Annotated in this window: 57 protein-coding genes (2 of these 57 cut by a window edge); 26 read left to right on the top strand and 31 right to left on the bottom strand. The window is 73.0% G+C overall.

The annotated features are described in order from the left end of the window. Both ACFYX3_RS22020 and ACFYX3_RS22015 read left to right on the top strand, forming a co-directional pair. On the top strand, positions 1-298 hold the end of the coding sequence (locus ACFYX3_RS22020; RefSeq protein WP_389015825.1) for a S1 family peptidase. It extends 557 nt beyond the left edge of the window; only the last 298 of its 855 coding nucleotides appear in the window; its start codon lies off the left edge, out of view; the stop codon is at positions 296-298. A 46-nt stretch (positions 299-344) separates the two neighbouring features. Beyond that, positions 345-1,226, top strand: coding sequence for a S1 family peptidase (locus tag ACFYX3_RS22015; protein WP_376593367.1), 882 nt, complete (start codon positions 345-347; stop codon positions 1,224-1,226). Between the two features lie 62 nt (positions 1,227-1,288). Here ACFYX3_RS22015 and ACFYX3_RS22010 read toward each other — a convergent pair whose 3' ends face one another. Further along, positions 1,289-2,326, bottom strand: a complete 1,038-nt coding sequence (locus ACFYX3_RS22010) for a DUF3533 domain-containing protein (protein WP_389015822.1) — start codon at positions 2,324-2,326, stop codon at positions 1,289-1,291. 423 nt (positions 2,327-2,749) lie between these two features. On the opposite strand from ACFYX3_RS22010, the gene ACFYX3_RS22005 reads away from it, so the two are divergent. Continuing rightward, positions 2,750-3,049 carry a hypothetical protein gene (locus tag ACFYX3_RS22005; protein WP_389015819.1) on the top strand — a complete coding sequence of 100 codons (300 nt, stop codon included), beginning with the start codon at positions 2,750-2,752 and terminating at the stop codon, positions 3,047-3,049. A gap of 155 nt (positions 3,050-3,204) precedes the next feature. Beyond that, positions 3,205-4,095, top strand: coding sequence for an esterase/lipase family protein (locus tag ACFYX3_RS22000; RefSeq protein WP_389015816.1), 891 nt, complete (start codon positions 3,205-3,207; stop codon positions 4,093-4,095). Here ACFYX3_RS22000 and ACFYX3_RS21995 read toward each other — a convergent pair. Together ACFYX3_RS21995 and ACFYX3_RS21990 are read right to left on the bottom strand one after the other, a co-directional pair. Beyond that, positions 4,092-5,045 carry a lytic polysaccharide monooxygenase gene (locus ACFYX3_RS21995; RefSeq protein WP_389015813.1) on the bottom strand — a complete coding sequence of 318 codons (954 nt, stop codon included), beginning with the start codon at positions 5,043-5,045 and terminating at the stop codon, positions 4,092-4,094. The two genes, ACFYX3_RS22000 and ACFYX3_RS21995, sit on opposite strands and share 4 nt — an antisense overlap. 123 nt (positions 5,046-5,168) lie before the next feature. Then, a complete protein-coding gene (locus ACFYX3_RS21990) occupies positions 5,169-5,837 on the bottom strand; it encodes a response regulator (RefSeq protein ID WP_376593377.1) in 669 nt (222 codons plus the stop codon). Between the two features lie 133 nt (positions 5,838-5,970). On the opposite strand from ACFYX3_RS21990, the gene ACFYX3_RS21985 reads away from it, so the two are divergent. The 4 genes from ACFYX3_RS21985 (at position 5,971) to ACFYX3_RS21970 (ending at position 9,504) form a co-directional block, all read left to right on the top strand. Continuing rightward, the gene (locus tag ACFYX3_RS21985; protein WP_389015808.1) at positions 5,971-6,954 is read left to right on the top strand and encodes a Bug family tripartite tricarboxylate transporter substrate binding protein; all 984 of its coding nucleotides are present in this window, start codon (positions 5,971-5,973) and stop codon (positions 6,952-6,954) included. Then, a complete protein-coding gene (locus ACFYX3_RS21980) occupies positions 6,951-7,481 on the top strand; it encodes a tripartite tricarboxylate transporter TctB family protein (RefSeq protein ID WP_389015805.1) in 531 nt (176 codons plus the stop codon). Before ACFYX3_RS21985 ends, ACFYX3_RS21980 begins: the two co-directional genes overlap by 4 nt. A gap of 3 nt (positions 7,482-7,484) precedes the next feature. Next, positions 7,485-8,981, top strand: coding sequence for a tripartite tricarboxylate transporter permease (locus ACFYX3_RS21975; RefSeq protein WP_389015802.1), 1,497 nt, complete (start codon positions 7,485-7,487; stop codon positions 8,979-8,981). A 112-nt stretch (positions 8,982-9,093) separates the two neighbouring features. Beyond that, complete coding sequence (locus tag ACFYX3_RS21970; RefSeq protein WP_389015799.1) at positions 9,094-9,504, top strand: DUF6299 family protein; 411 nt, start codon at positions 9,094-9,096, stop codon at positions 9,502-9,504. Here ACFYX3_RS21970 and ACFYX3_RS21965 read toward each other — a convergent pair. Further along, entirely contained in the window at positions 9,501-9,980 is a 480-nt protein-coding gene (locus tag ACFYX3_RS21965) for a DUF402 domain-containing protein (RefSeq protein WP_376593387.1), read from the bottom strand. The genes ACFYX3_RS21970 and ACFYX3_RS21965 overlap by 4 nt on opposite strands. Then, positions 9,961-10,884: a GNAT family N-acetyltransferase gene (locus tag ACFYX3_RS21960; RefSeq protein ID WP_389015794.1), complete on the bottom strand. Its 924-nt coding sequence runs from the start codon at positions 10,882-10,884 to the stop codon at positions 9,961-9,963. Before ACFYX3_RS21960 ends, ACFYX3_RS21965 begins: the two co-directional genes overlap by 20 nt. Positions 10,885-10,958: 74 nt before the next feature. Here ACFYX3_RS21960 and ACFYX3_RS21955 point away from each other — a divergent pair, with 74 nt between their 5' ends. Beyond that, on the top strand, positions 10,959-11,333 hold the full coding sequence (locus tag ACFYX3_RS21955; RefSeq protein ID WP_116161798.1) for a GntR family transcriptional regulator: 375 nt from the start codon (positions 10,959-10,961) through the stop codon (positions 11,331-11,333). Positions 11,334-11,433: 100 nt separating this feature from the next. Here the strand turns inward: ACFYX3_RS21955 and ACFYX3_RS21950 are convergent, their stop codons facing one another. Beyond that, on the bottom strand, positions 11,434-12,534 hold the full coding sequence (locus ACFYX3_RS21950) for a DUF5925 domain-containing protein (protein ID WP_382660420.1): 1,101 nt from the start codon (positions 12,532-12,534) through the stop codon (positions 11,434-11,436). Positions 12,535-12,743: 209 nt separating this feature from the next. On the opposite strand from ACFYX3_RS21950, the gene ACFYX3_RS21945 reads away from it, so the two are divergent. Continuing rightward, complete coding sequence (locus tag ACFYX3_RS21945; RefSeq protein ID WP_389015790.1) at positions 12,744-13,550, top strand: SGNH/GDSL hydrolase family protein; 807 nt, start codon at positions 12,744-12,746, stop codon at positions 13,548-13,550. Here the strand turns inward: ACFYX3_RS21945 and ACFYX3_RS21940 are convergent. Beyond that, the gene (locus ACFYX3_RS21940; protein WP_389015787.1) at positions 13,534-14,487 is read right to left on the bottom strand and encodes a protein kinase; all 954 of its coding nucleotides are present in this window, start codon (positions 14,485-14,487) and stop codon (positions 13,534-13,536) included. The two genes, ACFYX3_RS21945 and ACFYX3_RS21940, sit on opposite strands and share 17 nt — an antisense overlap. Before the next feature lie 312 nt (positions 14,488-14,799). Here ACFYX3_RS21940 and ACFYX3_RS21935 point away from each other — a divergent pair, with 312 nt between their 5' ends. Then, on the top strand, positions 14,800-15,072 hold the full coding sequence (locus tag ACFYX3_RS21935) for a hypothetical protein (RefSeq protein WP_116161802.1): 273 nt from the start codon (positions 14,800-14,802) through the stop codon (positions 15,070-15,072). Between the two features lie 171 nt (positions 15,073-15,243). On the opposite strand, the gene ACFYX3_RS21930 is transcribed toward ACFYX3_RS21935, so the two are convergent. The 3 genes from ACFYX3_RS21930 to ACFYX3_RS21920 form a co-directional block, all read right to left on the bottom strand. Then, on the bottom strand, positions 15,244-16,440 hold the full coding sequence (locus ACFYX3_RS21930) for a CaiB/BaiF CoA transferase family protein (protein WP_389015783.1): 1,197 nt from the start codon (positions 16,438-16,440) through the stop codon (positions 15,244-15,246). Positions 16,441-16,523: 83 nt separating this feature from the next. Continuing rightward, positions 16,524-17,300 carry an ABC transporter permease gene (locus ACFYX3_RS21925; protein ID WP_116161803.1) on the bottom strand — a complete coding sequence of 259 codons (777 nt, stop codon included), beginning with the start codon at positions 17,298-17,300 and terminating at the stop codon, positions 16,524-16,526. Beyond that, positions 17,297-18,235: an ATP-binding cassette domain-containing protein gene (locus ACFYX3_RS21920; protein WP_352024623.1), complete on the bottom strand. Its 939-nt coding sequence runs from the start codon at positions 18,233-18,235 to the stop codon at positions 17,297-17,299. Before ACFYX3_RS21920 ends, ACFYX3_RS21925 begins: the two co-directional genes overlap by 4 nt. 63 nt (positions 18,236-18,298) lie before the next feature. Here ACFYX3_RS21920 and ACFYX3_RS21915 point away from each other — a divergent pair, with 63 nt between their 5' ends. After that, positions 18,299-19,057 carry a TetR/AcrR family transcriptional regulator gene (locus tag ACFYX3_RS21915; RefSeq protein ID WP_376593403.1) on the top strand — a complete coding sequence of 253 codons (759 nt, stop codon included), beginning with the start codon at positions 18,299-18,301 and terminating at the stop codon, positions 19,055-19,057. On the opposite strand, the gene ACFYX3_RS21910 is transcribed toward ACFYX3_RS21915, so the two are convergent. From ACFYX3_RS21910 to hmgA, 4 genes are all read right to left on the bottom strand, one after another. Next, positions 19,044-20,252, bottom strand: a complete 1,209-nt coding sequence (locus tag ACFYX3_RS21910; protein WP_389015778.1) for a type ISP restriction/modification enzyme — start codon at positions 20,250-20,252, stop codon at positions 19,044-19,046. The genes ACFYX3_RS21915 and ACFYX3_RS21910 overlap by 14 nt on opposite strands. Positions 20,253-20,305: 53 nt before the next feature. After that, positions 20,306-21,301, bottom strand: coding sequence for a hypothetical protein (locus tag ACFYX3_RS21905; protein WP_389015775.1), 996 nt, complete (start codon positions 21,299-21,301; stop codon positions 20,306-20,308). Between the two features lie 133 nt (positions 21,302-21,434). Further along, positions 21,435-22,184 carry a GntR family transcriptional regulator gene (locus tag ACFYX3_RS21900; protein WP_116161807.1) on the bottom strand — a complete coding sequence of 250 codons (750 nt, stop codon included), beginning with the start codon at positions 22,182-22,184 and terminating at the stop codon, positions 21,435-21,437. A gap of 40 nt (positions 22,185-22,224) precedes the next feature. After that, positions 22,225-23,538, bottom strand: a complete 1,314-nt coding sequence (hmgA, locus tag ACFYX3_RS21895) for a homogentisate 1,2-dioxygenase (RefSeq protein WP_389015772.1) — start codon at positions 23,536-23,538, stop codon at positions 22,225-22,227. Between the two features lie 164 nt (positions 23,539-23,702). On the opposite strand from hmgA, the gene ACFYX3_RS21890 reads away from it, so the two are divergent. From ACFYX3_RS21890 to ACFYX3_RS21855, 8 genes are all read left to right on the top strand, one after another. Beyond that, positions 23,703-25,778: a right-handed parallel beta-helix repeat-containing protein gene (locus tag ACFYX3_RS21890; RefSeq protein ID WP_389015769.1), complete on the top strand. Its 2,076-nt coding sequence runs from the start codon at positions 23,703-23,705 to the stop codon at positions 25,776-25,778. Next, positions 25,775-26,617: a hypothetical protein gene (locus ACFYX3_RS21885; RefSeq protein ID WP_389015766.1), complete on the top strand. Its 843-nt coding sequence runs from the start codon at positions 25,775-25,777 to the stop codon at positions 26,615-26,617. The genes ACFYX3_RS21890 and ACFYX3_RS21885 overlap by 4 nt, the downstream gene beginning before the upstream one ends. Then, the gene (locus ACFYX3_RS21880) at positions 26,614-27,948 is read left to right on the top strand and encodes a hypothetical protein (RefSeq protein ID WP_389015763.1); all 1,335 of its coding nucleotides are present in this window, start codon (positions 26,614-26,616) and stop codon (positions 27,946-27,948) included. The genes ACFYX3_RS21885 and ACFYX3_RS21880 overlap by 4 nt, the downstream gene beginning before the upstream one ends. Positions 27,949-28,008: 60 nt before the next feature. Beyond that, positions 28,009-28,671 (top strand): TetR family transcriptional regulator, encoded by a 663-nt coding sequence (locus ACFYX3_RS21875; protein WP_389015760.1) that lies wholly within the window; start codon positions 28,009-28,011, stop codon positions 28,669-28,671. Between the two features lie 74 nt (positions 28,672-28,745). After that, on the top strand, positions 28,746-30,944 hold the full coding sequence (locus ACFYX3_RS21870) for a molybdopterin-dependent oxidoreductase (protein WP_389015757.1): 2,199 nt from the start codon (positions 28,746-28,748) through the stop codon (positions 30,942-30,944). 158 nt (positions 30,945-31,102) lie between these two features. Further along, on the top strand, positions 31,103-32,515 hold the full coding sequence (locus ACFYX3_RS21865) for a CitMHS family transporter (protein ID WP_389015754.1): 1,413 nt from the start codon (positions 31,103-31,105) through the stop codon (positions 32,513-32,515). 166 nt (positions 32,516-32,681) lie between these two features. Then, a complete protein-coding gene (locus ACFYX3_RS21860) occupies positions 32,682-33,428 on the top strand; it encodes a hypothetical protein (RefSeq protein WP_389015751.1) in 747 nt (248 codons plus the stop codon). Further along, positions 33,415-34,152, top strand: a complete 738-nt coding sequence (locus ACFYX3_RS21855; RefSeq protein ID WP_376593425.1) for a class F sortase — start codon at positions 33,415-33,417, stop codon at positions 34,150-34,152. Before ACFYX3_RS21860 ends, ACFYX3_RS21855 begins: the two co-directional genes overlap by 14 nt. A 243-nt stretch (positions 34,153-34,395) precedes the next feature. On the opposite strand, the gene ACFYX3_RS21850 is transcribed toward ACFYX3_RS21855, so the two are convergent. Both ACFYX3_RS21850 and ACFYX3_RS21845 read right to left on the bottom strand, forming a co-directional pair. Continuing rightward, complete coding sequence (locus tag ACFYX3_RS21850) at positions 34,396-35,043, bottom strand: hypothetical protein (RefSeq protein WP_389015748.1); 648 nt, start codon at positions 35,041-35,043, stop codon at positions 34,396-34,398. Between the two features lie 41 nt (positions 35,044-35,084). Then, positions 35,085-35,858, bottom strand: a complete 774-nt coding sequence (locus ACFYX3_RS21845; RefSeq protein WP_389015745.1) for an AAA family ATPase — start codon at positions 35,856-35,858, stop codon at positions 35,085-35,087. Between the two features lie 134 nt (positions 35,859-35,992). Here ACFYX3_RS21845 and ACFYX3_RS21840 point away from each other — a divergent pair, with 134 nt between their 5' ends. Then, on the top strand, positions 35,993-37,384 hold the full coding sequence (locus ACFYX3_RS21840) for an aldehyde dehydrogenase family protein (RefSeq protein WP_389015742.1): 1,392 nt from the start codon (positions 35,993-35,995) through the stop codon (positions 37,382-37,384). Positions 37,385-37,404: 20 nt separating this feature from the next. Then, positions 37,405-38,484, top strand: coding sequence for a Zn-dependent alcohol dehydrogenase (locus tag ACFYX3_RS21835; protein ID WP_389015739.1), 1,080 nt, complete (start codon positions 37,405-37,407; stop codon positions 38,482-38,484). 69 nt (positions 38,485-38,553) lie between these two features. Here ACFYX3_RS21835 and ACFYX3_RS21830 read toward each other — a convergent pair whose 3' ends face one another. The 10 genes from ACFYX3_RS21830 to ACFYX3_RS21785 form a co-directional block, all read right to left on the bottom strand. Beyond that, positions 38,554-39,486, bottom strand: a complete 933-nt coding sequence (locus tag ACFYX3_RS21830; RefSeq protein WP_389015737.1) for a PDR/VanB family oxidoreductase — start codon at positions 39,484-39,486, stop codon at positions 38,554-38,556. Positions 39,487-39,490: 4 nt separating this feature from the next. Continuing rightward, positions 39,491-40,942: a purine-cytosine permease family protein gene (locus ACFYX3_RS21825; RefSeq protein ID WP_389015734.1), complete on the bottom strand. Its 1,452-nt coding sequence runs from the start codon at positions 40,940-40,942 to the stop codon at positions 39,491-39,493. Further along, positions 40,939-41,250 (bottom strand): Rieske (2Fe-2S) protein, encoded by a 312-nt coding sequence (locus ACFYX3_RS21820; RefSeq protein ID WP_116161819.1) that lies wholly within the window; start codon positions 41,248-41,250, stop codon positions 40,939-40,941. The genes ACFYX3_RS21825 and ACFYX3_RS21820 overlap by 4 nt, the downstream gene beginning before the upstream one ends. Further along, positions 41,247-42,116, bottom strand: a complete 870-nt coding sequence (locus ACFYX3_RS21815) for an iron-containing redox enzyme family protein (protein ID WP_389015730.1) — start codon at positions 42,114-42,116, stop codon at positions 41,247-41,249. Before ACFYX3_RS21815 ends, ACFYX3_RS21820 begins: the two co-directional genes overlap by 4 nt. After that, positions 42,113-42,919, bottom strand: a complete 807-nt coding sequence (locus tag ACFYX3_RS21810) for a dihydrodipicolinate synthase family protein (RefSeq protein ID WP_376593436.1) — start codon at positions 42,917-42,919, stop codon at positions 42,113-42,115. Before ACFYX3_RS21810 ends, ACFYX3_RS21815 begins: the two co-directional genes overlap by 4 nt. 26 nt (positions 42,920-42,945) lie before the next feature. Beyond that, positions 42,946-43,479 carry a DUF6190 family protein gene (locus ACFYX3_RS21805; protein WP_389015726.1) on the bottom strand — a complete coding sequence of 178 codons (534 nt, stop codon included), beginning with the start codon at positions 43,477-43,479 and terminating at the stop codon, positions 42,946-42,948. Beyond that, complete coding sequence (locus tag ACFYX3_RS21800; RefSeq protein ID WP_376593439.1) at positions 43,469-44,647, bottom strand: aminotransferase class I/II-fold pyridoxal phosphate-dependent enzyme; 1,179 nt, start codon at positions 44,645-44,647, stop codon at positions 43,469-43,471. The genes ACFYX3_RS21805 and ACFYX3_RS21800 overlap by 11 nt, the downstream gene beginning before the upstream one ends. 220 nt (positions 44,648-44,867) lie before the next feature. Continuing rightward, positions 44,868-45,569 (bottom strand): DsbA family protein, encoded by a 702-nt coding sequence (locus ACFYX3_RS21795; RefSeq protein ID WP_184932429.1) that lies wholly within the window; start codon positions 45,567-45,569, stop codon positions 44,868-44,870. Between the two features lie 35 nt (positions 45,570-45,604). Next, positions 45,605-46,405, bottom strand: coding sequence for an MBL fold metallo-hydrolase (locus ACFYX3_RS21790; protein WP_389015722.1), 801 nt, complete (start codon positions 46,403-46,405; stop codon positions 45,605-45,607). 72 nt (positions 46,406-46,477) lie between these two features. Beyond that, positions 46,478-47,416 (bottom strand): DMT family transporter, encoded by a 939-nt coding sequence (locus ACFYX3_RS21785; RefSeq protein WP_116161826.1) that lies wholly within the window; start codon positions 47,414-47,416, stop codon positions 46,478-46,480. Positions 47,417-47,537: 121 nt separating this feature from the next. On the opposite strand from ACFYX3_RS21785, the gene ACFYX3_RS21780 reads away from it, so the two are divergent. Further along, the gene (locus ACFYX3_RS21780) at positions 47,538-48,206 is read left to right on the top strand and encodes a TetR/AcrR family transcriptional regulator (protein WP_389015718.1); all 669 of its coding nucleotides are present in this window, start codon (positions 47,538-47,540) and stop codon (positions 48,204-48,206) included. Here ACFYX3_RS21780 and ACFYX3_RS21775 read toward each other — a convergent pair. From ACFYX3_RS21775 to ACFYX3_RS21760, 4 genes are all read right to left on the bottom strand, one after another. Next, positions 48,189-48,878: a TetR family transcriptional regulator gene (locus tag ACFYX3_RS21775; protein WP_389015715.1), complete on the bottom strand. Its 690-nt coding sequence runs from the start codon at positions 48,876-48,878 to the stop codon at positions 48,189-48,191. The genes ACFYX3_RS21780 and ACFYX3_RS21775 overlap by 18 nt on opposite strands. 213 nt (positions 48,879-49,091) lie before the next feature. Beyond that, positions 49,092-50,006 carry a DMT family transporter gene (locus ACFYX3_RS21770; protein WP_382660377.1) on the bottom strand — a complete coding sequence of 305 codons (915 nt, stop codon included), beginning with the start codon at positions 50,004-50,006 and terminating at the stop codon, positions 49,092-49,094. Positions 50,007-50,072: 66 nt separating this feature from the next. Continuing rightward, the gene (locus ACFYX3_RS21765; RefSeq protein WP_376594447.1) at positions 50,073-50,768 is read right to left on the bottom strand and encodes an ArsR/SmtB family transcription factor; all 696 of its coding nucleotides are present in this window, start codon (positions 50,766-50,768) and stop codon (positions 50,073-50,075) included. 18 nt (positions 50,769-50,786) lie between these two features. Continuing rightward, positions 50,787-51,476, bottom strand: a complete 690-nt coding sequence (locus tag ACFYX3_RS21760; RefSeq protein ID WP_389015710.1) for a TetR/AcrR family transcriptional regulator — start codon at positions 51,474-51,476, stop codon at positions 50,787-50,789. A 61-nt stretch (positions 51,477-51,537) separates the two neighbouring features. On the opposite strand from ACFYX3_RS21760, the gene ACFYX3_RS21755 reads away from it, so the two are divergent. The 3 genes from ACFYX3_RS21755 to ACFYX3_RS21745 all read left to right on the top strand — a co-directional run bounded on the left by ACFYX3_RS21755 (position 51,538) and on the right by ACFYX3_RS21745 (position 53,725). Next, positions 51,538-52,689 (top strand): acyl-CoA dehydrogenase family protein, encoded by a 1,152-nt coding sequence (locus ACFYX3_RS21755; RefSeq protein ID WP_389015706.1) that lies wholly within the window; start codon positions 51,538-51,540, stop codon positions 52,687-52,689. A gap of 61 nt (positions 52,690-52,750) precedes the next feature. Continuing rightward, entirely contained in the window at positions 52,751-53,038 is a 288-nt protein-coding gene (locus tag ACFYX3_RS21750; RefSeq protein ID WP_030691197.1) for a YiaA/YiaB family inner membrane protein, read from the top strand. Positions 53,039-53,098: 60 nt separating this feature from the next. Next, positions 53,099-53,725, top strand: a complete 627-nt coding sequence (locus ACFYX3_RS21745) for a TetR/AcrR family transcriptional regulator (protein WP_389015703.1) — start codon at positions 53,099-53,101, stop codon at positions 53,723-53,725. On the opposite strand, the gene ACFYX3_RS21740 is transcribed toward ACFYX3_RS21745, so the two are convergent. Further along, positions 53,716-53,988, bottom strand: the 3' portion of a protein-coding gene (locus ACFYX3_RS21740) for a MaoC family dehydratase (protein ID WP_116161833.1). The gene runs 189 nt beyond the window's last position; only the last 273 of its 462 coding nucleotides appear in the window; its start codon lies off the right edge, out of view; the stop codon is at positions 53,716-53,718. The genes ACFYX3_RS21745 and ACFYX3_RS21740 overlap by 10 nt on opposite strands.

Below are 53,988 nucleotides of genomic sequence, written 5' to 3'. Positions count from 1 at the left end.
CGCGGCCGACGCCTACGTGGGCGAGTCCGTCAAGCGCTCCGGATCCACCACCGGCACCCGCAGCGGCACGGTCACCGGCCTCAACGCCACCGTCCACTACTCCAGCGGCGGCACGGTGAAGGGCCTGATCCAGACCAACGTCTGCGCCGAGCCCGGCGACTCCGGCGGCGCGATGTACGACGGCACCAAGGCGCTCGGCCTCACCTCCGGCGGCAGCGGCAACTGCTCCACCGGCGGCACCACCTTCTTCCAGCCGGTGCCGGAGGCGCTCGCCAAGTACAACGTCAGCCTCTTCTGATCCCCGTACGGACACCCACTGATCCCCCCCACAGGAGGAACAAGAAGTGACCACCCCCACGAAGAAGTTCCGGCTGCTCGCCCTCACCGCCGGTCTCGTCGCCGCCGCCGCGACGCTCGGCGTCCCCACCGCGAACGCCGACTCCGCGCAGACGTTCAGCGCCACCCAGCTCACCGAGGCGGGCGACGCCGTCCTCGCCGCCGACGTCGCCGGCACCGCCTGGCGCGTCGACACCGCCACCGGCAAGGTCGTCGTCACCGCCGACTCCACCGTCTCCCAGGCCGAGATCGCGAAGATCAAGCACCGGGCCGGGGCCAACGCCGGAGCCCTGCGCATCGAGCGCACCCCCGGCACGTTCAACAAGCTGATCTCCGGCGGCGACGCCATCTACGCGAGCAGCTGGCGCTGCTCGCTGGGCTTCAACGTCAAGGACAGCGCGGGGAACTACTACTTCCTCACCGCCGGCCACTGCACCGACGGCGCGGGCACCTGGTGGTCGAACTCCACCCACAGCACCGTGCTCGGCTCCACCGCCGGGTCGAGCTTCCCGACCAACGACTACGGCATCGTGCGCTACACCAACACCTCGGTCACCAAGTCCGGCACGGTCGGCAGCGTCGACATCACCAGCGCCGCCAACGCCACCGTCGGCATGTCCGTCACCCGCCGCGGCTCCACCACCGGCATCCACAGCGGCACGGTGACCGGCCTGAACGCCACCGTGAACTACGGCGGCGGCGACATCGTCTACGGCATGATCCAGACCAACGTCTGCGCCGAGCCCGGCGACTCCGGCGGCCCGCTCTATTCGGGCAGCAAGGCGATCGGCCTCACCTCGGGCGGCAGCGGCAACTGCTCCTCGGGCGGGACGACCTTCTTCCAGCCCGTGACCGAGGCGCTGAGCGCGTACGGGGTCAACGTGTACTGATCCCCCGGCCCCCAGGCATGCGGAAGGCCCCCCGTTGCGGCGCGGGGGGCCCTCTGCGTGTTCTACGGATGCTCCGGCACCTCCGGGGGGATCCGCTCCGCCGTCCGCTCCCGCTTCACCGAGGACATCACCAGGGTGACGGCCGCGCCGACCATCGCCCAGACCGACAGGACCACCATCGAGGCGGTCATGTCGTTGCCCTTGAAGTACGCGATCGAGCGCGCCGCCCAGGTGCCCGCGCCCGGCGGCAGGTACGGGCCGATCGCCCGCCAGAACGGCGGCAGCATCGGCAGCGGGAAGGCGCCGCCCGCGCTCGGGTTGCCGGCGATCACGATGAGCAGGATCGCCAGGCCGATGCCGACGATCCCGAAGACGGACTGGAGGGCGAGGGTGGCGGCGCCGACGGCGAAGACCACCAGGGTGCCCAGGCCCCACAGGGCCGCGACGCTGCCGGGCAGGGCGCCGAGGATCGGACCGACGATGATCGCGCCGCCGAGACCGCCGAGGGCCGCGTAGAGCGCCAGGGCTCCGAGGCGGATGATCGCGCGCTCCCGGTTCGCGGGCCGGGCGCCCGCGCTGATCGCCAGGATCGCGGCGCAGATGTAGCCGCCGACGCACCAGCCGATGACCAGGTAGAAGGCGGAGAGGCCGTTGAAGTCCTGGGAGGAGGACGGGGCCACGTCGACGGTCCGCACGAGGCGCTGGTTGGCGGCCTCCAGCGTCGTGATCATCGCCTCCAGGGTCGCGGAGAGTACCTTTCCGCCGCCCGAGGCGACGAGCAGGGTGTCGGTGCGGCCGCGCGGGTCGACGATCAGGGCCCCGTCGATCTCCCGGTTCAGGATCTGGTCCCGGGCCTCGGCCTCGGTCGCGACCACGCGCGGGTCGAAGGGGTCGCCGGGCAGCTTCTCCAGCCGGTCCGTCACGGCGGTGGCGACCTGCTGCTGGGGGGCGACCACGCCGAAGGGGACGTCCGTGGGTTTCGGATTGTGCAGGGCCCCGACGTACGAGGTGATGAACAGGAGCTGGAGGGCGAAGACGCCGACGACGAGCAGGGCGGCTCGTGGGGTGACGGCACTTTTCAGTTCATCGACGAAGCTCATGCCCCCACGCTCCGGGGCGGGGGGTGTCCCCGCAGGTGGGAGGCGCCCGAATGGCTGACCGCCGACTGGTGGGCGGGGCCGGATGCCTGGCCGCTCCTGCGTATCGAGCGAATGCTCGAAAACGAGGCCTCGCCGCTCGCGCCGCCGAGCGGGGCATGGACGCGCCCGCCCCGACCGACCGCGACGCCCTCTCGTCCGCTTCGCCAGGGCGTGCGAGAAGGAGGGGGCCGTCCCCTGTTCGGCGTGGACCTCGCGTACGAGCCGGCCGGCGCCGCCGAGCCCGCTCCCGCCGACCGGGATCCGCCCACCGGGCGCCCGTCCGGGGCGGCGCCCTCGTCGACGAGTCCGCGCCCCGCGCCCTGTACGGCGTCGACTGCGTCGTCGGCGCCGGGCCCCACCCGATGCCGGCCCGGCTGACAGCCCGTGAGGCCCGGCCCGGCATCACCCTGGTCGTCGAGGACCCGGCGGTCTTCCCGCGCGACCGGCCACTCCCGCGGCCTCAGCACCCTCGCGTACGCGATCCACGACTCCTTCGGCCTCCGGCGTGCCCGCGTCCGCGCCCCCGCCCCGCGCGCCGAGGGCCTCGCCCCCGCCGGACACGCCGCCCACCGGCCGGCCTTCGACCCGACCGGCGACGAGGCCCGCCGCGTCGAGGCGGTCGCGGACCGCGCCCGGACGAAGTGCGGACCGAAGGCGGTGCTGCCGGGCTCGCCGGCGGCCTGACCGTGCCGTCGTGACGACACGGCACTTTTTACCGACGCGTAACTTCCCACCGAAGCTACCCGTGCGTAGCTTGGCCGGAGAGCATCCCCACTTGTGGTCCGGACCGCAGGGCACAGCACCCCCACCTTCCCCTTGAGCCGCAAGGAGATCGCCCGATGCTGCCCTGGAAGCCCCGCCGCCAGTCCCGTCAGCCCTGGAAGCGCGCCGTCAGAGCACTGTCCGTGCTCGCGCTCACCGCCGCCGCCACCCTCGCCCCCACCGTCGCCGCCCAGGCCGACACCGCCCCCAGCCGTGGCTGGAACGACTTCAGCTGCAAGCCGTCCGCCGCTCACCCGCGGCCCGTCGTCCTCGTCCACGGCACCTTCGGGAACTCCGTCGACAACTGGCTGGCCCTCGCGCCCTATCTGGTCAACCGGGGCTACTGCGTCTTCTCGCTCGACTACGGCCAGCTGCCGGGCGTGCCCCTCTTCAACGGGCTCGGGCCCATCGCCGCGTCCGCCGGGCAGCTCGACACCTACGTCGACCGGGTCCTCGCCGCCACCGGCGCCCCCGAGGCCGATCTCGTCGGACACTCGCAGGGCGGCATGATGCCCCGCTGGTACCTCAAGTTCCTCGGCGGCGCCGCGAAGGTGAACACGCTCGTCGGCATCGCGCCCGACAACCACGGCACCACCCTGTCCGGCCTCACCAAGCTCCTGCCGTACTTCCCCGGCGCCGAGGACGTCATCAGCTCCAAGACCCCCGGCCTCGCCGACCAGATCGCCGGCTCGGACTTCATCACCAAGCTCAACGAGGGCGGCGACACGGTGCCGGGGGTCCGCTACCACGTCATCGCCAGCCAGTACGACGAGGTCGTCACCCCGTACCGCTCCCAGTTCCTGACCGGCCCGAACGTCACCAACGTCCTCATCCAGGACAAGTGCGCGCTCGACCTCTCCGAGCACGTGGCGATCGGCACGGTGGACCGGGTCACGTTCCACGAGGTGGCCAACGCCCTCGACCCGGCCCACGCGACCCCGACCACCTGCCTCTCCGTGGTCGGCTAGCCTCGGGCCCGCCGCCGGCCCACCCCGAAGAGCACGGCCGCACCGAGCGCGAGGACGGCGGCGCCACCACCTGCGAGATACGGGGTGGTGGCGCCGCCACCGGTCTCCGCCAACTCCACCCCGGAACTGGCGGCGGGGCCGGGCGCGTCGGGCTCCGCCGTGCCGGGTGCAGGTGCGGTGGGCGTCGCCCCGTGCCCGCCGTGCCCGCCGTGCCCGCCGTGCTCGACCGTGGACCGGTCCGCGCCGTCCTCGATCTGCTCTTCGGTGGGCGCGGAGGCGGTCGGGGCGGGAGCGGTGGCCGCCGGAGCGGTTCCGCCGTCATTCCCCCCGAACACCACATCGGAACACGTGTAGAACGCCTCGGGGGAGTCGGAGCGCTGCCAGATCGAGTAGACGAGATGGCGCCCGGACTTCTTCGGCACGGTCCCCTGGAACACGTAGGAACCGTCCTGCATCCCCGGATCGGTCACCGTCACGAACGGCCGGTCCTCCAGGTCCGACCACTTCAACGGCTTCGTCGGGTCGTATCCGTCCTTCGTCACGTACAGCGCGAACGAGCCCTTGTGCGGAGCGGTCCCCCGGTAACGGAACGTGTGCGCACCGGACTTCATCGGGCTCGCCGGCCAGTCGGCCCGCGCCAGATCGAGCCCCCGGTACTTCTCGTTGCCCGCGCTGCACAGCTTGCCGTCCGGGATCAACTGCCGGTGCCGCCCGGCCGCGTCGCCGATGTTCACCGCGTTCCAGTCGTAGAACGCCTGCGTCCCGCTGGCCGCCACAGCCGCCTTGCAGGCCGCCGACCGCGGCGCCTCGGGCCCCTCCGCATAACAGGCCGAAACCCGGCTCACGGGGGCGGTCATCGAGCCGTGCGCGTAGGCACCGGGCGCGACGGCGAGACCGAACAGAACCAGAGCGGCGGTGGCGGCGCCCGTTGCCGTACGGCGAGAGGTCATGGGGGGACAACTCCTTCACGAGGGTGATGTGGGGGGTTGCCGAGCAAACTAGCCCCGGAAGAAGCGCGGATCGGGGCCTTTAGGGTCGCGTTAAGGCGCAGGAAAGAAGTGCCTGAGGAACAGCTACCCGATCCGCCGGTACCGCCGCTCCGGCCGCCCCGTTCCCCCGTACCGCAGCGTGACCTCCGCGCGGCCCGTCTGGGCGAAGTACTCCAGGTAGCGGCGGGCGCTCACGCGGGAGAGGGAGCCGGCTTCGGCGCATTCCGTGGCCGACAGGCCCTCCGGGTGGGCGCGTAGGACGGAGTCGACCAGGTCGGCCGTGTGGGCCGCCAGGCCCTTCGGGAGTGCGCGGGAGCCGCGGGGGCGGGTGCCGAAGATCTGGTCGACGTCCTCCTGGCGGGCCTCGTCCAGCTCGTCGAGGCGGTGGCGGAGGGAGGCCACGTGCCGTAGTTGGTCGTGCAGTGCCGCCGGAGTGAACGGTTTGATCAGGTAGTGCAGGGCCCCGGCGCGCAGCGCGGAGCGGATCGTGCCCACGTCCCGTGCCGCCGTGATGAAGAGCGCGTCCATGCCCAGGCCGGCCGCGCGCAGCTCCCGCAGGACCCGGACGCCGTCCATGTCGGGCAGGAAGACGTCCAGGAGGACCAGGTCGGGGCGGAGCAGTTCGGCCTGGCGGAGCGCCTCGGCGCCGTTGTGCGCGACCCCCGCCACGGTGAAGCCCGCCACCGCCGACACATAGCGGCAGTGCAGCTTGGCGACCATGAAGTCGTCGTCCACGACCAGCACCTTCGTCACGCCGACCCACGCTAGGTCCCGACCACAACGACCACAACGTCCGTTGATTGCGGAAGAGAGACAGCTTCTTAACGCCGGAGCAACATGTGGGCCGGATCACATCCCTTCTCCTGTCAACTGAGAGGCGGCACACGTGCGGTTGCGCACCCCCTTCGCCCTCCTCGGGGCGGCTCTCCTGGTGCTCGTCGGTCCGCCGCTGCTCAGCCCGGGCACCGGCTCCGACACCGGCACCGCGATACCCGGCCTGCGCTTCATGGTCCCCAACACCCCTGGCGGCGGCTACGACATCACCGCCCGCACCGCCGCGAAGAACGCCGAGGAAGCCGGTCTCACCGGCGACGTCGAGGTCTTCAACCTGCCCGGCGCGGGCGGCACCGTCGGCCTCACCCGGCTCGTCGGCGAGCGCGGCAACGGCCGCCTCGCCATGTCCATGGGCCTCGGCGTCGTCGGCGCCGTCCACACCAACAAGACGCCCAGGACCCTCGCCGACACCACCCCGATCGCCCGGCTCACCGAGGAGCAGGACATCGTCGTGGTCGGCAAGGACTCCCCGTACCGGACGATCCAGGAGCTGCTCGCGGCCTGGAAGAAGGACCCCGGCAAGCTGCCCGTCGGCGGCGGCTCCTCGCCCGGCGGCCCCGACCACCTCGCCCCGATGCTGATGGCCCAGGCCGCCGGGATCGCGCCGAAGGACGTCAACTACGTGCCCTTCGACGGCGGCGGCGAACTCCTCGCCTCCATCCTCGGGAACAAGGTCGGCTTCGGCGTCTCCGGCGTCGGCGAGTACCTCGACCAGATCGAGGCGGGGGAGCTGCGCCTCCTCGCCGTCACCGGACCGAAGCGGGTCCCCGGCCTCGACGCCCCCACGCTCCGCGAGGCCGGGCTCGACACCGAGTTCACCAACTGGCGCGGCATCGTCGCCCCGCCCGGCCTCTCCGACGCCGAGCGCGACAAGCTCGTCACCCTGGTGACCGGACTGCACGGCTCCCCGCAGTGGCGCGAGTCGCTGAAGACCCACGGCTGGAACGACGCCTTCCTGCCCGGCGCGGAGTTCGGCACCTTCCTCACCGAGCAGGACCGGCGGGTCGGCTCCGTCCTCAAGGAGCTGGGACTGTGACCACCACCGTGAAGCCCGCCGCGAAGACCACCGTGAAGAGCGTGCTGCGCGGGCGGTCCGAACTCGGCGTCGGCGCCCTCCTGTTCCTCCTCGGCGTCCTCGTCCTCGCCGACGCCCTCACCCTCGACGCCGACGTCGCCGGACGCGGTCCGGTCGGACCGGGGACCGTCCCCCTCGTCGTCGGCTGCGGCCTCCTCGTCGTCGCCGTCCTCCTCACCGTCGACGTGCTGCGCGGCGGCCGGGGAGAGGCCGAGGGCGGCGAGGACGTCGACCTGGCCGAGCCCGCCGACTGGCGCACCGTCCTGCTCCTCGCCGGCGTGTTCCTCGCCTTCGCCGTCCTCATCGGCCCCCTCGGATTCCCGATCGCCGGCGCCCTCCTCTTCTGGGGCGCGGCCTATGCCCTCGGCAGCCGGCACCTCCACCGCGACCCGCTGATCGCGGCCGTCCTCTCGCTCCTCACCTACGCCGTCTTCGACCAGCTGCTCGGCGTCCCGCTGCCCGGCGGCCCGCTGATGGGAGTGATCTGACCCATGGATTCCCTGAACTCCCTCATCGACGGCTTCGGGACCGCCCTCACCCCGATCAACCTGCTGTGGGCCGCCATCGGCGTCCTCCTCGGCACCGCCATCGGCGTCCTGCCCGGCATCGGCCCCGCCATGGCCGTCGCCCTGCTGCTCCCGGTGACCTACGGACTCGAACCGACCGGCGCGTTCATCATGTTCGCCGGCATCTACTACGGCGCCATGTTCGGCGGCTCCACCACCTCGATCCTCCTCAACACCCCCGGCGAGAGCGCCGCCGTCGTCGCCGCCATCGAGGGCAACCCGATGGCCAAGTCCGGGCGCGGCGCACAGGCCCTCGCGGCCGCCGCGATCGGCCACTTCGCCGGCGGCATGATCGGCACGACCCTTCTCGTCGTCCTCGCCCCGACCGTCGCCGCGCTCGCCGTCGACATCGGCGCCCCCGACTACCTCGCCCTCATGGTCCTCGCCTTCATCGCGGTGACCTCCGTCCTCGGCTCCTCCCGCATCCGCGGCCTCGCCTCCCTGCTCATCGGCCTCACCATCGGCCTCGTCGGCCTCGACCAGATGACCGGGCAGCAGCGCCTCACCTTCGGCTCGCTCCAGCTCGCCGACGGCATCGACGTCGTCATCGTCGCGGTCGGCCTCTTCGCGATCGGCGAGGCCCTCTGGGTCGCCGCGCACCTGCGCCGCACGGCGGGGGAGGCCATCCCGGTAGGCCGCCCCTGGCTCGGCAGGGACGACGTGAAGCGCACCTGGAAGTCCTGGCTGCGCGGCCCCGCCATCGGCTTCCCGTTCGGTGCGATCCCGGCCGGCGGCGCGGAGATCCCGACCTTCCTCTCGTACGTCACGGAGAAGCGGCTCTCGAAGCACAGGGAGCAGTTCGGCAAGGGCGCCATCGAGGGCGTGGCCGGACCCGAGTCCGCCGCCTCGGCCTCGGCCGCCGGCACGCTCGTCTCCATGCTGACCCTCGGGCTGCCCACGACCGCCGTCGCCGCCGTGATGCTGGCCGCGTTCCAGCAGTACGGCATCCAGCCGGGCCCGCTCCTCTTCGAGCGGGAACCCGAACTGGTGTGGGGCCTCATCGCCTCGCTGTTCGTCGGCATGGTGCTGCTGCTCGCGCTCAACCTGCCGCTCGCCCCCGTCTGGGCCAAGCTGCTGCGCATCCCGCGCCCGTACCTGTACGCCGGCATCCTCTTCTTCGCCGCCGTCGGCGCGTACGCGGTGGGCGGCGAGGCGCTCGACCTGGTCGTGCTGCTCGTCATCGGCCTGATCGGCCTCGGGATGCGGCGCTACGGCCTTCCGGTGCTGCCGGCCGTCATCGGCGTCATCCTCGGCCCGGCCGCCGAGCAGCAGCTGCGCCGCGCCCTCCAGATCAGCGACGGCTCCCTGGCCGGCCTGGTGAACACCCCGTTCTCGGTCACCGTCTACACGGTCGTCCTGGTGCTGCTCGCCTGGCCGCTCGTGAGGAAGGCGGCACGGCGCACCGACCGTACGACGGTATGAGTGCCCCCATGTCCAACTCGCCCCCGATGGGGTGAGATTCGGTCAGTCGGCGGCCGGATCCGGTATCCCTGGCGGGCAGCATCTTCCCCCCACCCCCGAAGGGACCCCGTTCATGCGCGTCCGACTCGTCCTCGCCGCAGCAGCCCTGCTCACCGCCGCCGTCGCCCCCCTCGCCCACGCGGGAGGGGCCGACGGCCTCACCGTCGACGAGTACGGCACCGTCGCCGCCGACAGCACGGTCACCGTCTCCGGCACGTACCGCTGCCTCGACGACAGCGAAGGACCCGTCTTCGTCAGCTCCACCCTCAAGCAGGGGACCCGCTCCACCGGCATCGGCGGCACCCGCGCCGTATGCGACGGACACCTCCACACCTGGAGCAACAGCGCCGTCGTGAAGGAGCCGGCCTACCAGCCGGGCGCCGCCCACGTCGAAGCCTCCCTCGTACAGCTCACGGCCGGCCCGTCGGGCCTGCCGCTGCCGGGCTTCCTCACCAAGGAGCAGGCGGACGTCGAACTGCGCTAGGCCAGCAGATCGATCAGGCCCTCCCGGCCGAGCAGTTCCAGCTCGTCGAGGGCCACCACGGCGCGTGCCGCCGCCTCCGGGTCGGAGGCGGCGAGGCCGCTCGCCGCGAACTCGTCCTCGTCGAGCCGCAGCACCTCGCTGCCGTCCGCGGACACCCACAGGTCCAGGTCCAGGTCCTCGACCACCACCCCGGACCCGTCGATCACGGCCGGCCGCGTGATGTCGCAGTACCAGCCCTTCAGGGCGCCGTCGGCCGACCACACCTCCTTGACCGTGAACCAGCGGTCGCGCCAGTAGTGCTCCACGAACACGTCACCGGGCTCGAAGCGCACGAAACCGAAGTCCCGCACCCCCTCGGCAGCCCACGGGGCCCGCACCGACAGCCGGGCGCCCTCCTCCGTCAGCACCTCCGCCGGATAGCGGATCTTCGTCCGCCCCGCCTTCGTCAGGGTGATCTCAACCGATCGTCCGGACATGCCGTACCTCCGTCGCGCCGATCTCGTAACCGAACCATGTGTTGATCGCCAGCATCGGTCCGTTGCCGGCGTCGTTGCTCGTGAACGCCTCCACGCAGCCCGCGGCCCTCGCCCGGTGCAGCGAGGCGGTCTTGGCCAGCTTCGCGAGCCCCCGGCCCCGGTACGCCGGCGCGGTGCCGGTCATCCCGGAGCAGTACCGCCCCAGACCGTCCGTCTGCGCCGCGCTGAACGCCGCCGGCACCCCGTCCACCACCACGACCGTCGTCAGCGCCCGGTCGAGGTGCGGGTGCTCCCAGGTGGTCTCCCGCCAGTGCGCGTAGTCGTCCAGCTCCGCGCCCACGTCCCCCGGCTCGTCCGCTGTCGTTATCGCGTCGAGTTCGAACAGCGGCCGGGGATCGGCCGCGAAGTCCTCGGCCGTGCGCAGCTCGACACCGGTCGGCGGGTCCTGGAGCGGCGGCAGTGCGGCCCGCGCGAGGTCGAGCCGCAGGAAGTGGGCGGAGCGGCTGGGGGAGTAGCCCCGCCGCCCGGCCCAGGCCCGGTTCTCCGGCGTGTCCAGCACCCAGCTGTACAGCGTCCGCGCGCCCCGCTCCTCCAGGTGCTCCTCGGCGGCGCGAAGCAGCAGCGTCCCGGCGCCCCGCCCCAGGTGCGCGGGGTCCACGTACACGTTGACGGAGCCGATTCCGGGCTCCGGGGCGTCATGGGCGATCCTCAGCTGCGCCGTCCCGATGATCGTGCCGTCCCCGGTCACGGCGACCAGCGGGCGGGCGTGGCTGTCGGGATGGGCGTGCGCCCAGTCGTACGCGACCTGCTCGGCGGTCGCGAGCATGAAGGGGAGCGCCGCCCGGCGGACCCGGGCGAAGCCCTCGGTGTCCGGGGGCCGTACATCACGGACGATCACAGTCATGTGGTGGCACGCTACGGGCGCGGGACGCACCACCGCCTCCCATTTTCGGGTGGGGTGGGGGCAGAATCGGCGGGGTGACACTCACCATCGCCGTGGACCACGGATCCACCACCGCTCCTTACGAACAACTGCGTGCCCAGATCTCGGAGCGGGCCCGGTCGGGCAGACTGCCGGTCGGATACAAGCTGCCGACGGTACGGGGGCTCGCGGAGCAGCTCGGCCTCGCCGCGAACACGGTCGCCAAGGCGTACAAGGCCCTGGAGGCGGACGGAGTCATCGAGACGCGCGGGCGCCACGGCACCTTCGTCGCCGCCGCCGGCGACGCGGCGACCCGCCGGGCCGCCACCGCCGCCGCCCAGTACGCCGAGGAGGCCCGCCGTCTGGGACTCACCCGCGAGGCCGCGGAAGCGGCGCTGAACGAGGCCTTGCGGGCGGCGTACGACGACTGACGGGCCGGTAGGCACGGCGACCGGCGGGTCCGTACGGGCCGGCGTGTGAAGCCGACGCGCCCGTACGGGCCGGCGTGCGAGGCCCACGCGTCCGTACCCGCTACAGGTACAGCCCCGCCCCCGCCGTGCGGGGTTCCGGGAGGTCCGTCGAGGGCGTGCCGCGGCGCAGCGCGAACAGTTCCGCCAGCGTCGCGCCCTCGCGCGGCACGTCCTCCTCGCGGCCGAGCCACTCCACCGACTCGGCCCGGCTCAGCGGCCCGACCTCGATGCGGGCCAGGCAGCGGCCCGGCCGCACCACCGCCGGGTGCAGCCGCTCCAGGTCCTCGTTGGTGGTGACGCCGACCAGGACGTTGCGCCCCTGGCCGAGCAGCCCGTCCGTGAGGTTGAGCAGCCGCGACAGGGCCTGCCCCGCCGTGTGCTTCGCCCCGCCCCGGATCAGCTCGTCGCAGTCCTCCAGGAGCAGCAGCCGCCAGCGCTCCTTCGACGTGCCGTCGTCCTCGCCGATGGCGATGTCCATCAGATAGCCGATGTCGTTGAAGAGCCGCTCCGGGTCGAGCACGCAGTCCACCTGGCACCAGTCCTGCCACGCCCGGGCCAGCGTCCGCAGCGCCGAGGTCTTGCCGGTGCCCGGCGGGCCGTGCAGCAGCAGGAGCCGGCCGGTGACGTCCTCCGGGGTGACCTTCATCAGGCGGTCCATCGCATCGGCCACCGGGGCCGAGTAGTTGGGCCGGACCTCCTCCCAGGTCCCGGCGCTGATCGCCCGGGTCATACGACGCGGGCCGCGCTGCGGAGCCACGTACCAGAAGCCCATCGTCACGTCGTCGGGCTCGGGCTCCGGCTCGTCCTTCGCCCCGTCCGTGGCCTCGGCGAGGATCCGCTTCGCCAGCTCCGGGTCGGTCGCGGTGACGGTCACGTCCGCGCGCCGGTTCCAGCGGGAGGAGAGGATCGTCCAGCCCTCGCCCTCGGCGAGCACCGAGCTGCGGTCGTCGTCCTTGGCGGCCCGCAGCACCCGCGCCCCTTCCGGGAGCAGCGTCGCGTCGGGCTTCGCCCTGTCCAGGGTGGTGCTGTGCGCGTGCGGCTGCTCGCCGGTCGCGAAGCGGTCGAGGAACAGCGCGTCCAGGACGTCGCCCGGTGAGTCGCTGTCGTCGAGGTTGACGACGACGGGCAGCGTGGCGGGCGGGACGGACGGGGTGTCAGACATGCGCCCATGATCGGACAACCGCCCGGGCCGCGCACCGGGTTTTGAGGTCGGAGGGAGCGGAGGATCCGCTTCCTGGAGTGGCCGGATCTCGACGGTTCCTGACGGAGGCTCGAATCACTCCCGTCCCTACTTTTGACATGAACACTTCCGGTCCGGCCGATCCGATGCTACTACCTGGTAGCGCAGAGATCCTGCTACAGGGAGGTTCCATGAGACTGCCCCGTTTTGCCGCCCTTTCGTCCTCGCTCCTCCTCGGCGCCGTCCTCACCCTCACCGGGGCGGGCGCAGCCCAGGCGGCCGAGACCGCCGCGCTCGACTACGTGGCCCTGGGGGACTCCTACTCCTCCGGTGTCGGCTCAGGGAGTTACGACAGCGCCAGCGGCGACTGCAAGCGCTCCACGAAGGCGTATCCGGTCCTGTGGAAGAACGCGAACGGCCCCTCCTCGTTCGCCTTCACCGCCTGCTCCGGCGCCCGAACGGGTGATGTGACCGCGAATCAGCTCGGACCCCTCTCGGCCGCCACCGACCTGGTCTCCATCACGATCGGGGGAAATGACGCCGGTTTCGCCGACGTCATGACGACCTGTGTGCTCCAGTCCGAGGCCACGTGCATCAACCGCGTGAATCAAGCCAAGGCCTACGTGGACTCCACGCTCCCCGGCAAGCTCGACTCCGTCTACGACGCCATCCGGGCCAAGGCGCCCGCCGCCCATGTGGTCGTCCTCGGCTACCCGCGCTTCTACCAGCTCGGCGGCAGCTGCATCGCCGGCCTGAGCGAGAACGAGCGCAGCGCCATCAACAACGCCTCCGACTACCTCAACGCGGCCACCGCCAAGCGCGCGGCCGACCACGGCTTCACCTTCGCGAGCGTCGTCCCGGCCTTCACGGGCCACGAGATCTGCTCGAGCTCGTCCTGGCTGCACAGCGTCAACTGGCTCAACATCGGCGAGTCGTACCACCCGACCGCCGCCGGGCAGTCCAGCGGCTACCTGCCCTCCTTCAACGGGGCTCTGTAGCCGTCCCCTTGCCGGGCTCGGCCGGAGCGGTGCTCGTGACACCGCCCGGCCCGGGCCCGGTCCCCGGCCCGTCGTCCCGTACCGCCTGATAGGTCAGCGCACCCGCGATCAGCAGCGCCCCGACGATCCCGGCCACCAGGACGGGCAAGCGGCGGGGCGCCGCCCGTGGCGGCCGCTTCGCCGGCCGGGGTGCCCGTGAGGTCCCGGCGCGTGCCCCGCTGCCGTCGTCGTCGCCGCGGCTGATCCGGGGAGATGCCGCGGCCGCCGGCGCCGCCTCCGCCCTCGGTGTGCCGCCCGCGGCCAGCCGGTGCAGCTCGCGCTCGGCCTGATCCGCCGTCACGGTGAGGTCCTCGTCCGTCAACCGGTCGATCAGCGCGCCCAGCGGCCCGGGCCGGTCGTCCGCCACCGCCACCAGGAGCGCCCCGAGGGAGCGCAGATCCGCCTCCGGGCCCGTGGGGTCGTCAGGAGCGCCGCCGAAGCCGGTGACCACGACCCGCCCGTCGTTCGCCAGCAGCACCTGTTCGGGCCGTACGCCCCGGCGCGGTACGCCCGCCTCCCGGGCGGCCCGCAGGCCCGCGAGGACCTCGGCGCCGACGCGCGCCGCCTCGCGCGCGGGCAGCGGACCGTCCGCGTCGACCGTCTCGGCGAGGGTGAGGCCGCGGACCGGCTCCATGACGACCCACGGCCGGCCGTCCTCCGTGGCCACGCCGAGGACCCGTACGACAGAGGGGTGGGAGATCCGCGCCGCGGCCCGCGCCTCGCGCTCCCGGCGCGCGTACAGCAGGGGAACCTCGTCCGCCGGCAGTCCGGAGGGGGCGCGGAACTCCTTGAGCGCCACCTCGCGGCGGTCCGTCTCGTCCAGGGCGCGCCAGACGGTGCCCGTCGCCCCCTCGGCGAGAACGTCGAGCAGCCGGTAACGACCCGCGATCACCGTCATGGATCCACGGTAGCCGAGGGGCGTCTCCAAGGCTCCGGTCGCGCGGTGCGAGGGCTCGCGACGATCTTGGTGGTGGAGATCACACCCGTCCTCGTGTCCGTGGACGGCGGTCCGGAGTGCAGGATGGTTCGTGATGGTTCGGCAGGTGTTCGAGTGCTGTCCAACTCGCCCTGGAATCAGATGGATTCGGACAGTCACCGTCAACCCCCGTACAAGTGTGGTGAATCCCGCCGGTGGGATACACGGGTGTCACGATGGAGCGATAGGGTTAACCTGCCCGGGCCGGGTGCCCTTGTACGGGTGGGGAGTGACATGGAACAGATAGCAATGCGCAGCAGGCCGCGAGTGCCTGCCATCACCTGCGGGAGCAGCGCGACCAGTTCGCGACTCGACCGCCATCTCGCGGTGCTCGGCGGCCCCGCCGTGCCCCAGCGCGAGGTGGCCGAGGCGACGCTGCTCATGCGGGAACTGACGACGCGTACGCGCGAGGTGCCGGTGCACAGCCACCGCAGCCGCAGCGCGCGGGTCTCGCTCTTCGCCCCGCTCCGCCGACTGCGCCGCTCGCTCTTCGGCACGCGCCACTAGCCCGGACGGCACCACCGCCGCCCGCACGGCCCCGACCACGACCCCGCCGGACGTGTCCCCGCCCGTCCGGCGTTCCGTCGTGCCCGGGGGTTCTCATCCACCTGGGCCCGCTCAAGTGCCCGGGACCTCCCCCGTGCCCGGAGCACCCGACCCGCTCCCCGGCGGGCGACGTCAGGCGATCACCCCCGCGCCCCGCAGCTCCTTCAGCTCCGCCTCCGGCACCCCGAGCTCCGTCAGCACCTCGTCCGTGTCCTGGCCGAGGGACGGGATCCGGTCCATCCGGGGCTCCGGCGCGTCCGGGAAGACGATCGGCGGCAGCAGCGCGCGCAGCGGCCCCACCGGGGACTCCACCTCCCGCCACCGGTCACGGGCCGTCAGCTGCGGGTGATCCGCGAGCTCCGCGACCGAGTTGAGCCGGGCGCAGGCGACGCCCGCCGCGTCGAGCCGGGCCAGCGCCTCCGCCGCCGTCAGCGGGGCGAGCACCGCCGCGACCACCGCGTCCGTCGCCGCACGCCCCGCCACCCGCGCCGTGTTCGTCGCGAACTCCGGGTCCCCGGCCAGCTCGGGCCGGCCGAGGACCTGCTCGGCGAGCCGCCGCCACTCCCGGTCGTTCTGCACGGAGAGCAGGACGAGACCGCCGTCCGCCGTCGGATAGGCGTCGTACGGGGCGATCACCGCGTGCGCGAGCCCCGTGCGCGCCGGGGCCGTGCCCCCGTGCATCCCGTGGTGCAGCGGATGCCCCATCCACTCGGCCAGCGAGTCGAGCAGGGAGACCTCCACCGGACCGCCCCGGCCGGTCGTGCCGCGCCGGACGAGGGCGGCGAGGACCCCGGAGAACGCGTACATCCCGGCCGCGATGTCGGCGGCCGGGATCCCGGACTTGACCGGCTGTTCGGGCGTGCCGGTGACCGACACCAGGCCGGCCTCGCACTGGACGAGCATGTCGTACGCCCGCTTGTGCGCGTACGGTCCCCCAGCGCCGTACCCCGAGACGTCCACCGCGATCAGCCGCGGGTGCGCCGCGCACAGGGTGGCCGCGTCGAGGCCGAGGCGGGCCGCCGCGCCCTGCGCGAGGTTCTGCACGAAGACGTCGGCGCCCGCCACCATCCGCCGGACGAGCGCCAGGCCCCGGGGGTCCTTGAGGTCGACCGCCACCGACTCCTTGCCGCGGTTGCACCACACGAAGTGGGAGGCGAGCCCCTGGGCGGCCGTGTCGTACCCCCGGGCGAAGTCGCCGCCGTCGGGACGCTCGATCTTGACGACGCGGGCGCCGAGGTCGGCGAGCTGGCGGGTGGCGAAGGGCGCGGCGACGGCCTGCTCGACGGCGACGACCGTGATCCCGGCGAGGGGGAGTGGCTGAGTGCTCATGACCGCCCTGCCTACCGTGCCGGGCCGCCCTTTGTCACCGGGGTCTTCGTCACCCGGGCCGCTGCCGGCCGCCACGGCCCTCGTCACCCCCGGGCGTACCTCCGCACCGCGAGCGGCGCGAAGACGGCGACGAGGCCGAGGGACCAGAGCAGCGCGCCCGCGACCGGGTGGGCCACCGGCCAGGCCGCGTCCGTGGGGATCGGCGCGTTGCCGAAGAGGTCCCGCACCGCCGTGGTGACCGCCGAGATGGGGTTCCACTCGGCGATCGTCCGCAGCCAGCCGGGCATGCCGTCGGTGGGGATGTACGCGTTGGAGAGCAGCGGCAGCATGAAGGTCGCGCTGCCCAGCTGTCCGGCCGCCTCCTCGCTCTTCGAGGCCAGGCCGAGCAGGATGCCGACCCAGGTCGTCGCGAAGCGGAAGAGGAGCAGCAGGCCGAAGGCGCCCAGGGCCTCGGGGAGGGTGCCGTCGATCCGCCAGCCCATGGCGAGGCCGACCAGGATCAGCGGGACCGTGCCGACGGCGCTCGCGAGCAGGTCGGCGAGGGCCTGACCGAGGGGGACGGCGGCGCGGCTCACCGGCATGGTGCGGAAGCGGTCCATGACGCCCCGGTGCGAGTCCTGCGCGGCCTGGAACATGCCCGTCATCAGGCCGCCCGCGGCCGTCGCGACGAGCATGCCGGGCACCAGGAAGGCCCGGTACTCGGCCCCGGGGGCGGCGAGCGCGCTGCCGAAGACGTACCCGAAGAAGAGCAGGAAGACGATCGGCATCGTCTGGGTCATGACCGTGATCGCGGGCGCGTGCCTGATCCGCTGGAGGTGGCGGCCGAGGACGGCGGTCCCGTCGTGCACGAGGGCGCTCACGCGACGAGCTCCTTCCGGTCGGTGAGGCGCAGGAACACCTCGTCGAGGGTGGGCGGGCGCAGGGAGGCGTCGACGATGTGGACCCCGGCGGCGTCGATCTCCCGGACGATCCGGGGGAGGGTGAGCGTGGTGTCCGTGGTCACCGCGCCGGCCGTGCGCCGCTCGGCGTCCAGGACGGGCGCCGAACCGGTCAGCTGGTCGAGGACGCACGCGGCCGCTTCGAGGGAGGACGGGTCGGCGACGACGACCTCGGCGTAGCTGCCGACCAGCGCCTTCAGTTCGGCCGGGGTGCCGCGCTGCGCGGCCCGCCCCTCGTCGATCAGCACGATGTCGTCGGCGAGCTGGTCGGCCTCCTCCAGGTACTGGGTGGTCAGCAGCACGGTCGTGCCCTGCTCGGCCAGCTCGCGTACGGCGTCCCAGATCCCGTTCCGGCTGTGCGGGTCGAGTCCGGTCGTGGGCTCGTCGAGGAAGAGCACCCGCGGCGGCACGAGCAGGCTCGCGGCCAGGTCGAGGCGGCGGCGCATGCCGCCGGAGTAGGTGCGGGCGGGCCGTCCGGCCGCCGCGGTCAGGCCGAAGCGCTCCAGGAGCTCGTCGGCGCGGGAGCGCGGGGCGCGCAGGAGGCGGGCGAAGAGGCGCAGGTTCTCGGCGCCGGTGAGGTCGCCGTCGACCGAGGCGTACTGCCCGGTGACCGCGATCCGCTTCCGTACCCCCGCGGGGTCGCGCACCACGTCGTGGCCCGCGACCCGCGCGCTGCCGCCGTCGGGTGCGACCAGGGTGGTGAGGACGCGGACGGCGGTGGTCTTGCCGGCGCCGTTGGGGCCGAGGACGCCGCAGACCGTGCCCTCGGGGACGGCGAGGTCGAGGCCGCGCAGGGCGTGGACGTCGCCGTAACGCTTCCGCAGGCCCTCACTAAGTACAGCGTACGTAGTCGTCATGGTGTGACCATACCCCACTACGTACGGCGTACGTAACTACGATGGTGAGCGAGGTGATGATCCATGGCGGGCCGAGCGGCCGTACCGGAAGTGATCTGGGCGCGGCCCGAGCGCACGGGGCGCGGCCCGAAACCGGCGTACAGCCGGCGGGACATCGTGGACGCGGCCGTCCGCATCGCCGACGCGGACGGCATCGACGCGCTCTCCATGCGCCGCGTCGCCGCCGAACTCGGCTGCGGCACGATGTCGCTCTACAACTACGTCCCCCGCAAGGAGGACCTGTACGAGCTGATGGTCGACGCGGTCAGCGGCGAGTACGAGCTCCCCGAGGAGCCGAGCGGCGACTGGCGCGCCGACATGACCCGCATCGCGTACCAGACCCGCGCGATCATGTACCGCCACCCCTGGCTCGCGCGGGTGATGACCACCGCCTACGGCTTCAGCCCCAACGCCCTGCGGTTCCTGGAGTGGTGCCTCGGCTGCCTCGTCCCCCTGGACGCGCCCCCCGGGCTCAAGATGCAGCTGATCGCCATGATCAACGGCACGGTCATGGCGACCGTCGCCAACGAGCAGGCCATCGCCGAACGGGCCCGCGGACTGCCCTGGTCCGAGGCGGAGGAGCAGGCGGTGCGCGGCGCCTACCTCATGGGGCAGGTGGCGACCGGCAGCTACCCGCACCTCGCCCGGCTGCTCGCCGAGGCCCCCGCCGCGCCCGTCGACCCGGACGAGATCTTCGCGCTGACCATCGCCCGGCTGCTCGACTCGTTCGACCCTGGGGCCAAGGGGCAGCCGCTCTCCGGAGAGCCGTTCACAGAAGCATGAACTGGCCCTCCGGGCCCTCCTCCTGATGATCCAGTACGGAGGCGGGGCGGCGGGACGCGGGCGGTACGGGAAGGACTCCGGCCGCCTCGAGGCCCGTCCGGCCGATGCCGCCGACAGTCGGCGCCGCGCGCTCCGGCTCCCGCGCCCCGAGCAGCGCGAGCACCGTGACCAGGCCGAGCAGCTCCGAGGTCCACTCCTGCGGCCAGGCCGACGGCCCGATCGCCTCCAGGGAGCCGGGCTCCGCCGGTGTCGTCCGGTGCGCGAACCACTGCTCCAGGACCCGCACCCCGCCGACCCGGTACTCCCAGGCCTCCGCCGGTACGGGGGAGATCACGCCACCGCCGACGTCGAGCGCCTCCGCCTCGGGGTCGTACGCCAGCGCGGCCGGCCGTGCCGGGACCGCCGCCCGCACATAGGGCCGGCGCCCGCCCGGCAGCCGGGGCCTCGTCCCGCTCAGGGCGCCGCGCAGCTGCACGTCGGCGAGCTCCCGGCCGAGCGCCACGCCCGCCGCCCACACCTCCGGATCCTCCGGGAGCGGGACACGGCACCCGGCGGGGGAGGGGAGGGCCGCCGCCACCGTCCACGCGAGCCAGTCGTGGGCGTCGACCCGGCACCCGTACCGCTTGCCGAGGAAGTCCAGGAGACCGGGCGCGAGATTGGGCTCCCGGCCCCCGGGGCGCCGGAACAGCGGCCGGATGCGGCCCGGACGGCCCGCCGGGGAACGGCCCTCCGGCAGCGCCGCCGTCACCAGGAGCGCGGGACCCGCAGCCCCCGGCACGTACCCCTGCTCGACGGCGAACAGCTGCGGCTCCCCGGCGACCCGCCACAGCTCCGGGCGGGCGGTGTCGATCAGCCGGTGGTCCGGCAGCAGCCACTGCTCGTCGAACGGCCCGGACGCCACCCGCACCGGCTCCGGGCACGGTCCCGACTCGCGAGCGAAACGCGTGGTGCCGGTCCGCTGCCCGGGCAGCGCGCCCACCGCGCTCGCCGGCGTCCGCGCCCGGCTCGGCCGGAACAGCGCCTCCCGCTCGGCCCCCTCGGCAGCCACGAGCCGGTCCCACCGGGCCCGCAGCGTCCGGACGTCGGGGGCGACGATCCACGACCGCCCGAACCGCAGCGGGGCCACGGACCACGGCATCAGCTCGTCGAGAAGCGGCAGCTCGTCGAGACGTACGTCTTCCGTCACGCCCCGCATGCTAACGACGGCGGTCCGTACGGGGCCAGCGTCGGCCGCGCCCGGCGGACCCGTCAGCGGCGCCACCGGCGGCGGGGCCGGGGCTCCGGCCGATTCGCCGGTTCGAGCGGTGCGAGGTCCTCCAGGAGCCGGCGGTACGCCTCGGGGTCCCGCTCGAAGTCCGCCCCGGCCGCGAGGGCGGCCCGGTCGGCGTCCTGTCCCCGCAGCAGGTCCACCGACGTCTGCGCGAACCGCTCCTGCAGACCCTGCCGTTCGGCGTCGGCCAGCAGTCGGCGGAGTTCGGCGACCGCGGCCCCGGCGTCGGCGCGGGCCACCGGTCCGGCGCGGAGGCGGTCGCGCAGCCCGGCGGCGGGGGCCGCCTTCTCCAGCAGCGGGCGCAGCCGGTCCGCGAGCTCCCGGGCGGTCGCCGCCGCAGCTTGCGCCTGCGGTCCGGCCTCCCGCAGCACCCACAGGGCGCGGACCAGTCCGGGGTCGGGCGCCGCGCCGAGCTCTCCCCGCCGCCCGGCGTCCCGCACAGCGTCCACCGCCTCCGCGTAGTCCTCGTGCGCCCACCCGGCGGCCTCGGCCAGCCGGATCGCGCGGCGCACGAGCCGCGCCTCCACGCCGAGGACCCGGGGCAGGGCACGGAGGTTTCCGCTGACCAGCCCGGTCAGGATGAGCAGCACTCCCAGCACCAGCAGGGTGTCCGCCGTGCTGAGGTCTTCCGCCGGGGCGGCGTCGAGGTCGTACAGCTCGCCCTGGTCCGGCCCCTCCGTGACCATGAACCCGGACTCCCAACCGTAGCCCCGGCGGTCCCCGTAGTACGGCGCCTTGAGGCTGGCGTCACGGTTGGGGTCGCAGTGGTACGGCCCCTCCCGCGTCCTCTTCTCGTACGGGTCGCTCCACCGGACCCGGCAGGTGCCGTCGGCCTTCTCGTGGACCACCGCCAGGTCGATCTGGCGCGTCGTGGGCAGCCCCGCGTCCGGCCCGATCGCGTACACCCCCACCGAGCACGCGAAGACCGCGAAGCCGATCGTCAGGACCCAGCGGAAGAAAGGTATGTGCCTCATGTGGTCACCCCCCGTCCGCAGCCTGGCACGGTGCAGGCTGCCGGGCGAGGGGTCGGCCCCGGCAGCGTGTCGCCGCCGCCCCTGCCCGGGTCCGGAAGGCGCGGCCGCCCCGCGGGCGGTGCCGCCGCAGGGCCTAGTGCGCTTCCACCGTGACCGTGAAGGAGAAGCGGTCGCCGCGGTAGCGGATGCGGGCCACGTCGACGACGCGGCCGTCCTCGTCGTAGGTCACGCCCGTGTAGTGGAGGATCGGGGAGAGCAGCGGGACCTGGAGGAGTCCCGCCGTCTCCGGGTCCGCGAGGCGGGCCTCGACCGTGTCCGTGATGCGGCTGATGCGCACCCCGACGACGTCCCGCAGCACCTTCGTCATCGGCCAGCGCTCCAGGTCCGCCGGGTCGATCGCCTCGGCGAGCTCGGGCCGCACCGCGTTCTCCGCCCAGTTCGTCGGCTCGCCGCTCTCCCCGTCGCTGCGCAGCCGCCGGTACGCGACGACCTCCGGCACGTCCGGGAAGAACTCCGCGAGCTCCCCGGGCACCGGCTCCGTGGAATGCCCGAGGACCGTCGTCCGCTCGCCCGACTGCTGGGCCACGATCGCGTCGATCGAGCCGAGCAGCCGGCGCGGGGTGGACCGCCGGGCGCCCGGCTCGATGAAGGTCCCGCGCCGCCGGTGCCGGCTGATCAGGCCCTCCTCCTCCAGTTCCTTGAGGGCCTGGCGCATGGTCAGCACGCTCACGCCGTAGTGGGCGGCGAGCTGCTCCTCGGTGGGCAGCCGCAGCGAGGCGTCGGGCGTGCGGCCCAGTATCGAGGCGCGCAGCGACTGCGAGACCTGGTACCAGAGCGGCAGCTTGCGGTTCAGGACCAGCGAGTCGGGAGCGAAGGCGGTCACGGGTTCTCCGTACGAAGGCTACGGGCTTACGGCCGTGACATTACGGCCGGAAGTGGCGCTCAAGACCCTGCCATACGTCGTCGTATCCCTTCTGCAGGTGGTCGGCGGCCGCGGCCTGCGGGGTCGTGGCCACCGGCCAGCGGGTCTCGAACATGAAGGCAAGGCCGTCGTCGATCTTCTGCGGCTTCAGCTCGGCGGCGCTGGCCCTGTCGAAGGTCTCCCGGTCGGGGCCGTGCGCGGACATCATGTTGTGCAGCGAGCCGCCGCCCGGCACGAAGCCCTCCGCCTTGGCGTCGTACGCACCCTCGATGAGGCCCATGTACTCGCTCATCACGTTCCGGTGGAAGTACGGCGGGCGGAAGGTGTCCTCGCCGACCAGCCAGCGCGGGGCGAAGACCACGAAGTCGACGCCCGCGAGCCCCGGGGTGTCGGACGGCGCGGTGAGGACCGTGAAGATCGACGGGTCGGGGTGGTCGTAGGAGATCGTCCCGATGACGTTGAAGCGGCGCAGGTCGTAGACGTACGGGGTGTGGTTGCCGTGCCAGGCGACGACGTCGAGCGGCGAGTGGCCGTACGTCGCCGACCAGAGGTTGCCGCAGTACTTGTTGACCACCTCGACCGGGCCCTCGACGTCCTCGTAGGCGGCGACCGGGGCGCGGAAGTCACGGGCGTTGGCCAGACCGTTGGCGCCGATCGGGCCGAGGTCCGGCAGCTGGAACGGCGCGCCGTAGTTCTCGCACACGTAACCGCGAGCCGTCTCGTCGAGCAGCTCGACGCGGAAGCGGACGCCGCGCGGGATCAGCGCCACCTCGCCCGGGTGCGCCGCGAGCAGGCCCAGCTCGGTGCGGAGGAGGAGGCCGCCGCGCTCCGGGACGATCAGCAGCTCGCCGTCGGCGTCGCCGAAGACCCGCTCCATGGAGGCGTTGGCGTGGTAGAGGTGCACGGCCATGCCGGCTCGCTGCGTCACGTCGCCGTTGCCGCCGAGGGTCCACAGGCCGGCCAGCCAGTCGGTGCCGGGCGCCGGCTCCGGCAGCGGGTTCCAGCGCAGCCGGTTGGGGTCGGGCACGGTCTCGGTGAAGGGGGCCCCGGCGAGGGTGCCGTTGTCGATCCGGGTGAACGGCGGGTGCGCTGCCGAGGGGCGGATCCGGTAGAGCCAGGAGCGGCGGTTGTGGGACCGCGGCTCCGTGAAGGCGCTGCCGCTGAGCTGCTCGGCGTAGAGGCCGAGGGGTGCGCGCTGCGGCGAGTTACGGCCGTCCGGCAGTGCGCCGGGGACCGCCTCCGAGCTGTGCTCGTTGCCGAAACCGGTGCTGTAGGTGAGCGCCTCGGCCGTCTTCCTGGCCTGCTCCGTGGTCATCGACCGCTCCTGTCCTGAGCCCGCAAGGGAATCCTATGGATGACCGTAGGATTCCGCACGCCCTACGTCAACGGGGCACCGGTGGTCCGCGCTCGGATCGGTACGCGCACACGGGGGTGCGCGAGGGGGTCAAAAAAGATGAACAATGCTCTACTTTCTCGCGCATGTCGTGGACCCGAAGGTTCGTCTCCGTGCTCTCGGTCGTGCTCGTGGCGCTCGCCGCAGCCCTGTTCACCGTTCCCCTCGCCCAGGCCCACGAGGAGCGGCCCGTCACCCTCCCCGACGGAACCGGCAGCGTGCCGGAACTCCGCACCGGCGAACCCGACCTCCTCGTCTGCAAGACCGACCGCGCCGACTTCGAACGCCGGATCTCCGGCTTCCCGGCCGCCCTCAAGGCCCGCAACCTCGCCCTCTTCGAACGCTGCACCCGCACCGGCCACCGCCACCTCCAGCAGGCCGTCGACGCCGTCGACCGGCCCGGCCTCACCATCGCGATCCTCCCCGGCCTCTACGAGGAGGAGCCCTCCCTGCCGCCGCCCACCGGCGCCTGCGCCAGGCTCAAGGCCCGCAAGTCCGCACTCGGCTACCAGATCCTCAGCTACGCCCAGCAGCGGCAGTGCCCGCACAACCAGAACCTCGTCGCGATCCTCGGCAAGAAGAACCTCCAGATCGAAGGCACCGGCGCCTCCCGCCTCGACGTCGTCATCGACGCCAAGTACCAGAAACTCAACGCCATCCGCGCCGACGGCTCCGACGGCGTCTACTTCCGCAACTTCACCGCCCAGCGCACCACCTTCAACTCCCTGTACGTGCTCGCCGCCGACGGCTTCGTCATCGACGACGTCCTCACCCGCTGGAACGACGAGTACGGCTTCCTGACCTTCGCCTCCGACCACGGCCTCTACAAGAACTGCGAGTCCTACGGGAACGGAGACTCCGGCATCTACCCCGGCTCGGCCTCGAACATCAACGACGGTCACGGCTACGACGTCCCCCGCTACTCCATCGAGATCACCGGCTGCCGCAGCCACCACAACATGGTCGGCTACTCCGGCACCGCCGGAGACTCGGTCTGGGTCCACGACAACGAGTTCGACCACAACATGGGCGGCGCCTCCATGGACTCCGCCTTCCCCGGCCACCCCGGACTCCCGCAGAACCACGCCCGCTTCGAACGCAACCTGATCCACGACAACAACCAGAACTACTACCCCCACGTCGCCGACGGCACCTGCGCCAGGCCGCCCGTCGACCGCGGCTACGAACAGGGCGTGGTCTGCCCCCAGATCTCCATGCCGCCCGGCACCGGCATCATCACCGCCGGCGGCAACTGGAACCTCTACGAGAACAACTGGGTCTACGGCCACCAGCGCGCCGCCTTCTTCCTCAGCGCCGTCCCCGCCTTCATCCGCGGCGAGTCCGCCTGGGGCAAGCAGACCGACACCTCCCACCACAACCGCTACGCCGGCAACCACCTCGGCGTCGACAAGGCCGGCCGCGCCCGCCCCAACCGCACCGACGTCTGGTGGGACGGCCAGGGCGGCGGCAACTGCTGGCAGTCCGACGCCGACGCCACCACCCCCGGCTCCTTGCCCGCCTGCGGCACCCGTCGCGGCGACGTCTCCGGCTCCACCGACCGGCTCGTCGGCGAACCCGTCAAACTCGCCCAGCTCCTCGTCTGCGCCGACTACAACGTCCAGGCGCGCCGCCTCCCGGCAGGCTGCGACTGGTACGGCGCCCGGGGCCTCCAGCGCGTCGAGACCCAGCTCGCCCTGGCCGGCGCCCTCGTCCTCGCCCTCGTCGGCGGCGCCCTCTGGTGGCGACGCCTCCGTGGCAACCGGCTCGCCGGCGCGGCCGCCCTCCTCGGCCTCGCGGGCCTCGCCCTCGACGTCGCCGGCTCGACCCTCGCCCTCACCCCGACCGTCCTCCCCTCCGTCGCGCTGCTCCTCATGGGCGCCTGGTGGACCCTCACCGGCCTCGCCCTGCGCCCCACCCGCCCCGTCTTCGCCTGGACCACGGTGGCCCTCGGCGCCCTCACCCTCCTCGACGCCTTCGACAAGGCGGTCCTCATGCTCCCCGGCATCCCCGTCAGCCCTGCCTGGCTCCGCCTCCTGCTCGGCATCGTCTGGGTCCTGTGGGCAGTGATCGCCGCGGGCACGCGCACCCCGCGCCCGGCCGAATCCCCGGCCGAGCCCCCGACGGAGCCTCCGGCCGACCACCCGGAAGAGGTGACGGCATGAGGGCCCGGCGAGCCGAAGGGCCGTCGCGCGCCGCCGTACGCCCCCTCGTCGCCCTCGTCGCCGCCGCCCTGCTCCTCGTGGGCTGCGGCGGCCGGGCCACCACCCATCACAAGCCCGGCACCAGCCACCAGGAGGCCACCGGCAGCAGCGGGACCCTGCTCGCGGCCCGGGACGAGGGCGGACACCGGCTCCGTGAACTCCCCGCGGCGGACGCGCCCACCGTCAGGGTCGAGGCGCGCCCCGACTCCGAGGGCGGCTGGAACGTCCACCTCACGGTGGAGAGGTTCCGGTTCACCCCGGAGAGCACCGGCGGCGCGGCCCTCCCGGGCCGGGGCCACGCCCGCCTCCTCGTCGACGGCCGGGAGACCGCCCGCCTGTACGGCCCCTGGGGCTACGTGCCCCCGGGCGCCCACACCCTGGCCGTCCGGCTCCACGCGGACGACCACACCGTCTGGGCCGTCGCCGGCGTCCCCGTCCAGGCCACCGTCCGCCTCGGCGCCACCCCCGCCGCCTCGGCCCCCTCCGCCGCCCCGGCCGCGTCCGCCTCCGCACCATCGAGCCGCACGCCCACCGACCCCGGCCGGACCGTCACCCTCGCCATCACCGGAACGACCGTCCAACCACCTCCCTCCCGCATCGAGTTGAAGAAGGGCGAGCGCCTCACCCTCCGTATCACCGGCGACCGAGCCGACACCGTCCACGTGCACGGCTACGACCGCGAACTCCCCCTCTCTCCCGGCACCCCCGCGACGCTCACCCTCACCGTCGACCGCACCGGTCTCTTCGAGGTCGAGACGCACGAGTCCGGACTCGTGCTGACCCAACTCGTCGTCCGATGACGGCCGTCGCCGCCGCCCACGCCGCGGTCCCCGCCCACGCCGCCGTCGCCGCCCACGCCGAACCCCTCCGGCTCCCGCTCGCCCACGGCGTGGGCTCCCAGCACGACCTTCCCCTCTCTCCCTTCTACGCGTACGCCGGCGCCTTCACCGCCCTCCTCGTCTCCTTCCTCGCCCTCGGCCTGCTCTGGTCCTCCTCCCGCTTCCGCGGCGACCTCTCCGGCCACCCGCTCCCCGCCGCCCTCCAGCGGCTCGCCGACGCCCCCGCCACCCGAACCGCCCTCCGGCTCCTCGGCGCCGCCGCCGCCGTCCTCTTCCTGCTCCACCTCCTCCTCGGCCCCGACGACCCGGACCGCAACCCGGCGCCCGGCGCCCTCTACGTCCTCCTCTGGGTCGGACTCGTCCCCGCCTCCCTCCTCCTCGGCCCCGTCTGGCGCCTCCTCAACCCCTTGCGCGCCCTCCACGCCCTCCGCCCGCCCCGGAACCCACGCCCCCTGCCCGCCGCGCTCGGCATCCGGCCGGCCGCCGCCGGACTCCTCCTCTTCACCTGGCTGGAGCTCGTCGCCCCCGACAACACCTCCACCGCCACCCTCCTGACCGCCCTCGCCGTCCACACCGCCGTCCAACTCCTGGGCGCCGCCCGGTACGGCGACCGGTGGTTCGCCCACGCCGACCCCTTCGAGGTGTACTCCTCCCTTCTCGCCCGGCTCTCCCCCCTCGGCCGCCGCGCCGACGGCCGACTGGTCCTGCGCTCCCCCTTCCACGGCCTGGACTCCACCCCGCACACCCCCGGACTCGTCGCCACCGTCTGCGTCCTCCTCGGCTCCACCGCCTACGACGGCCTCTCCGACAACCCCCGCTGGATCACCACCCTCCAGACCTCCTCCCTCGGCCCCGTCCCCACCGCCACGCTCGGCCTCCTCGCCGCCGTCGCCCTCGCCGCCTCCTGCTACGGCCTCTGCGCCGGCGCCCTGCGCCTGATGAACCCCGCACTCACCACTCCGCTCACCTCCTTCGCCCACTCGCTCCTGCCCATCGCCCTCGGCTATTTCGTGGCCCACTACTTCTCACTTCTCGTGACCGAAGGACCACGTAACGTCATCTTGGCAGGGGGCACTGACAACGCCCCCTCACCCGCTCCACCACTGGGTCCCGGAGGCCTCGCCACCCTCCAGGTCGTCGCGATCGTCACCGGTCACGTCCTGGGTGTCGTCGCCGCGCACGACCGGTCCGTGCGCCTCTTCCCGCCCGCCCGGGCCGTCGCCGGTCAACTCCCGCTGTTCGTGCTGATGATCGCGTACACCCTCGGCGGCATCGGCCTGCTGATCGCCTGACCGCCGGAGCGCCCCACCCGACCCACCGACCGATCGCCTCATCCCGACCGGAGCGGCATCATGGACCCCGTGCCCCAGACCCGCCCCCGAACCCAGCCGGCGCTCCGCCGCGCCCCCGTGCAGCAGCGCAGCGCCGAGCGGCTGGCCCGGATCCTCGACGCCTGCGCCGTACTCCTCGACGAGACCGGGTACGAGCAGCTGAGCACCCGCGCCGTCGCCGCCCGTGCCGGCGTCCCCATCGGCTCCGTCTACCGCTTCTTCGGCAACAAGCGGGCGATGGTCGCCGCCCTCGCCCACCGGAACCTCGACCGGTACGCCGAGCGGGTCTCGGAGCGGCTCGCCGGGGCTCCGATCCTCGACGCGCACGGTGCCATCGACGGCGTCCTCGACGAGTTCATCGAGATGAAGCGGACCGTCCCCGGGTTCGCGCTCGTCGACTTCGGGCTGCCCGCCGCCGCACCCGGAGAGGCCGTGGCGGACGGCGCGGCCGAAGCCGCCGCCGAGGACCCCAACCGGCTCGTCGCCGAACGGATCTGCGCACTCCTCGCCACCCACCTGGGCCGCGCCGCGGACGAGGAGCTGCACCGGAAGGTGCTCGTCGGCGTGGAGACCGCCGACGCCCTGGTCCGGCTGGCCTTCCGCGCGGACCCGGCGGGGGACCCGGCGCTCGTCGCCGAGACGCGGTGTCTGCTCCACGCGTACCTGGCGCCCTCGCTCTCGTAACCTCACGCGACCCCTCCCGCCCGTGCCTACCGGTCGGTAGGCTCGGCGTCACCCGACGCACCCAGGGAGACGCCATGTCCACCGCCCTGCGCATCTGCCCCCTCTGCGAAGCGACCTGCGGACTCGCCCTGACGCTCGACGGGAGCCGCGTCACCGGGGCGCGCGGCGACCGCGAAGACGTCTTCAGCAAGGGGTTCATCTGCCCCAAGGGGGCCTCCTTCCCCTCCATCGACGCCGACCCCGACCGGCTCCGCACCCCGATGGTCCGCAGGGACGGCAGGCTCCAGGAGGCCACCTGGGCCGAGGCGTTCGACACGATCGCCGCCCGAATCCGGCCGCTCATCGAGGAGTACGGTCCGGACTCCGTGGGTATCGTCCTGGGCAACCCCAACGCGCACACGGTCGCCGGCGCCCTCTACCCGCCCCTGCTGATAGCCGCGTTGCGCACCCGGAACCTGTTCACGGCCTCCACGCTCGACCAGATGCCCAAGCACGTCTCCAGCGGCCTGCTCTTCGGGGACCCCTTCGCCGTCCCCGTGCCGGACCTGGACCGCACCGACCACCTGCTGATCCTCGGAGCCAACCCGCTGGACTCCAACGGCAGCCTGTGCACCGCCCCCGATTTCCCCGGCAGGCTGAAGGCGCTGCGCCGGCGCGGCGGGACCCTCACCGTCGTCGACCCCCGGCGCACCCGCACCGCCCGCCTCGCCGACCGGCACGTCGCGATCCGCCCCGGCGCCGACGCGCTGCTCCTCGCCGCCCTCGTCCACACCCTCTTCGACGAGGAGCTCACCGACCTCGGTCCGCTCGCCGCCCACGTGGAGGGCGTCGAGGAGGTGCGGGCCGCGGTGCGGGAGTTCAGCCCCGAGGCCGTCGCACCCGTCTGCGACGTGGACGCGGACACCATCCGCGCCCTCGCCCGGGAGCTCGCCGCCGCGCCCACCGCCGCCGTTTACGGGCGGATGGGCAGCTCCACCGTGGCGTACGGCAGCCTCGCCAACTGGCTCGTCGACGTCCTCAACGTCCTCACCGGCAACCTCGACCGGCCCGGCGGCGCGCTCTTCCCGCTCTCCGCCACCGCGCCCGCCCCGCGCCCCGCCGGACCGGGCAGGGGCTTCGCCCTCGGCCGCCGGCACAGCAGGGTCTCGCACCACCCCGAGGTCAAGGGCGAGTTGCCGCTCGTCGCCCTCGCCGAGGAGATCGAGACGCCGGGGGAGGGACGCATCCGCGCGGTGATCACCGTCGCCGCGAACCCCGTCCTCTCCGCGCCCGACGGGGACCGCCTCGACGCGGCCCTGGACTCCCTCGACCTGATGGTCGCCGTCGATCCGTACCTCAACGAGACCACCCGCCACGCCGATGTCCTGCTGCCCCCGCCGCCGCCCTCCCGGAGCGCCCACTTCGACTTCGCCTTCAACTCCTTCGCCGTGCGCGACCAGGTCCGCTACACGCCGGCGGCCGTCCCCCTCGAAGCGGACCGCATGGACGAGTGCGAGATCCACGCCCGGCTGATCCTCGCCGTGACCGGGATGCACGGCGCTCCGCCGTCCGCCGTCGACGACCTCGCCATCGACACCACCCTCGCCAAGGCCGTGACACAGGAGCACTCGCCTGCGTACGGCGCGGACCCCAAGGAGTTCGCCGCAGGGCTCTCCGGGACCGGCGGAGCCGAGCGGCGGCTCGACCTGATGCTGCGGCTCGGCCCGTACGGCCTCACCCTCGACGAGCTGAAGGCGCACCCGCACGGCATCGACCTCGGGCCGCTGAAGCCGCGCCTGCCCGCGCTCCTCAAGACCCGCAGCGGACGGATCGAGCTGTTCCCGGAGCCTCTCGCCGCCGACCTGCCCCGGCTCCGGGCCTCCCTCGACGCCGTACCGGAGCCGGGAACCCTCCAGCTCGTCGGGCGCAGGCACCTGCGCTCGAACAACAGCTGGCTGCACAACACGCCCACCCTTGGCGGGGGTACGAACCGCTGCACCCTCCAGGTGCACCCCCGGGACGCCGAGCGGCTCCGGCTGACCGACGGCGGGACGGCCAGGGTGAAGGGGGAGGGCGGCGAGCTGGAGGTGCCGGTGGAGGTCACCGACGGCGTGCGGCCGGGCGTCGTCAGCCTCCCGCACGGCTGGGGTCACGACCGGCCGGGCACCCGCCTCGCCGTCGCGTCCGCGCGCCCCGGCGTCAACGTCAACCAGCTGCTCGACGGCTCCCGGATCGACCCCCTCTCCGGGACCGCCGTCCTGAACGGCTTCCCCGTGGAGGTGTCACCCCTGTAGGTCACCTCCAGGTCGGTTCCTGCAAGCACCACCGCCGTGACCTGGGGTTTTGCTCGTATTGCTCACGCGTCAACATCTTGTTAACGGCAGAAGGGGGCACCTACCGTCATCCGGACCGCCGCTCGGCGGGGTTCAAGGGTGAACGTGAGGTGTCCTCCATGCTGACCGTCCTCGGCTTCGCCATGATCGCGACCTTCCTGGTCCTGATCATGCTGAAAAAGATGTCGCCGATCGCGGCGCTCGTACTGATTCCCGCGCTGTTCTGCGTCGCGGTCGGGCAGGGGGCCCAGCTCGGCGACTACGTCATCGAAGGAGTCGGCAAGCTGGCGCCGACGGCCGCGATGCTGATGTTCGCGATCGTCTACTTCGGCGTCATGATCGACGTCGGCCTCTTCGACCCGATCGTCCGGGGCATCCTGCGCTTCTGCAAGGCCGACCCCGTGCGCGTGGTCGTGGGAACGGCGGTGCTCGCCGCGATCGTCTCCCTGGACGGCGACGGCTCCACCACCTTCATGATCACCGTCTCGGCGATGTATCCGCTGTACAAGCGGCTCAAGATGAGCCTGGTGGTCATGACGGGTGTCGCCGCCACGGCCAACGGCGTCATGAACACCCTGCCGTGGGGCGGCCCCACCGCCCGCGCCGCGACCGCGCTCAAGCTCGACGCCGCCGACATCTTCGTGCCGATGATCCCCGCGCTCGGTGTGGGCCTGCTCTTCGTCTTCGTCCTGGCGTACGTGCTCGGGCGCCGTGAGCGCAAGCGCATCGGCTACCTGACCCTCGACGAGGCGCTGGTCCCGGAGACCGAGGCCGTACTGGTCACGGCGGGCGGCAAGGGCGAAGGCAAGGGCAAGGGCGGGAAGGCCGTCGGCGCCGGCGGCGACGCGTCCGGCGCGCAGGCCGGTACGGGCGCCGGCGAGGGCGACGGCTTCCAGGGCCTCGACCCGAAGCGTGCGACGCTCCGTCCCAAGCTGTACTGGTTCAACGCCGGCCTCACGGTGGCGCTGCTCGCCGCGATGATCCTCGAACTGCTGCCGATCCCGGTGCTGTTCCTCCTCGGTGCCGCCCTCGCGCTCACCGTCAACTACCCGAAGATGGACGACCAGAAGGCGCGCCTCGCCGCCCACGCGGACAACGTCCTCAATGTCGCCGGCATGGTCTTCGCCGCCGCCGTCTTCACCGGTGTCCTCACCGGCACGGGCATGGTCAAGCACATGGCCGACTGGCTCGTCGGCGCCATCCCCGCGGGCATGGGCCCGCACATGGCCCTGGTCACCGGCGTGCTGAGCCTCCCGCTCACGTACTTCATGTCGAACGACGGATTCTACTTCGGCGTGCTGCCGGTCCTCGCGGAGGCGGGTGCCGCGCACGGTGTGTCGCCCCTGGAGATCGCCCGCGCCTCGCTGGTCGGCCAGGCCCTGCACATGTCGAGCCCGCTGGTGCCCGCCGTGTACGTCCTCGTCGGCATGGCGAAGGTGGAGTTCGGCGACCACACCAGGTTCACGGTGAAGTGGGCCGCCCTGACCTCGCTGGTCGTGCTGGCGGCCGGGATCCTCTTCGGGATCATCTGACCCGGCCGACCCGGGCCCCCGTCACCCGTGGTGCGGGGGAGTGAGCCGGACGAGTGGAAGTCGGAGGGTGGCGCGCCGGGTCGCCACCCTCCGTGTCCATGTTGTGACAGATAGTCGGATTATCGCAGTAAGTATCCGATGAGTTCACGACCGGAGGACCTCCGCCATGACGACACCCCCCACCCGCGCCCTGCTCCGCGCGGCGCTCGCCACCATGGCGCTCAGCGCCGTCACCCTCGGGGGTGCCCCGGCGGCCTTCGCCGCGCCCGGCGACAACGGCGACGTCAAGGTCCACCGGCAGGGCACCCCCGACAGCAGCCAGGCCAACGAGCCCCAGGTCGGATGCGTCTTCCGCTTCGCCGCCTTCAACTTCGACGGTCTGCAGAGCATCCAGTGGAACATCTACGCGCAGCCGGGTCTGCCGGGCAACCAGGACCCGTCGCTGAAGAACGGCAGCATCGCCGTCGACGGCAACGGTGACGGGCACACGGACGACATCACCGGCCTGGCGAGCGGCATGTACAAGGTCGAATGGACCTGGGTGGGGCAGAACGGCGCCGCGAAGTCGAAGGTCTTCCGGGTGAACTGCGACAACGGCAACGGAGGCAACGGCAACGGAGGCAACGGCAACGGAGGCAACGGCAACGGAGGCAATGGCAACGGCGGGAACGGCAACGGCGGGAACGGCAACGGCGGGAACGGGAACGGAGGGAACGGCAACGGCGGCAACGGCGGCGGCCACGGCCACGGGCCCCACGGCCCGGTCGGCGCGGGCGGCGGCGGCAGCGCGCAGATCGCCGCCGAGGACTCCTCCGCCTTCGGCATCGGGGCGGCCGTCGCCGCCGGCCTCGCCGGCACGGCCGGACTCGTCCTGATCCGCCGCTCGCGCCGCCGCGACAATGGCGCCGCGTAGGTCCCGCTTCACGCGCAGGCAGCGGCGCCTGCTCCGGCTCACCAGGACCGTGGTGGTGACCACGGCCCTGGTGACCGGAGGCATCTGGTGGGCCGGTGACGGGGAACCGGCCGACCCGCCGCTCGCCGCCGCCCCGGCCGCCCACGGCCGGGTCGGCCCGGCGGCCGGAGCGCCCGCCGCCCTGGCCCACAGGGCGAAGCCCCGGTCCGTGCCCAAGGCCGCGCCCGCGCCGAGGCCCGAGCCCCCGCCCGCACCGATGGCCCGGTCGCGTCCCGTCACCGTCGCCGTCCCGGCCATCACCATCGAGGCCCCCGTGATCGAGCTCGGCCTCGACGCCACCGGACGGCTCGGCACACCGCCCGTCGACGCCCCCCGCGTCGTCGGCTGGTACGCCAAGGGGCCCGCCCCCGGCGAACGCGGCACCGCCGTCGTCGTCGGCCACCGCGACACCCGCACCGGGCCCGCCGTCTTCCTCAACCTCAACTCGCTCAGCCAGGGCAACACCGTCCGGGTCGCCCGCGCCGACGGCAAGGTCGCCGTCTTCACGGTCGACCGCGTCGAGACGTACGCCAAGAACGACTTCCCCGACAAGGAGGTGTACGGAGACACCGGGCGGCCCGAGCTGCGGTTGCTCACCTGCGGCGGAGCCTTCGACCGGGGCAAGGGCTACGAGGCGAACATCGTGGTCTTCGCCCACCTCACCGAGATCGCCCAGAAGATCTGACCGCCGCTCCCGGGCCCCACGGCCCGGCCTGCCGAACCCGCACACGAACCCACGCCCCGCCCGACGGACCCAGCCGCTCCGCCGACCGGGGCGTGCGGCGTCCTCCTCCCCCCCCCCCGGGTTCGGAGCCGTGAGGCTTCGGGCCGTCCCCCGGAGCCAACCCCCGGTCCGGAGAAGCCCCCTTCAGCCCATCACTTCAGCCCATCGGGGGCCCGGTGCGTGCCGTCCGGCCGTCCGGCCCGCTCACCCCGCGGGCCCACGCCGCCCGGCGGGCGCCCGCCGGGTGCGGGAGGGTCTCCGCGAGGGCGGCCGCGCTGTCGAATCCGGCCGCCGCCCCGCGCTCCCGGCCGAGTGCGGCCGGCGCGGCGGCGTGGACCGCACGGGCCTCAGATAGCCGGTGGCACGCGGGTCGTCGGCCCGGGTCAGGTGGGCGGTCAGGGCGTCCACGGCCTCGGGGCGGCGGAGCGCCGCCTCCGCGTACGCCGAGTGCAGCAGCCGGCGCCGGACCGCCGACAGGCCCTCGTAGCAGGTGAGTCTGACCGGCGGACGGCGGAAGGCGAGTCCGTCCACCGGCCGGCCCTCGGACACCACCTGCCGCTCCTCCACCACCGAGGCGGCGACGGCCGCCTCCACGGCCTCCGTGGCCTCGGCGGCCGACAGCCGCGGATGGCCGCCGTGCCGGGCCGCGTCCAGGACCTCGGTGAGGGCCGCGTCCTGACCGGCGACCGCGACCGCGTCGGCCACCCGGCGGGCCGCAGGGCCGAGCCGGTCGAGACGCTCGGCCACCAGCTGGCGCACACCCTCCGGAGCGCCGGCCCGGCCCTCCCCGTCCCGTACGGCGCGGGCCGGTTCGAGGGCGAACAGCGGATTCCCGAGGGACAGCCCCCACACCCGCTCGGGGACGGCGCTCCCGGTGCCCGGCGCGTCGGCCGTCAGCGCCCCAGACAGGCCTCGCGGGAGAGCCGCGGCAGCTCGACCACGGCCGCCGGCGACTGACGGATCAGCAGGTCGAGGACCTGGCGGCGCGGGTCGGCGGCGGGGAGTTCCCCCGGGCGGACAGTGGCGAGAAATCGCCAAGCCCTTCCCCCCTCCCGCGCCCGCCGGGCAAGATGGCCGAGGAGCTGGAACGAGCCCGCGTCCCCCGCGTGGAGATCGTCCAGCACCACCATCACGGGCCGCTCCGCCGCCAGTTCTCCGAGCAGCCCGGCCGTCGCCCGGAACAGCCGGTCCCGCTCCTCCTCGGGACTGCGTCCACTCCTGGCGGGCACCCGCCCCAAGGACGGCAGGAGCGCCGCCAGCAGGACCTGCTCGGCCGCAGCCACCGCCTCCTCGGGGCAGTCGGCCGTCAGATGGGCGGCGGCCAGCGCGACCAGGGTGCGTTCCCGCAGGGAGGTCAGCCGCTCACGGCGGGGCTCCGCCCAGGGCGCGTAGCGGTCCTCGGGCAGCAGGTCGTCCGTGAACGCCTCGACGGCGGCGGCGAGTCCGGCGCGCCCGCCATGGGCGAGCGCCGCCTCCGCGAGGGCTTCGGCCTCGTCGGCGTCGATCCGTACCGTCCGCGGATCGAGGCGGAGCGGCGCGCCCTCGGCCGTCAGACAGGAGGAAGCCGCCCGTGGTGCCGGCTCGGGTTCGATCGCCCGGCGGGCCGCGTGGGCCTGCGCCCTGCCCCGTTGTGGGCAGTCGTTCCGCTCGAGCAGGGGACCCCCCATCGCCCTGCGGGGCGATCGCCCACACGGGGGTGAGACCCTGGGCACTCCCGCAGGCCCTGGCGTCCAAAAACTAACAGCGCTAGTTTGGGTCCCGCCCACTCGGACGACGTACCGGCAAGCTGAGGAGACAGCGGATGAAGGCCCACGACGCGATGTACATCGGCGGGGAGTGGCGCCCCGCCTCCTCCACGGACACCATCCCGGTCGTCAACCCCGCCGACGAGCAGGTCATCGCCCACGTCCCCGCAGGCACCGCCGAGGACGTCGACGCCGCCGTACGCGCCGCCCGCGCCGCGCTCCCCGGCTGGGCGGCCACCCCGCCCGCCGAGCGCGGAGCCCGCATCGCCGCCCTCCGTGACGCGCTCGCCGCCCGCGCGGAGGAGATCGCCGCCACCGTCACCGCCGAGCTCGGCGCCCCGCCGCAGCTCGCCGCCGCCGTCCACGCCGGGCTGCCGATCGCCGTCGCCGGCAGCTACGCCGAGCTCGCCGCCACCCACTCCTTCGAGGAGAAGGTCGGCAACTCCACCGTCTACGCCGAGCCGGTCGGCGTCGTCGCCGCGATCACCCCCTGGAACTACCCGCTCCACCAGATCGTCGCCAAGGTCGCCCCGGCCCTCGCCGCCGGCTGCACCACGGTCCTCAAGCCCGCCGAGGACACCCCGCTCACCGCCCAGCTCTTCGCCGAGGCCGTCCACGAGGCGGGCATCCCGGCCGGCGTCTTCAACCTGGTCACCGGCCTCGGCCCGGTCGCCGGGCAGGCGCTCGCCGAGCACCCGGACGTGGACCTCGTCTCCTTCACCGGCTCCACCGCCGTGGGAAAGAGGATCGGCGCCCTCGCGGGCGGCGCCGTCAAGCGGGTCGCCCTCGAACTCGGCGGCAAGTCCGCCAACGTGATCCTGCCGAGCGCGGACCTCGCCAAGGCCGTCGCCGTCGGCATCGCCAACGTCATGTCCAACTCCGGCCAGACGTGCAGCGCCTGGACCCGGATGCTGATCCCCGCCGACCGGTACGAGGAGGCGGTGGCGCTCGCCGCCGAGGCCGTCGCCAAGTACGTCCCCGGCGAGCGCGTCGGCCCCCTCGTCAACGCCAAGCAGCAGCAGCGCGTCCGCGGCTACATCGAGAAGGGGGTCGAGGAGGGCGCCCGGCTCGTCGCCGGCGGCCCCGAGGCCCCGCGCGAGACCGGCTACTACGTCTCCCCGACCGTCTTCGCCGACGTCACCCCCGGGATGACCATCGCGCAGGAGGAGATCTTCGGACCCGTCGTGTCGCTCCTGCGGTACGAGGACGAGGACGAGGCCCTCGAGATCGCCAACGGCACCGTCTACGGCCTCGCCGGTGCCGTCTGGGGCGAGCCCGAGGCGGCCGTCGCCTTCGCCCGCCGCATGGACACCGGCCAGGTCGACATCAACGGCGGCCGCTTCAACCCGCTGGCCCCCTTCGGCGGGTACAAGCAGTCCGGCGTCGGCCGGGAGCTCGGCGCGCACGGCCTCGCCGAGTACCTCCAGACCAAGTCCCTGCAGTTCTGAGCGCAGAAGGAGCGAACAGCGTGATCCGCGCCGCCGTCCTGCCCGCCATCGGCTCTCCGCTGGAGATCACCGGCATCGAACTCCCCGAGCCCGGACCCGGTCAGGTCCGGGTCAGGCTCGCCGCCGCCGGGGTCTGCCACTCCGACCTGTCCCTGTCCAACGGCACGATGCGCGTGCCCGTCCCGGCCGTCCTCGGCCACGAGGGCGCGGGCACCGTCGTCTCCGTCGGCGAAGGCGTCACCCACGTCGCACCCGGCGACGGTGTCGTCCTCAACTGGGCGCCGTCCTGCGGCAGCTGCCACCCCTGCTCGCTCGGCGAGGTCTGGCTCTGCGCGAACGCCCTGACCGGCGCCGCGAACATCCACGCCCGCACCGAGGACGGCAGGGACCTCCACCCCGGCCTCAACGTCGCCGCCTTCGCGGAGGAGACGGTCGTCGCGGCGAACTGCGTCCTGCCCGTCCCCGACGGCGTCCCGCTCACCGACGCCGCCCTCCTCGGCTGCGCCGTCCTCACCGGCTGGGGCGCGGTCCACCACTCGGCCCGGGTCCAGGAGAACGAGACCGTCGCCGTCTTCGGCGTCGGCGGGGTGGGCCTCGCCACGATCCAGGCCGCCCGGATCGCCGGGGCGTCGACGATCGTCGCCGTCGACGTCTCGCCCGAGAAGGAGGTCCTGGCCCGGGCCGCCGGGGCCACCGAGTACGTCGTCGCCTCGGAGACCACCGCCAAGGACATCCGGAAGCTGACCGGAGGCCAGGGCGTCGACGTGGCCGTCGAGTGCGTCGGCCGCGCCGTCACCATCCGTACCGCCTGGGACTCCACCCGCCGCGGCGGCCGCACCACGGTCGTCGGCATCGGCGGCAAGGACCAGCAGGTCACCTTCAACGCCCTGGAGATCTTCCACTGGGGCCGCACCCTGGCCGGCTGCGTCTACGGCAACTCGAACCCGGCCGCGGACCTGCCGGTGCTCGCCGGGCACATCCGGGCCGGCCGCCTCGACCTCGGCGCCCTCGTCACCGAGCGGATCACCCTGGACGGAATCCCCGGGGCCTTCGAGAACATGCTCGCGGGCAAGGGCGGCCGCGCCCTGGTCGTCTTCTGAGCCCTGACGGGTGAGCCCCGACACGCGGAAGCCCGTACCGGCACACACTCCGGTACGGGCTTCCCGGCGTCACAGGTCCAGGACGAGACGCTCGCCCCGCGAGCGCCCCACGCAGATCATCATCGTCGTCCCCGAGGCCTTCTCGTCCTCGCCGAGGACGGTGTCGTGGTGCTCGGGCGTCCCGGCGAGCACCTTCGTCTCACAGGTGCCGCACCAGCCCTCCTCACAGGAGTACGCCACACCCGGCACCACCTCACGCACGGTGTCGAGAAGGGTCCGTCCGGGCTCCACGCGCAGCGTCCGCCCGGTCCGCCGCAGCTCGACCTCGAACCCGCCCTCGCCGGAGGCCCGCTCCACCGGAGCCGCACCGAACCGCTCCACGTGCAGCGGTCCCGCCCACCGGTCCTCGACCGCCCGCAGCAGCCCCTCGGGGCCGCAGCAGTACACGGCCGTTCCGGCGGGCTGCTCGGCCAGGACGGCGGTCAGGTCGGGCAGCCCCTCCGTGTCCTGCGGGACGAGCGTGACCCCGGGGAGTGCGGAGAGCTCCGCGCGGTACGCCATGGAGGCGAGGCTCCGGCCGCCGTACAGCAGGGACCACGAGCCCGGGGGCAGGGAGCGGACCATCGGGAGCAGCGGGGTGATGCCGATGCCGCCCGCCACGAACAGGTACCGCTCGGCGGGCACCAGCGGGAAGCGGTTGACCGGGCCCCGGACGCCGAGGACCGTGCCCTCCCCGACCGAGGTGTGGATCTCCTCGGAGCCGCCCCGGCCGGCCGGCTCCCGCAGCACCCCGAGCCGGTAGACGCTCCGGTCGGCCGGATCGCCGCAGAGCGAGTAGTGCCGGACCGCCCCGGACGGCAGCGTCACCTCCAGGTGCGCACCGGGCTCCCAGGGCGCGAGGTCGGCGCCCGTGGGATCCGCCAGGAGCAGGCCCCGTACGCCGTCCGCCTCCTCGGCGACCGAGCGGACCGTCAGCCGGACCATCGGCATGGCGTCGGACATCGCATCACCTCGAAGCTCGTGTCGGCGGAAGCAGCGGCTCCGGCCATATTCGGCACAGCACCCCGTACAGCACGGCGGCGACCAGGAAGGAGGCCGGCAGGCTCAGGTCCACGCCGCCCGTGAGTCCGGTCAACGGCCCGGTGTACAGCGGGTTGTTGACCCAGAGGACGCCCACGAAGGCGCCGACCGCGAAGGCCGCGGCCGCTCGCGGGTTGACCCCGCCGGTGTACCAGTACCGTCCGCCGCCGCCCGTGGTGAACGCCCGCAGGGCCTCGGCGTCGTACCGGCCCCGGTGGAGCACGTACCCGACGGAGAGCACGGCCGCCCAGGGGGCCACGACGGTGAGGAGCAGCGTCACGAACGCCGACATGGCGTCCATGGCGTCGTACACCACCGCCCCGAGGTACAGCACGGCCGCCGCGAGCAGCGCGACCACCGTGGTCACGGCGGCACGCGAGGAGCGCCAGAACACCGAGTTGGCGGAGAGACCGGCCGCGTACAGGCACAGTCCGGCCTGCGGCAGGGTGCCCGCGAAGCCGAAGAGCACCACGGCCACCGCGAACCAGCCCGGCACCGCGTCCGTGAGGCCCTGCAGCCACGGCTCGTCGGGCACGGGGAAGAGGGTCGTCACGTACGCGCCGGTGAGCAGCGCCGCGAGACTGCTGAGGAACATGGAGATCCCGCTGGCCCGCACCACCCGGCCGGTGGGGGTGGCGGCCGGCATGTAGCGGGTGTAGTCGCCCTGGAAGGTGGCGTACGACAGGGGCACGGTCGCGGACGCGGTCGCCGCGAGCAGCCAGGTGTGCAGGGTGCTGTCGAGCGCCAGGGGCCCGCCGGCGTACCCCGGGTCGAACTTCGGCGCGAGCACGAGGGCCGTGCCGAGCAGGACCGCCCCGCCGGTGACCGCGGTGATCCGGTACGTGCGGACCAGGGTCTCGTGGCCGCGCACGGCGACCAGCGCCACCGCCGCCGCCGTCACGAACATCGCGACGGTCAGCGCGCCCGGACCCGTCGGCGTGGAGAACAGCCGGTGCCCGGCGACCATGACGGCCGTGCCGCCCGTCCACACCGCGATGGCGAAGAAGCCGAGCGCCGTCACCACCGTGATGATGTTGCCGACGACCCTGCCCCGCACCCCGAAGTGCGCCCCGCTCGACACCGGATCGTTGGTGCCGGTGCGGACGCCGAACCGGGCGAGCGGCGCGAGCAGCGCCGTCCCGACGGCGACGCCCACGGCGATCGCGCTCGCCGACGTCCACCAGCCGAGACCGAAGACGACGGGCAGCGCGCCGAGCACCACCGTGCCGAAGGAGAACTGCGCGGAGGGCCAGATCCAGCCGAAGTCGCCCGGCGTCGAGGTGCGTTCCTCCTCGGGCACCGGCGCGATGCCGTCGTGGTCGACCGCCGCACGGGGCGGCGTCACGCTGGACGCCGCCCCGGTCGGTGTGGTGGTCATGAGGCGCCCCCGGCGAGGTCCTCGGGACGGTCCTGGCCGGGCAGCACGTCGACCACCCGGAGGGCGGCGCAGGCCGCCCCCGAGGTGCGCTCGCCGCTGGTCAGGTCGAAGGTCGTGTGGTGCAGGGGGCAGGTGATCCGCAGCCTGTCCCCGTCGACCCTGCCGTACTTGAGCCGGCCCCCGCGGTGGGGGCAGACGGCGGCCGCGAGGACCTTGCGGCCGCCGACCTCGACCAGGACCAGGTCCTCGGTCACCTGACGGACGACGGGCTCGCCGGAGCCCCGCCGCCCGGCGGGCACGGCCGTCATGCGACGGTCTCCCGCGCCAGCGCGATCGCCGATTCCTGGGCCTCGCCGACGATGTCGGAGGCCAGCCGCACGCCCGCCCAGATCTTCGCGAAGTCCGGCTCGTCGAGCGCGCGGATCGCCGTACGCATGTGGTTGGAGTGGTACGAGTCGATGTACAGGTGCTCGGTGTAGTAGGCGTCGTGGACGATCCCGAGGCGCCGCGCCGCTCGGGCGAAGCTCTGGAAGGCGTACAGGACGCTGGTCTCGAAGTAGGCGTACGCCCCGAGGAAGTACTGCGGGGACGACGCGCGGCTCGCCAGCCAGTGGAACATGTTGACGTACGCGTAGCACTCCGGGGTGGTCTCGTCGAGGTAGTCGTCGAGCTCCAGGCTCATGTCGAACTCGGTGAGCAGGTCCCGGTAGAGCTGGGAGTGCGCCTTCTCCTCGTTGCCGCAGCCGAGTTCGTCGATGAGGACCCGGAAGACCGCCATCGCCGAGCGGTAGGGCAGCCGGGGGACGACCGGCAGCAGCGACTCGGACTCGGTGAGCCCGTCGAGCGCGAACTGCCGGACGATCACCTTGAACTGGTCGAGCGTCGCGTGCTCGGCGAGGAAGGTCGCGCTCTCCGGGAGCGCGGCCTCCTCCTCGGCGAGGAACTCCTTGAGTGCCTGGAGCAGTTCGCCGGCCGAGCCGAACGCGGGGGCGGAGGTCTCGTAGGCCCGCGCCTTCGGCAGGATCCACCGCTCCTCGATCGCGGCCATCGAGCCGTAGTCGCCGAGGTTGGGCACCCGCCGGTAGAGGGAGTGGAGTTCGCGCTGGGCGGTCGCGGCCGGGGCCGCGACCGAGTGCGCGACCACCGGGACGGGGGAGGCGGGGGTGGTGCTCATGCCGCCTTCGCCTCCTCGTGCGTGGTGGGGGAGCTGATCACACCGCGGGTGTGCAGCTCCTTCTTGACCCAGCGGTACCAGTCGTCGCGGAAGACGCCGTACTTCTCGCAGACGGTGTTGATCTCCGCCTGGCGGTCCGGGGTCGGGTCGACCAGCATCGCGTTGCACAGGGCGGGTTCGAGGTTGGCCAGCGGGCCGATGAAGCCCTGGATGCCGCGGGCGTCGACGAGGAGGTTCTCCCAGCCCTCGAAGACCGGGATGCCGGTGCCGGCCTCGGCCATCCTGCGGGTGAAGGCGGCGTCGCCGCTCGACTCCTTGATGCCGACGATCCCGGGGATCTCCTTGCAGATCCGGATCAGGGTCTCGAACTCGATGCGGTTGCCCGACAGCGCCTCCTCGTTGTAGAGGAAGATCGGAATGTCGAGGGCCGCGCGGATCGCCTGGTAGTGCTCGACGATCTGGTCCTGCGTCACGTCCGCGCCGAACGGCGTGGTGACGACGACGGCGTCGGCGCCGATCTCGGCGGCCGTGCGGGCCCGGTCGATCACCGAGGCGGTGTCGGGCAGCTGGATGCCGGCGAGCACGGGGAGGCCGGCCGCGTGCTTGACCGTGTACGTGACGACGTCCTGCCACTGCCGGGCGTCGAGCTTCCAGCCCTCGCCGGAGGTCAGGGCCGGCATGAGGCCGGTGACCTCGGCGCGGATGTGGTCCAGGAGCCGGACGACGCTCTGCTCGTCGACGGTGCCGTGCTCGTCGAGGGGCGTGATCAGGGGGACGACCGTACCGGAGTAGGTGTCAGGCATGAGTGGGGTGCCCTTCGGAAAGGTCTTCAGAGGGTGTCGGAGTCGACCGTCAGCACCAGCGAGCGCCGGTAGAGGTCCTCCAGGTACGCGGGGAACGAGGGTTCCGCGGTGGCGCCGACCGGCACGACGGGCAGGCCGGTCGTCCGGAGCAGCCGGGGGCTCGCCGTGTGCAGCTCCCCGCCCCGGCCGATGACCTGGGCGAGCAGCAGGCGCTCGTGCGTGGGCAGGCCTTCGAGCGCGGGGGTGGTGAAGGCCCGCCGCAGGTCGCCCTCGTCGTACGGGACGCGGTCGATGGCCAGGTCGGTGTGGAGGACGTCCATGAACGGGTAGTACTCGTCCTGGATCTTCCGCTCGTAGCCCCACACGAGGTCGTCGCAGCGGCCGACCTGCTCCCAGTTCATGACGACCCGGCCGGCGTCCCCGGCGGCCAGCCGGTCGGCGAAGAAGGCCTTCGCGCCGGTCCGGACGGCGTCGTCCGTGCTGTGCATGCCCATGAAGAGCGTGGCGTCGATGAACACCGTGGGGGCGTGGTCAGTCGCGTCGGGGGCGTCAGGCCGCATAGCGCTCGAGCACCTTCCGCATCCGCTCCATCGCGCCGGCGAACACCTCGGGCTCGCGGGCCAGGGCCAGGCGGACGAAGCGCTCGCCCTTCTCCTTGGCGTTCCAGTAGAAGAAGGTGCCCGGCAGGACGTACACCTCCTCGTCGAAGAGGACGGCCTGGAGCTGGGTGGCGGTCAGGTGCTCCGGCTTGATCCGGAACCAGGCGACGCTGGTGCCGACGACCGGCTCCTGGAACTCCAGGATCGTGCCGTCGAGGGCGGCGCGGGCGGCGTCGCCGTTGGTCTTGATGATGTCGCGCACGGAGGCGAAGCCGTCTTCGATGGAGTCCTCGATGTACTGCGTGACCATGTTGAGGACGAACGGCGAGACGTTCAGCAGGACGCTGGTGTGGAGGTTGTAGACCTCCTCCTGGATGTCCCGGCTGGCGGTGATCATGGCGCACTTGGCGTCCTGGATCGGCCAGGTCTTGCCGGTGTCCTCCATGACCATGTAGGTGACGCCGGACTCCTCGAGCAGCTTGTAGATGTCGACGCGGCCGATGCCCTCGTCGCACAGCGCGAAGGAGGCGAAGCAGAAGTCCATCACCAGGACCTTGTCGTGGTCCACGCAGTAGCGGACGACCTCGCGGAAGCCCTCCAGCTTCTCGGCGAGCAGGGTGAAACCGGTCGGGTTGTTCGGGTCGACCAGGTAGATCGCGTCCGCGTGGACCGCCTCGACCAGACGCTCGTAGATGGAGTCCTTGTCGTGCAGCACGGACTCGTCGACCGGTCCCAGCGGCACCTGCATGTTGCGCAGCAGGTCGACCAGGTTGTCGAAGCAGGGCTCCACCAGCTGCACGGACATCCCGCGCTGCTTGAGGAACATGCCGGCGACCATCGTGGAGACGCTGGCGGAGTAGGAAAGGAGGGTGCGGTCCATCGCCCGGGCGGTGGGCTGCTGGTGCAGGCGGAAGAAGGCGTCGACGAAGAGGCGCTCGAAGTGGGCCTGCTGCTTCGACTCGGACTCGTGCCAGAGCTCGGGAAGCCGCGAGACGATCCGCTCCTGCGAGGCGGACTGACGCTGGTGCGTGTGGGCGTCGGCCAGGTTGAACCGGGTCTTCAGCGCCTCGATCTCGTGCTGGGTGAGGTCGACGAAGGTGCTGACGTCTGCCTTGTCGGTCAACGACATGAAGAACTCCCGCTGTCGATACGAAACTCGTCCGGAATTCCGGCGGCGCAAACGACTGTAGGAGCTTCGAGCGGCCTTGCGAATAACGGCCGGGTCACGCAATTAATAATCACCGCGATGTTCTGCGGAAGAAAAAAGGGAACGACGGCCAGGCATTCCTCGAAAAAGGAATGCCTGGCCGTCGTTCCCATTATGTGGCCGCCGGCGGCGGCTCATACGGTTATTCCGTGGCGGCCCGCAGCAGGATGTCCTCGTACACCTTCGGGTCGTCGGAGGCGATCACCGGCCAGCCGATGCCGTACGCGCCCTCCCAGCCCACGTCGATGCCGGGGTTGGCGTGGTCGGAGCCGTCGGGCAGGAACAGGTGGGGGCTGCAGTTCACGCGGTCGCTCTTGGACAGCGCGGCCTGGTCGGAGAGGGCCCGGCGGGCCCGCCCGTCGTCCAGTGCCTCGGTGAGGGCGTCGACGTCGACGGCGCCCGTCTCCGCGGCCACGTCCAGGATCACCTTGCGGTGGCTGATGCAGCGCGACTCGGCCCAGAAGGCCCGGCGCAGCCCGAGGTCGAGCTGCTCCGAGGCGTTCAGGCTCTGCTCCTTGGCGGCGAGCACCGCCTCCAGGGCGGGCAGCGTCGTCGAGGGGTACAGCCAGTCCTTGGCCTGCCACAGCTGCCAGCCGGCGGCCGGCTCCAGGCTGGCCATCCGGGCGACCTCGCTGTCCGTGCCCGGGCGCGGGCTCGGGGCGTCGTTCAGCAGTTCCAGCGGGAAGGCGCGCAGGTCGAAGGAGACCTGCTCCTCCAGGCCGAGGCGGGCCCGGGTGGCGTGCAGCCGGTGGATGGCGATGTGCGCGAAGGAACACCAGATGTCGGAGAAGACGGTGACGACTCCGCGCGGCGGGGTCAGATCGGCGGTGGTCGGGTCGGACATGGTTCTCCTCGGTTCAGGTGCGGGCGGAGCGGTGCTCAGCCGGCGGTGGACTCGTGGGCGTCCAGCGCGGCCTCGAGGTCGAGGTCGGCGCCGGGCAGCCAGGCGGGCAGGGACGGGATGCGGGCCATCGCGTCGAAGAGCCGGGGCACGGCGCTCTCCTCGACGGTCGGTCCGTGGGCGCTGAGCAGCCGCGCGGGGCGCAGCGCGGCCAGGTCGTGCACGGGCTTCAGGAACTTCGCCTCGTCGACCAGCGCGGTCCACGGGGCAATGGCACGGTTCAGGACCTCGAAGCCGTGGAAGAATTCCTCCTCGGAAAGGTCGGTGAAGTCCTGCTTAATTTCTTCGACGACGGTGCCGAAGCTGTCGGAGCTGTAGAGCGTTCCATCGGAGTGGTCGAACACGGCGAGCGTTCCGGGTGAATCGAAGGTGGGCGGCCGGTGAAAACTCAGCTCACGATCGCCGACTTTCACGCGACTTCCCGGGTTCGCGGTTACTACCCGTTCCTGCGGAATGCTGAACTCTTCGGATATTCGCGTCAGTGATATCGCGTTGGCGAGCACCTTCGCGTTCGGCGCGGCGTCGAGGATCGCGCGGAGCGCGCCGGTGTGGTCGCGGTCGTCGTGGGTGACGACGACCCAGCGCAGATCGGCCGGGTCGATCAGCTTCCAGAGGGAGTCCAGGAAGCCCTCCCGGTCGACGGGCATGCCGGTGTCCACGAGGAGCGGCTGTCCGGACCGTACGAGGAAGGCGTTCACCGGCTGGTCGCCGAGGCCGGGGATGGGCAGGGCCGAGGGGAGGACGTGGATGTCCGGCCCGGCGGAGTAGGTCGTATCCATGGCAAACCTTTCGTGACGCACCGAGCGGGCCGGGGCCCCCGGGCGGGGACCCGGGGGAGACGCCGGCCTCGGTCAGACGAGCTGGATGGTCAGGGATCCGGCGATCAGCAGGGCGAGGCCCAGGGCGCGCGGCTTGGTCAGGGAGCGCTGCGGGAGCTTGAACAGGCCCTTGTGGTCGATCAGCGCGGAGGTCAGCTGCTGTCCCGTCACGGTGAGGGCGATGGTCACGGCCGCGCCGATGGTCGGGATGAGCAGGAAGGTGCCGGTGACGTACGCGGCGGCGCAGGCGCCACCGAGCCAGCCCCACCAGGGCATCTTCTTCAGCGGGGCGATCTTGGGCTTCGGGGTCTTCCGGGTCGCGTACAGCACGAGCAGGACGACGGCGATGGTGAAGGTCGCGACGGCGAAGCTGATCACGGCGACGGTGATGGGCTGCTTCAGCTGGGCGCGCAGCTGGGCGTTGACCGCGCCCTGCACCGGCAGCACGCCGCCGGCCACGATGCCGAGGACGAGCCAGCCGACGCGGCCGGCGCTCGACATCTTGGGGGCGCCGGGAGGGGCCGCGGCCTTCATGCCCCGGATGATCACGACGATGCCCGCGAGGACGGCGAGGGCGCCGAGGACGATGCCGACGCTCAGGTCCTTCTGCTTCAGGCCGAGGAGGCCGAAGAGGTCGAGGGCGAGCGAGGCGAACATCTGGCCGGTGACGAAGAGTCCGACGGCGGCGAGGGCGCCGAGCCGTGGGAACAGCAGGATGCCGCTGGTGATGTAGAGCGGGCTGGCGAGTCCGCCGAGCAGCTGCCACCACTCCACGTCGGGCAGTTTGCCGAGCGCGCCGAGCGCGCCGGCGGCCACCGCGAGCACGACGAGCAGCGTGGTGGCCACGCCGAGCTGGATGGTGGAGGCGCCGTACGGGGTGCCGACGGCCGCGTTGAGCTGGAGGTTCACCGAGGCCTGGACGGCCAGGAGGCAGCCGACCAGCAGGGCCGCGGCGAGGAGCGCGGTGTGCATCTGGATCTCCCTGGGGCGGGATGGCGAGCGGATAAGTGGACACTGAGTCCGTTTAGCATGCCACGCAACATGGCAAACGGACAAGGTGTCCACTTAGCTCCAGGGGAAGTAAGGTCGATCCATGAGCGACGACGAGCAGCGAGGTCGTGGAGCCGCCTCCGTGCACCGGGTCGGCGGACTCCTCGGTGATCTTCAGTCCGCGGACGACCAGCCGGTCGCTCCGCGCAGGCGCGCCGACGCGGAGCGCAACCGCGCCCAGATCCTTTCCGCGGCCGAGCAGCTCTTCGCCGAACAGGACCCGCGGGCGGTCACCATGGGGGAGATCGCCAAGGCCGCGGGCGTCGGCCGCGCCACGCTCTACCGGAGCTTCCCCGACCCGTCCTCGGTCGCCGTGGCGCTGCTCGACGAGCACGAGCGCCGGCTGCAGGGGCAGCTCATCTACGGACCGCCGCCGCTCGGACCCGGTGCACCCGCCGGGGAGCGGCTCGCGGCGTTCTATCTGGCGATGCTCGATCTGCTGGAGCGGCATCTGCCGCTGGCGCTCGGGGCGGAGACCGGCCCGGCGCGGTTCCGGACGGGCGCGTACGGATTCTGGCGCGTCCACGTCCGGACCCTGCTGGTCGACCACGGGGTCGAGGACCCGGACCCGCTGATCGACATCGCGCTCAGTCCGCTGTCACCCGAGCTCTTCCAGTTCCAGCGGCACCAGCTCGGCCTCTCGGCCGAGCGCATCGGAGGTTCGCTGGCGGTCTTCGCCCGCCGGCTCCTCGAGTCAGGAGGCGGTCGCTGACCTGCCCTCCGAAGGCGCCTTCGACGGCGCCGGGGCCGCCGGGTGGACGAGTCCCGGCAGGATCAACTCCCAGATGCGGCCGAGTCGTTCCTCGGCCGGATCGTGCAGGGCGCCGCTCTCCGTCGGCCAGGGCTCGTTGGACGGCGCGCTCGGACGGCGCATCTCCAGCTCCACCCCGGTGATCACATAGCCGATCAGCGCCGCCACCGCCGTCGCGTCCACGCCCGGCCGCAGGGCGTTCTCCGCCACCGCGTACCGCGCGAGCCGGCACACCTCGCGCCGCCAGGGGCACTCGTGCCCGGGGCCGGGGCCGGTCGGCTGCAGCTCGCGGGAGAGCCGTTCACCCGCCCGCGCGACATGATCGGTCTCGAAGAGCCGGATCAGGGCGTGGGTGGTGATCACTAATTTGTCGATCGCGGTGCCGCCCACGCCCTCCGTGGACAGGCAGGCCGACTCGACCGTGACCCGGGTGACCGCGCGGGCCCGGCAGCGCACCGCCGTCGCCAGCTCCGCCTTGGTCGCGAAGTGGAAGACGAGGGCGCCGGTCGTCAGCCGGGCCTCGCCGGCGATCCTGGCGAGCGACGCCCGCTCGTAGCCCACTCTGTCGAACACCTGCGCGGCCGACGACAGGATCGACTGTCTCGTCCGCTCCGCCCGCTGCTGAATCGCCATGAGCTCCCCCGTGGACTTGCGAGAAGGGCCGGAGGGTTGTGTTCCGGCCCGCGCCTGTGACCGTCTCGAAACTATCCGGCCGGGGGGCGGTGAAACGCGGCGTTCCGTCCGGGCGGCCGGAACTGGGGCTTGACACCCGTCTTCCTCCCAGGTCGCGGGCGCCCGCCCCGCACGGGCCGCCCACGAACTGACCGGAACCGGAGGTATGACCTGTCAGGTGGATTCGGCCGTTCCGGCGGTCGCGGCGGCCCGCGACCGGGAGCGGGATACGGCCACGCCCGCGAGGCACAGCGCACCCCCGGCGAGCGTCAGCAGACCCGGCAGCTCACCCAGGAACACCCAGGCGAGGACCACCACGAGGGCGGGCACGGCGTACGTCGTCGCGCCCATCCGGCCCGCGGTCGTACGGGCGAGGGCGTACGCCCAGGTCGTGAACGCGAGAGCGGTCGGGAACACCCCCAGGTAGACCATGTTCAGGGTCGCCGACAGCGGGGCCCGGCCCGCCTCCTCGACCAGCTGCCCGGCGAACGGCAGGCAGGCCGCCGCGCCCACCAGGCACCCGAAGGTCGTCACCTGGAGCGCGCTGCCGTGCGCGAGCGCCGGCTTCTGGGCCACGACCCCGCCGGCGTACGCCATCGCCGCGAGCAGGCAGAGGACCACCCCGAGCGCGGAGGCGTGGCCGCCCGAGCCGCCGCCGGACATCGACAGGCCGACGGTCACCGCGCCCGCGAAGGAGACCGCCATGCCGGCGAGCAGCCGGGGCGGCAGCGACTCCTTGAGGAACCGCGCGCCGAGCAGGGCGATCAGGATCGGGCCGATGTTCACGACCATCGCCGCCGTGCCCGCGTCGACCTCCTGCTCGCCCCAGTTCAGGACCACCATGTACACCCCGAACCAGAGCAGCCCCGAGGTCACGATCCCCGGCCAGGCGGCCCGCGGCGGCAGCCCCTCCCGTCGTACGAGCAGCACGGCCCCGAGCACCAGCGACCCGGCGAGCAGCCGGCCGAGCGCGAGCGCGCCGGGGGAGTAGGCCGCCCCGGCGCTGCGGATCGAGACGAAGGCGGAGGCCCAGAGGGCGACGGTGACACCGGCGGCGCCGAGCGCGAGCCGGGAGGATTGCTTCTGCATCCCCCGACGGTAGGCCGCGAACGGTTCGGCGCTCACCGCAATATCGGGCGGAGCGGTACGCCCCGCTCAGCGCAGCGCCGCCGCCGGGATGCCGAGGACGTCCCGCAGGGCCGTCTCGCCCTTCGGGGTCACCTTCACCGCCCGCTCCGACCCGATCCGTACGCACCACCCCGCGTCGAGCGCGTGCCGGCACAGTGCGGCGCCCGCGAGTCCCGCGAGGTGCGGGCGGCGCTCGGTCCAGTCGAGGCAGCCGCGCGCGACGGGCCGCCGCCCCTTCCGTACGAGGGCGATGCCCTGCTCGTCGAACCAGGCCAGGCCCCGGTCCGTGAGCGCGAACCCGGTGTCCTGGCGCAGCAGTCCGCGGTCCGTCATGGCGTCGGTGACCGCGATGCCGAGCCGTCCGGCGAGATGGTCGTAGCAGGTCCGGCCGCGTGCCATCGCCTGCCCGGCGCTCGCGGCCCGCAGCGAGCGCGGCGGTGCGGGCACCTCGGGCTCGGACCGGGCGGCCAGGTCCTCGACGAGGTGTGCGATGCCGGGGTCGGCGAGGCGTACGTACCGGTGCCGGCCCTGCCGCTCCTCCGCGAGCACCCCGCCCGCGACCAGCTTCCCGAGGTGCTCGCTGGCGGTGGACGGCGCCACCCCGGCGTGCCGGGCGAGCTCCCCGGCGGTCCAGGCCCGCCCGTCGAGCAGGGCGAGCAGGAACGCGGCGCGGCTCTCGTCCGCGAAGAGCGCCGCGAGCGCGGCGAGATCACTGGCTGCCATGGGGCAAGCCTGCCGCACTCACGCTTCGGCGGCGGCCGAAATGTGAGGGGTCCGGGGGTGGGCCGGGAGTGCCTCGTACTGGAGGCGCAGGCCGTCGAGCAGCGCCCGCAGGCCCGTCTCGAAGGCGCCCTCGTCGACCTTCTGGCGGTGTTCCGAGAGGAGGTGGGCCTGGCCGAGGTGCGGGTAGTCGGCCGGGTCGTAGGCCGTCTCGTCGTCGACGAAGCCGCGGGCGAAGGAGCCGAGGGCGGAGCCGGTGATGAAGTACCGCATCAGCGCGCCGATGGAGGTGGCCTGGGCGGGGGGCCAGCCCGCGCGGACCATCCCGCCGAAGACCGCGTCGGCGACCTTGAGGCCCGCCGGGCGGCGGCCGGGGCCCTGGGCGAGGACCGGGACGATGTGCGGGTGGTCGGTGAGGGCGGCGCGGTAGGAGACGGCCCAGTCGTGCAGCGCCGTCCACCAGTCCCGGCCGTCGCCCTCCGTGAACATCGACAGGTCGATCTTCGCGCTCACCGCGTCCGCGACCGCGTCGAGGATCTCGTCCTTGGTGCGGAAGTGGTTGTAGAGCGAGGGCCCGCTCACCCCGAGCTCGGCGGCGAGCCGCCGGGTGGAGAGCGCCGCGAGGCCCTCCGCGTCCACGAGCGCGCCCGCCGTCTCGACGATGCGTTCTCGGCTGAGCAGGGGCTTGCGCGGTCGGGCCATGGCGCACATAGTAGGCCCGCACAACAAAAACTAGCAGTGGTAATTAAATGGCCGAGTGGGGTGGCACCGCATGAATCTGGAACTGAGCGAGGAGCAGGAGGCCGTACGGCGGCTCGCCGAGGACTTCGTCGCGCGCGAGGTCACCCCGCACGCCGCCGCGTGGGACCGTGCCGAGGAGGTGGACCGGGGCATCGTGAAGAAGCTCGGCGCCGTCGGCTTCCTCGGACTCACGATCCCCGAGGAGTACGGCGGCTCGGGCGGCGACCACCTCGCGTACTGCCTCGTCACCGAGGAGCTGGGCCGCGGCGACTCCTCCGTGCGCGGCATCGTCTCCGTCTCTCTCGGCCTGGTCGCCAAGACGATCGCCTCCTGGGGCGGCGAGGCGCAGAAGCGGGAGTGGCTGCCCCGGCTCGCGGCCGGCGAGGCGCTCGGCTGCTTCGGCCTCACCGAGCCCGGCACCGGCTCCGACGCCGGGAACCTGGCCACCCGCGCCGTCCGCGACGGCGACGCGTACGTCGTCGACGGCAGCAAGATGTTCATCACCAACGGCACCTGGGCCGACCTCGTCCTGCTCTTCGCCCGGACGAACGACACCCCGGGCCACAAGGGCGTCTCCGCCTTCCTCGTCCCCACCGACACCCCCGGCCTCACCCGCCGCCCCGTCCACGGCAAGCTCGGCCTGCGCGGCCAGGCCACCGCCGAACTGGTCCTGGAGGGCGTCCGCGTCCCCGCGGACGCCATGCTCGGCCCCGAGGGCAAGGGCTTCGCCGTCGCCATGTCCGCCCTCGCCAAGGGCCGCATGTCGGTCGCCGCCGGCTGCGTCGGCATCGCCCAGGCCGCCCTCGACGCGGCCCTGCGGTACGCGGGGGAGCGGGAGCAGTTCGGACGGTCCATCGCCTCCTACCAGCTGGTCCAGGAGCTCCTCAGCGACATCGCCGTCGACGTGGACGCCGCCCGGCTGCTGACCTGGCGGGTCGCCGACCTGATCGACCGGGGGCAGGACTTCGCCACCGCCGCCTCCAAGGCCAAGCTGTACGCCTCCGAGGCCGCCGTCCGCGCCGCGAACAACGCCCTCCAGGTCTTCGGCGGCTACGGCTACATCGACGAGTACCCGGTCGGGAAGCTGGTGCGCGACGCCCGCGTCATGACCCTGTACGAGGGCACCAGCCAGATCCAGAAGCTCATCATCGGCCGGGCGCTGACGGGGGTCTCGGCCTTCTGAGTACCTCGCTGAGTACGCGGACGGATGTGGCGCCCGCCACATCCGTCCGATCCTTGGCGGCATGAGCGACACACCGGTCAAGCAGCAGAACACCGCCGCGTACTACATGCAGGCCGTCATCTCCTTCGGGATCGCGATCGCGGCCGTGGGCATCGGCATCTTCCAGCTCGACGCCAGCGCCTGGGTCCGGGCCTTCCTGGCGATCTCGGTCCTCTACCTCACGACCTCGGCCTTCACCCTCGCCAAGGTCGTCCGCGACCGCCAGGAGGCCGGCCAGATCGTCAGCCGGGTCGACCAGGCCCGCCTGGAGAAGCTCCTCGCCGAGCACGACCCCTTCCAGAAGCTCTAAGCGCTTGCTCACCCTCGTTGTATGGTGTTCGTCCTGACGGGGACCGAGAAGGAGTGTGGGATGAGCGCGGCGGAGGAGACGCCCGGGGCCGAGGACGTGCCCTGGGGCGAGGTCACGCCCGAGGCGGCCCGACGGCTGCTCGTGGCCGCCGTCGAGGCGTTCGCCGAGCGCGGCTACCACGCCACCACCACCCGGGACATCGCCGGCCGCGCCGGGATGAGCCCCGCCGCGCTCTACATCCACTACAAGACCAAGGAAGAGCTGCTCCACCGGATCAGCCGCATCGGCCACGACCGGGCCCTGGAGATCCTCAAGGCCGCGGCCGACCGCGAGGGCACCGCCGCCGAGCGGCTCGCCGACGCGGTGCGCTCCTTCGTCCGCTGGCACGCCGAGCGCCACACGACCGCGCGCGTCGTCCAGTACGAGCTCGACGCGCTCAGCCCCGAGCACCGCGCCGAGATCGTGCAGCTGCGCCGCGAGTCCGACGCGACCGTGCGCCGGATCCTCGAAGAGGGCGCGGCGGCGGGCGAGTTCGACGTGCTCGACGTGTCCGGCACCGCGGTCGCCGTGCTCTCCCTCTGCATCGACGTCTCGCGCTGGTTCAACACCCAGGGCCGCCGCACCGCCGACGAGGTCGGCGTGCTCTACGCCGGCCTCGTCCTCCGCATGGTCGGCGTTCAGAAGTAGTAGCGCGAGACCGACTCGGCCACGCAGACCGGCTTCTCGGAGCCCTCGCGCTCCACGGTCACCGCGGCCGTCACCTGCACGCCGCCGCCCGCCTCCTCGACCTTCGTCAGGACGGCGGTGGCGCGCAGCCGCGAACCGACCGGGACCGGGGCGGGGAAACGCACCTTCTCCGTCCCGTAGTTGAGGCCCATCTTCATGCCCTCGACCCGCAGCACCTGCGGGACGAACAGCGGCAGCAGCGACAGCGTCAGATAGCCGTGCGC

Origin of the sequence: Streptomyces sp. NPDC002463 (assembly GCF_042889835.1) — a bacterium.
Lineage (GTDB): Bacteria > Actinomycetota > Actinomycetes > Streptomycetales > Streptomycetaceae > Streptomyces > Streptomyces nymphaeiformis.
This window is presented reverse-complemented; position numbering and strand designations above follow the sequence as displayed.

What these genes read in the sequence shown, in the direction of transcription:
- ACFYX3_RS21765 (WP_376594447.1), bottom strand. Translation starts at nt 50,768, where the DNA reads ATGGCAGCCAGTGATCTCGCCGCGCTCGCGGCGCTCTTCGCGGACGAG.
- ACFYX3_RS21855 (WP_376593425.1), top strand. Translation starts at nt 33,415, where the DNA reads ATGGCGCCGCGTAGGTCCCGCTTCACGCGCAGGCAGCGGCGCCTGCTC.
- ACFYX3_RS21780 (WP_389015718.1), top strand. Translation starts at nt 47,538, where the DNA reads ATGAGCGACGACGAGCAGCGAGGTCGTGGAGCCGCCTCCGTGCACCGG.
- ACFYX3_RS22010 (WP_389015822.1), bottom strand. Translation starts at nt 2,326, where the DNA reads ATGAGCTTCGTCGATGAACTGAAAAGTGCCGTCACCCCACGAGCCGCC.
- ACFYX3_RS21825 (WP_389015734.1), bottom strand. Translation starts at nt 40,942, where the DNA reads ATGACCACCACACCGACCGGGGCGGCGTCCAGCGTGACGCCGCCCCGT.
- ACFYX3_RS21870 (WP_389015757.1), top strand. Translation starts at nt 28,746, where the DNA reads ATGTCCACCGCCCTGCGCATCTGCCCCCTCTGCGAAGCGACCTGCGGA.
- hmgA (WP_389015772.1), bottom strand. Translation starts at nt 23,538, where the DNA reads ATGACCACGGAGCAGGCCAGGAAGACGGCCGAGGCGCTCACCTACAGC.
- ACFYX3_RS21845 (WP_389015745.1), bottom strand. Translation starts at nt 35,858, where the DNA reads ATGGGGGGTCCCCTGCTCGAGCGGAACGACTGCCCACAACGGGGCAGG.
- ACFYX3_RS21860 (WP_389015751.1), top strand. Translation starts at nt 32,682, where the DNA reads ATGACGACACCCCCCACCCGCGCCCTGCTCCGCGCGGCGCTCGCCACC.
- ACFYX3_RS21950 (WP_382660420.1), bottom strand. Translation starts at nt 12,534, where the DNA reads ATGTCTGACACCCCGTCCGTCCCGCCCGCCACGCTGCCCGTCGTCGTC.
- ACFYX3_RS21920 (WP_352024623.1), bottom strand. Translation starts at nt 18,235, where the DNA reads ATGACGACTACGTACGCTGTACTTAGTGAGGGCCTGCGGAAGCGTTAC.
- ACFYX3_RS21915 (WP_376593403.1), top strand. Translation starts at nt 18,299, where the DNA reads ATGGCGGGCCGAGCGGCCGTACCGGAAGTGATCTGGGCGCGGCCCGAG.
- ACFYX3_RS21880 (WP_389015763.1), top strand. Translation starts at nt 26,614, where the DNA reads ATGACGGCCGTCGCCGCCGCCCACGCCGCGGTCCCCGCCCACGCCGCC.
- ACFYX3_RS21810 (WP_376593436.1), bottom strand. Translation starts at nt 42,919, where the DNA reads ATGCCTGACACCTACTCCGGTACGGTCGTCCCCCTGATCACGCCCCTC.
- ACFYX3_RS21960 (WP_389015794.1), bottom strand. Translation starts at nt 10,884, where the DNA reads ATGACTGTGATCGTCCGTGATGTACGGCCCCCGGACACCGAGGGCTTC.
- ACFYX3_RS21930 (WP_389015783.1), bottom strand. Translation starts at nt 16,440, where the DNA reads ATGAGCACTCAGCCACTCCCCCTCGCCGGGATCACGGTCGTCGCCGTC.
- ACFYX3_RS21820 (WP_116161819.1), bottom strand. Translation starts at nt 41,250, where the DNA reads ATGACGGCCGTGCCCGCCGGGCGGCGGGGCTCCGGCGAGCCCGTCGTC.
- ACFYX3_RS21755 (WP_389015706.1), top strand. Translation starts at nt 51,538, where the DNA reads ATGAATCTGGAACTGAGCGAGGAGCAGGAGGCCGTACGGCGGCTCGCC.
- ACFYX3_RS21805 (WP_389015726.1), bottom strand. Translation starts at nt 43,479, where the DNA reads ATGCGGCCTGACGCCCCCGACGCGACTGACCACGCCCCCACGGTGTTC.
- ACFYX3_RS22000 (WP_389015816.1), top strand. Translation starts at nt 3,205, where the DNA reads ATGCTGCCCTGGAAGCCCCGCCGCCAGTCCCGTCAGCCCTGGAAGCGC.
- ACFYX3_RS21945 (WP_389015790.1), top strand. Translation starts at nt 12,744, where the DNA reads ATGAGACTGCCCCGTTTTGCCGCCCTTTCGTCCTCGCTCCTCCTCGGC.
- ACFYX3_RS21800 (WP_376593439.1), bottom strand. Translation starts at nt 44,647, where the DNA reads ATGTCGTTGACCGACAAGGCAGACGTCAGCACCTTCGTCGACCTCACC.
- ACFYX3_RS21795 (WP_184932429.1), bottom strand. Translation starts at nt 45,569, where the DNA reads ATGTCCGACCCGACCACCGCCGATCTGACCCCGCCGCGCGGAGTCGTC.
- ACFYX3_RS21840 (WP_389015742.1), top strand. Translation starts at nt 35,993, where the DNA reads ATGAAGGCCCACGACGCGATGTACATCGGCGGGGAGTGGCGCCCCGCC.
- ACFYX3_RS21885 (WP_389015766.1), top strand. Translation starts at nt 25,775, where the DNA reads ATGAGGGCCCGGCGAGCCGAAGGGCCGTCGCGCGCCGCCGTACGCCCC.
- ACFYX3_RS21875 (WP_389015760.1), top strand. Translation starts at nt 28,009, where the DNA reads ATGGACCCCGTGCCCCAGACCCGCCCCCGAACCCAGCCGGCGCTCCGC.
- ACFYX3_RS21745 (WP_389015703.1), top strand. Translation starts at nt 53,099, where the DNA reads ATGAGCGCGGCGGAGGAGACGCCCGGGGCCGAGGACGTGCCCTGGGGC.
- ACFYX3_RS21910 (WP_389015778.1), bottom strand. Translation starts at nt 20,252, where the DNA reads ATGCGGGGCGTGACGGAAGACGTACGTCTCGACGAGCTGCCGCTTCTC.
- ACFYX3_RS21865 (WP_389015754.1), top strand. Translation starts at nt 31,103, where the DNA reads ATGCTGACCGTCCTCGGCTTCGCCATGATCGCGACCTTCCTGGTCCTG.
- ACFYX3_RS21975 (WP_389015802.1), top strand. Translation starts at nt 7,485, where the DNA reads ATGGATTCCCTGAACTCCCTCATCGACGGCTTCGGGACCGCCCTCACC.
- ACFYX3_RS21785 (WP_116161826.1), bottom strand. Translation starts at nt 47,416, where the DNA reads ATGCACACCGCGCTCCTCGCCGCGGCCCTGCTGGTCGGCTGCCTCCTG.
- ACFYX3_RS21815 (WP_389015730.1), bottom strand. Translation starts at nt 42,116, where the DNA reads ATGAGCACCACCCCCGCCTCCCCCGTCCCGGTGGTCGCGCACTCGGTC.
- ACFYX3_RS21995 (WP_389015813.1), bottom strand. Translation starts at nt 5,045, where the DNA reads ATGACCTCTCGCCGTACGGCAACGGGCGCCGCCACCGCCGCTCTGGTT.
- ACFYX3_RS21775 (WP_389015715.1), bottom strand. Translation starts at nt 48,878, where the DNA reads ATGGCGATTCAGCAGCGGGCGGAGCGGACGAGACAGTCGATCCTGTCG.
- ACFYX3_RS21965 (WP_376593387.1), bottom strand. Translation starts at nt 9,980, where the DNA reads ATGTCCGGACGATCGGTTGAGATCACCCTGACGAAGGCGGGGCGGACG.
- ACFYX3_RS21760 (WP_389015710.1), bottom strand. Translation starts at nt 51,476, where the DNA reads ATGTGCGCCATGGCCCGACCGCGCAAGCCCCTGCTCAGCCGAGAACGC.
- ACFYX3_RS21790 (WP_389015722.1), bottom strand. Translation starts at nt 46,405, where the DNA reads ATGGATACGACCTACTCCGCCGGGCCGGACATCCACGTCCTCCCCTCG.
- ACFYX3_RS21890 (WP_389015769.1), top strand. Translation starts at nt 23,703, where the DNA reads ATGTCGTGGACCCGAAGGTTCGTCTCCGTGCTCTCGGTCGTGCTCGTG.
- ACFYX3_RS21750 (WP_030691197.1), top strand. Translation starts at nt 52,751, where the DNA reads ATGAGCGACACACCGGTCAAGCAGCAGAACACCGCCGCGTACTACATG.
- ACFYX3_RS21770 (WP_382660377.1), bottom strand. Translation starts at nt 50,006, where the DNA reads ATGCAGAAGCAATCCTCCCGGCTCGCGCTCGGCGCCGCCGGTGTCACC.
- ACFYX3_RS21830 (WP_389015737.1), bottom strand. Translation starts at nt 39,486, where the DNA reads ATGTCCGACGCCATGCCGATGGTCCGGCTGACGGTCCGCTCGGTCGCC.
- ACFYX3_RS21935 (WP_116161802.1), top strand. Translation starts at nt 14,800, where the DNA reads ATGGAACAGATAGCAATGCGCAGCAGGCCGCGAGTGCCTGCCATCACC.
- ACFYX3_RS21905 (WP_389015775.1), bottom strand. Translation starts at nt 21,301, where the DNA reads ATGAGGCACATACCTTTCTTCCGCTGGGTCCTGACGATCGGCTTCGCG.
- ACFYX3_RS21970 (WP_389015799.1), top strand. Translation starts at nt 9,094, where the DNA reads ATGCGCGTCCGACTCGTCCTCGCCGCAGCAGCCCTGCTCACCGCCGCC.
- ACFYX3_RS21940 (WP_389015787.1), bottom strand. Translation starts at nt 14,487, where the DNA reads ATGACGGTGATCGCGGGTCGTTACCGGCTGCTCGACGTTCTCGCCGAG.